Annotated in this window: 49 protein-coding genes and 1 tRNA gene (2 of these 50 cut by a window edge); 29 read left to right on the top strand and 21 right to left on the bottom strand. The window is 42.7% G+C overall.

What is annotated here, in order from left to right; genetic code table 11:
• On the top strand, window positions 1-116 hold the 3' portion of the coding sequence (locus tag BN3769_RS09840) for a dipeptidase (RefSeq protein ID WP_068470070.1). Its footprint begins 868 nt before the window's first position; only the last 116 of its 984 coding nucleotides appear in the window; its start codon lies off the left edge, out of view; it ends in the stop codon at window positions 114-116.
• Window positions 117-203: 87 nt separating this feature from the next.
• Here the strand turns inward: BN3769_RS09840 and BN3769_RS09845 are convergent, their stop codons facing one another.
• The 3 genes from BN3769_RS09845 to BN3769_RS09855 all read right to left on the bottom strand — a co-directional run bounded on the left by BN3769_RS09845 (window position 204) and on the right by BN3769_RS09855 (window position 5,174).
• Window positions 204-1,427 carry a GNAT family N-acetyltransferase gene (locus BN3769_RS09845; protein ID WP_068470072.1) on the bottom strand — a complete coding sequence of 408 codons (1,224 nt, stop codon included), beginning with the start codon at window positions 1,425-1,427 and terminating at the stop codon, window positions 204-206.
• 486 nt (window positions 1,428-1,913) lie between these two features.
• Window positions 1,914-4,889 carry an insulinase family protein gene (locus BN3769_RS09850; protein ID WP_068470074.1) on the bottom strand — a complete coding sequence of 992 codons (2,976 nt, stop codon included), beginning with the start codon at window positions 4,887-4,889 and terminating at the stop codon, window positions 1,914-1,916.
• A gap of 102 nt (window positions 4,890-4,991) precedes the next feature.
• A complete protein-coding gene (locus BN3769_RS09855) occupies window positions 4,992-5,174 on the bottom strand; it encodes a DUF1328 domain-containing protein (RefSeq protein ID WP_068470076.1) in 183 nt (60 codons plus the stop codon).
• 300 nt (window positions 5,175-5,474) lie between these two features.
• On the opposite strand from BN3769_RS09855, the gene BN3769_RS09860 reads away from it, so the two are divergent.
• The 4 genes from BN3769_RS09860 (at window position 5,475) to BN3769_RS09875 (ending at window position 10,281) form a co-directional block, all read left to right on the top strand.
• Window positions 5,475-6,350, top strand: a complete 876-nt coding sequence (locus BN3769_RS09860; RefSeq protein WP_068470078.1) for a CDP-alcohol phosphatidyltransferase family protein — start codon at window positions 5,475-5,477, stop codon at window positions 6,348-6,350.
• Window positions 6,351-6,663: 313 nt separating this feature from the next.
• Entirely contained in the window at window positions 6,664-8,013 is a 1,350-nt protein-coding gene (locus BN3769_RS09865) for an FAD-binding oxidoreductase (RefSeq protein WP_068470080.1), read from the top strand.
• Window positions 7,997-9,058 carry an FAD-binding protein gene (locus tag BN3769_RS09870; protein ID WP_068470082.1) on the top strand — a complete coding sequence of 354 codons (1,062 nt, stop codon included), beginning with the start codon at window positions 7,997-7,999 and terminating at the stop codon, window positions 9,056-9,058. The genes BN3769_RS09865 and BN3769_RS09870 overlap by 17 nt, the downstream gene beginning before the upstream one ends.
• 26 nt (window positions 9,059-9,084) lie before the next feature.
• A complete protein-coding gene (locus BN3769_RS09875) occupies window positions 9,085-10,281 on the top strand; it encodes a (Fe-S)-binding protein (RefSeq protein ID WP_068470084.1) in 1,197 nt (398 codons plus the stop codon).
• Window positions 10,282-10,283: 2 nt separating this feature from the next.
• Here BN3769_RS09875 and BN3769_RS09880 read toward each other — a convergent pair whose 3' ends face one another.
• The gene (locus tag BN3769_RS09880; RefSeq protein WP_068470086.1) at window positions 10,284-11,552 is read right to left on the bottom strand and encodes a lipase family protein; all 1,269 of its coding nucleotides are present in this window, start codon (window positions 11,550-11,552) and stop codon (window positions 10,284-10,286) included.
• A 383-nt stretch (window positions 11,553-11,935) separates the two neighbouring features.
• Between BN3769_RS09880 and BN3769_RS09885 the strand changes: the two genes are divergently transcribed.
• Window positions 11,936-12,466, top strand: a complete 531-nt coding sequence (locus BN3769_RS09885; RefSeq protein ID WP_068470088.1) for a hypothetical protein — start codon at window positions 11,936-11,938, stop codon at window positions 12,464-12,466.
• 23 nt (window positions 12,467-12,489) lie between these two features.
• Here BN3769_RS09885 and BN3769_RS09890 read toward each other — a convergent pair whose 3' ends face one another.
• The 3 genes from BN3769_RS09890 to BN3769_RS09900 form a co-directional block, all read right to left on the bottom strand.
• The gene (locus BN3769_RS09890) at window positions 12,490-13,755 is read right to left on the bottom strand and encodes a lipase family protein (RefSeq protein WP_068470090.1); all 1,266 of its coding nucleotides are present in this window, start codon (window positions 13,753-13,755) and stop codon (window positions 12,490-12,492) included.
• A 141-nt stretch (window positions 13,756-13,896) separates the two neighbouring features.
• Window positions 13,897-14,514 carry a transcriptional repressor LexA gene (gene lexA, locus BN3769_RS09895; RefSeq protein ID WP_068470092.1) on the bottom strand — a complete coding sequence of 206 codons (618 nt, stop codon included), beginning with the start codon at window positions 14,512-14,514 and terminating at the stop codon, window positions 13,897-13,899.
• Window positions 14,511-15,236, bottom strand: coding sequence for a phosphatase PAP2 family protein (locus BN3769_RS09900; protein ID WP_068470094.1), 726 nt, complete (start codon window positions 15,234-15,236; stop codon window positions 14,511-14,513). Before BN3769_RS09900 ends, lexA begins: the two co-directional genes overlap by 4 nt.
• 237 nt (window positions 15,237-15,473) lie before the next feature.
• Here BN3769_RS09900 and BN3769_RS09905 point away from each other — a divergent pair, with 237 nt between their 5' ends.
• The 6 genes from BN3769_RS09905 (at window position 15,474) to BN3769_RS09930 (ending at window position 22,842) form a co-directional block, all read left to right on the top strand.
• Window positions 15,474-16,583, top strand: a complete 1,110-nt coding sequence (locus BN3769_RS09905) for a protein kinase domain-containing protein (protein WP_068470096.1) — start codon at window positions 15,474-15,476, stop codon at window positions 16,581-16,583.
• A 477-nt stretch (window positions 16,584-17,060) separates the two neighbouring features.
• Window positions 17,061-19,232 (top strand): HD family phosphohydrolase, encoded by a 2,172-nt coding sequence (locus tag BN3769_RS09910; RefSeq protein WP_068470099.1) that lies wholly within the window; start codon window positions 17,061-17,063, stop codon window positions 19,230-19,232.
• Window positions 19,232-20,032 carry an SDR family NAD(P)-dependent oxidoreductase gene (locus BN3769_RS09915; protein WP_068470100.1) on the top strand — a complete coding sequence of 267 codons (801 nt, stop codon included), beginning with the start codon at window positions 19,232-19,234 and terminating at the stop codon, window positions 20,030-20,032. Before BN3769_RS09910 ends, BN3769_RS09915 begins: the two co-directional genes overlap by 1 nt.
• Window positions 20,029-21,291 carry a DEAD/DEAH box helicase gene (locus BN3769_RS09920; protein WP_068470102.1) on the top strand — a complete coding sequence of 421 codons (1,263 nt, stop codon included), beginning with the start codon at window positions 20,029-20,031 and terminating at the stop codon, window positions 21,289-21,291. Before BN3769_RS09915 ends, BN3769_RS09920 begins: the two co-directional genes overlap by 4 nt.
• 21 nt (window positions 21,292-21,312) lie before the next feature.
• Window positions 21,313-22,374, top strand: coding sequence for a pseudaminic acid synthase (gene pseI / locus BN3769_RS09925; protein WP_068470104.1), 1,062 nt, complete (start codon window positions 21,313-21,315; stop codon window positions 22,372-22,374).
• An 87-nt stretch (window positions 22,375-22,461) separates the two neighbouring features.
• Window positions 22,462-22,842, top strand: coding sequence for a hypothetical protein (locus tag BN3769_RS09930; protein WP_068470106.1), 381 nt, complete (start codon window positions 22,462-22,464; stop codon window positions 22,840-22,842).
• Window positions 22,843-22,872: 30 nt separating this feature from the next.
• Here the strand turns inward: BN3769_RS09930 and BN3769_RS09935 are convergent, their stop codons facing one another.
• Window positions 22,873-24,651 carry a phospho-sugar mutase gene (locus BN3769_RS09935; protein WP_154017883.1) on the bottom strand — a complete coding sequence of 593 codons (1,779 nt, stop codon included), beginning with the start codon at window positions 24,649-24,651 and terminating at the stop codon, window positions 22,873-22,875.
• Window positions 24,652-25,155: 504 nt separating this feature from the next.
• On the opposite strand from BN3769_RS09935, the gene BN3769_RS09940 reads away from it, so the two are divergent.
• Window positions 25,156-26,535: a tetratricopeptide repeat protein gene (locus BN3769_RS09940; protein WP_068470110.1), complete on the top strand. Its 1,380-nt coding sequence runs from the start codon at window positions 25,156-25,158 to the stop codon at window positions 26,533-26,535.
• A gap of 88 nt (window positions 26,536-26,623) precedes the next feature.
• Here the strand turns inward: BN3769_RS09940 and BN3769_RS09945 are convergent, their stop codons facing one another.
• Together BN3769_RS09945 and BN3769_RS09950 are read right to left on the bottom strand one after the other, a co-directional pair.
• Entirely contained in the window at window positions 26,624-27,418 is a 795-nt protein-coding gene (locus BN3769_RS09945; protein ID WP_068470112.1) for an Mrp/NBP35 family ATP-binding protein, read from the bottom strand.
• The gene (locus BN3769_RS09950) at window positions 27,399-27,857 is read right to left on the bottom strand and encodes a YkgJ family cysteine cluster protein (protein ID WP_068470114.1); all 459 of its coding nucleotides are present in this window, start codon (window positions 27,855-27,857) and stop codon (window positions 27,399-27,401) included. The genes BN3769_RS09945 and BN3769_RS09950 overlap by 20 nt, the downstream gene beginning before the upstream one ends.
• 411 nt (window positions 27,858-28,268) lie before the next feature.
• On the opposite strand from BN3769_RS09950, the gene BN3769_RS09955 reads away from it, so the two are divergent.
• The 3 genes from BN3769_RS09955 to BN3769_RS09960 all read left to right on the top strand — a co-directional run bounded on the left by BN3769_RS09955 (window position 28,269) and on the right by BN3769_RS09960 (window position 30,641).
• Window positions 28,269-29,711 (top strand): sodium-dependent transporter, encoded by a 1,443-nt coding sequence (locus tag BN3769_RS09955; protein WP_079989517.1) that lies wholly within the window; start codon window positions 28,269-28,271, stop codon window positions 29,709-29,711.
• A 144-nt stretch (window positions 29,712-29,855) separates the two neighbouring features.
• Window positions 29,856-30,023, top strand: a complete 168-nt coding sequence (locus tag BN3769_RS14785) for a hypothetical protein (protein WP_154017884.1) — start codon at window positions 29,856-29,858, stop codon at window positions 30,021-30,023.
• A gap of 228 nt (window positions 30,024-30,251) precedes the next feature.
• Window positions 30,252-30,641, top strand: a complete 390-nt coding sequence (locus tag BN3769_RS09960; RefSeq protein WP_068470116.1) for a BlaI/MecI/CopY family transcriptional regulator — start codon at window positions 30,252-30,254, stop codon at window positions 30,639-30,641.
• A gap of 50 nt (window positions 30,642-30,691) precedes the next feature.
• Here the strand turns inward: BN3769_RS09960 and BN3769_RS09965 are convergent, their stop codons facing one another.
• The 8 genes from BN3769_RS09965 to BN3769_RS10005 form a co-directional block, all read right to left on the bottom strand.
• On the bottom strand, window positions 30,692-31,429 hold the full coding sequence (locus tag BN3769_RS09965; protein ID WP_068470118.1) for an ABC transporter ATP-binding protein: 738 nt from the start codon (window positions 31,427-31,429) through the stop codon (window positions 30,692-30,694).
• 6 nt (window positions 31,430-31,435) lie between these two features.
• Window positions 31,436-32,440 (bottom strand): FecCD family ABC transporter permease, encoded by a 1,005-nt coding sequence (locus tag BN3769_RS09970; protein WP_068470120.1) that lies wholly within the window; start codon window positions 32,438-32,440, stop codon window positions 31,436-31,438.
• The gene (locus tag BN3769_RS09975; RefSeq protein ID WP_068470122.1) at window positions 32,437-33,702 is read right to left on the bottom strand and encodes an ABC transporter substrate-binding protein; all 1,266 of its coding nucleotides are present in this window, start codon (window positions 33,700-33,702) and stop codon (window positions 32,437-32,439) included. Before BN3769_RS09975 ends, BN3769_RS09970 begins: the two co-directional genes overlap by 4 nt.
• 126 nt (window positions 33,703-33,828) lie before the next feature.
• Window positions 33,829-35,430, bottom strand: a complete 1,602-nt coding sequence (gene groL / locus BN3769_RS09980; RefSeq protein WP_068470124.1) for a chaperonin GroEL — start codon at window positions 35,428-35,430, stop codon at window positions 33,829-33,831.
• Window positions 35,431-35,927: 497 nt separating this feature from the next.
• On the bottom strand, window positions 35,928-36,122 hold the full coding sequence (locus BN3769_RS09985) for a hypothetical protein (protein ID WP_068470127.1): 195 nt from the start codon (window positions 36,120-36,122) through the stop codon (window positions 35,928-35,930).
• Window positions 36,123-36,439: 317 nt separating this feature from the next.
• On the bottom strand, window positions 36,440-37,684 hold the full coding sequence (locus BN3769_RS09995) for an OmpP1/FadL family transporter (protein ID WP_068470131.1): 1,245 nt from the start codon (window positions 37,682-37,684) through the stop codon (window positions 36,440-36,442).
• A gap of 173 nt (window positions 37,685-37,857) precedes the next feature.
• Entirely contained in the window at window positions 37,858-38,682 is an 825-nt protein-coding gene (rsmI, locus tag BN3769_RS10000) for a 16S rRNA (cytidine(1402)-2'-O)-methyltransferase (RefSeq protein ID WP_068470133.1), read from the bottom strand.
• A 148-nt stretch (window positions 38,683-38,830) separates the two neighbouring features.
• Window positions 38,831-38,902: transfer RNA gene (locus BN3769_RS10005), tRNA-Cys, on the bottom strand.
• Window positions 38,903-39,229: 327 nt separating this feature from the next.
• On the opposite strand from BN3769_RS10005, the gene BN3769_RS10010 reads away from it, so the two are divergent.
• Window positions 39,230-40,555, top strand: coding sequence for a hypothetical protein (locus BN3769_RS10010; RefSeq protein WP_068470135.1), 1,326 nt, complete (start codon window positions 39,230-39,232; stop codon window positions 40,553-40,555).
• A 94-nt stretch (window positions 40,556-40,649) separates the two neighbouring features.
• On the opposite strand, the gene BN3769_RS10015 is transcribed toward BN3769_RS10010, so the two are convergent.
• Window positions 40,650-41,795 (bottom strand): acyl-CoA desaturase, encoded by a 1,146-nt coding sequence (locus BN3769_RS10015; RefSeq protein WP_068470137.1) that lies wholly within the window; start codon window positions 41,793-41,795, stop codon window positions 40,650-40,652.
• 432 nt (window positions 41,796-42,227) lie between these two features.
• Here BN3769_RS10015 and BN3769_RS10020 point away from each other — a divergent pair, with 432 nt between their 5' ends.
• The 8 genes from BN3769_RS10020 to BN3769_RS10055 all read left to right on the top strand — a co-directional run bounded on the left by BN3769_RS10020 (window position 42,228) and on the right by BN3769_RS10055 (window position 51,984).
• Window positions 42,228-43,574: a UDP-N-acetylmuramoyl-tripeptide--D-alanyl-D-alanine ligase gene (locus tag BN3769_RS10020; RefSeq protein ID WP_195155572.1), complete on the top strand. Its 1,347-nt coding sequence runs from the start codon at window positions 42,228-42,230 to the stop codon at window positions 43,572-43,574.
• Between the two features lie 15 nt (window positions 43,575-43,589).
• The gene (mraY, locus tag BN3769_RS10025; RefSeq protein WP_068470141.1) at window positions 43,590-44,840 is read left to right on the top strand and encodes a phospho-N-acetylmuramoyl-pentapeptide-transferase; all 1,251 of its coding nucleotides are present in this window, start codon (window positions 43,590-43,592) and stop codon (window positions 44,838-44,840) included.
• Window positions 44,753-46,186 (top strand): UDP-N-acetylmuramoyl-L-alanine--D-glutamate ligase, encoded by a 1,434-nt coding sequence (gene murD / locus BN3769_RS10030; RefSeq protein WP_079989518.1) that lies wholly within the window; start codon window positions 44,753-44,755, stop codon window positions 46,184-46,186. The genes mraY and murD overlap by 88 nt, the downstream gene beginning before the upstream one ends.
• A gap of 237 nt (window positions 46,187-46,423) precedes the next feature.
• Window positions 46,424-47,164: a LysM peptidoglycan-binding domain-containing protein gene (locus BN3769_RS10035; protein ID WP_068470145.1), complete on the top strand. Its 741-nt coding sequence runs from the start codon at window positions 46,424-46,426 to the stop codon at window positions 47,162-47,164.
• Complete coding sequence (ftsW, locus tag BN3769_RS10040) at window positions 47,165-48,268, top strand: putative lipid II flippase FtsW (protein ID WP_068470146.1); 1,104 nt, start codon at window positions 47,165-47,167, stop codon at window positions 48,266-48,268.
• The gene (gene murG / locus BN3769_RS10045; RefSeq protein WP_068470147.1) at window positions 48,261-49,352 is read left to right on the top strand and encodes an undecaprenyldiphospho-muramoylpentapeptide beta-N-acetylglucosaminyltransferase; all 1,092 of its coding nucleotides are present in this window, start codon (window positions 48,261-48,263) and stop codon (window positions 49,350-49,352) included. The genes ftsW and murG overlap by 8 nt, the downstream gene beginning before the upstream one ends.
• 24 nt (window positions 49,353-49,376) lie before the next feature.
• Entirely contained in the window at window positions 49,377-50,741 is a 1,365-nt protein-coding gene (gene murC / locus BN3769_RS10050) for a UDP-N-acetylmuramate--L-alanine ligase (RefSeq protein WP_068470149.1), read from the top strand.
• 250 nt (window positions 50,742-50,991) lie between these two features.
• Window positions 50,992-51,984 carry a hypothetical protein gene (locus BN3769_RS10055; RefSeq protein WP_068470151.1) on the top strand — a complete coding sequence of 331 codons (993 nt, stop codon included), beginning with the start codon at window positions 50,992-50,994 and terminating at the stop codon, window positions 51,982-51,984.
• A 184-nt stretch (window positions 51,985-52,168) separates the two neighbouring features.
• Here the strand turns inward: BN3769_RS10055 and BN3769_RS10060 are convergent, their stop codons facing one another.
• Window positions 52,169-52,888, bottom strand: coding sequence for a hypothetical protein (locus BN3769_RS10060; protein WP_068470153.1), 720 nt, complete (start codon window positions 52,886-52,888; stop codon window positions 52,169-52,171).
• A 479-nt stretch (window positions 52,889-53,367) separates the two neighbouring features.
• On the opposite strand from BN3769_RS10060, the gene BN3769_RS10065 reads away from it, so the two are divergent.
• The 4 genes from BN3769_RS10065 to BN3769_RS10080 all read left to right on the top strand — a co-directional run bounded on the left by BN3769_RS10065 (window position 53,368) and on the right by BN3769_RS10080 (window position 56,193).
• Complete coding sequence (locus BN3769_RS10065) at window positions 53,368-54,258, top strand: cell division protein FtsQ/DivIB (protein ID WP_068470155.1); 891 nt, start codon at window positions 53,368-53,370, stop codon at window positions 54,256-54,258.
• 203 nt (window positions 54,259-54,461) lie between these two features.
• Window positions 54,462-54,809 carry a divalent-cation tolerance protein CutA gene (gene cutA / locus BN3769_RS10070; RefSeq protein WP_068470157.1) on the top strand — a complete coding sequence of 116 codons (348 nt, stop codon included), beginning with the start codon at window positions 54,462-54,464 and terminating at the stop codon, window positions 54,807-54,809.
• Between the two features lie 174 nt (window positions 54,810-54,983).
• Window positions 54,984-55,742, top strand: a complete 759-nt coding sequence (locus BN3769_RS10075) for a hypothetical protein (RefSeq protein WP_068470159.1) — start codon at window positions 54,984-54,986, stop codon at window positions 55,740-55,742.
• Between the two features lie 169 nt (window positions 55,743-55,911).
• Complete coding sequence (locus BN3769_RS10080) at window positions 55,912-56,193, top strand: hypothetical protein (RefSeq protein ID WP_068470162.1); 282 nt, start codon at window positions 55,912-55,914, stop codon at window positions 56,191-56,193.
• 50 nt (window positions 56,194-56,243) lie between these two features.
• On the opposite strand, the gene uvrA is transcribed toward BN3769_RS10080, so the two are convergent.
• A protein-coding gene (gene uvrA / locus BN3769_RS10085) for an excinuclease ABC subunit UvrA (RefSeq protein ID WP_068470164.1) crosses the window boundary here: on the bottom strand, window positions 56,244-57,671 show its 3' portion. 1,389 nt of this gene lie beyond the right edge of the window; the window shows 1,428 of its 2,817 coding nt (coding positions 1,390-2,817); its start codon lies off the right edge, out of view — the gene reads right to left on this strand; its stop codon occupies window positions 56,244-56,246.

A 57,671-nucleotide genomic window follows, 5' to 3' on the forward strand; every position in this document is an offset into this window, starting at 1 on the left:
CCTCTTGCTATCCGCGCCTACTAGCATTCATCCAATCGGAAATGAAGTTAAGAGAAGAGGTCTTAAAAGGCTTAGCTTCTCAGAATTTTTTACATTTTGCTAAAGCAAGCGGTTGATAAGTCGATTGCAGGGAGCTAAAAACTCAACTGTTCGCAAATGCATGCCGCATTTGCGAACAGCAAGAATTTAATCAATAAGCAAGATTAAAAAGAGGAAACAGCCTTTTCTAAGCAGTCTTCTATTTGTGTTTGTACCTGATCTTCATTCAGCTCTAAAATCAATTCGTGATCTTGGTCTTCTGCCAAAGATAGTTTTTCTGACTCATCCTTGTCCATCCATTCATCATAAGACTCGAGCTCGGCGGAATCAGCCATAAAACCAAATTTAAAATAAAATCCTAATGCTTCCTCACTAGATTTAAGTTTAATAGACGAGCAATTATTGTCTTGAGCCACTTTAATGGCATAAGAAAGCAGCAGCGAGCCATAGCCCTTTTGGCGATACTGGGGATTTTCCTCGTCTTCTTCAGCTACTTTAAGAGAATAAATATAGCAGAAGCTGCGTGAAGCAGCCTCTTTTATTTTAAAGTGAATGACTCCCAGAGGAGTTGTGCTTGTATTGTACAAGACAATAAGCTGATGGTCACTATGAGCGGTCTTTAAAATTCCTTGCTGACTAATCAATCTAGCTAACTTCTCGCGCTTATTAAATGCAAAATCGTGCACATAGAAAGAAGTGATAATTTTTTCTGATTCGGAAGGGCGCGGAAAACAAAATGCCACTCCTCTATTAAAAAAAGCCGGCAAAATGACTGTTTTCATGGCCAAGTGATCGGTTTTAACGAATTCAGGGAGCGGATTAAAATGGCAATCATAGTAAGCGTGTTTTTGACAGAATAGAGAATAGAAATGAGAAGCCAGATAATTTAATTGAGGAGAAGAAAAAGTCTTTACCTTTTCCACGTTCTTCCAAGAAGGCGCCATCAAAGTAAACGTTAACTCTGAGGGACTATATTGATTTCTTGCCGAACGAAAAAGCTTTTGCATTTTCATTTGCTTAGTCCGCTGAATAGAGAGTTTCCTTTCAAACCGCGCTTGTTTTCTATGGAAAAAAGAAGAATTTTTTAGCGCGATTAAGCGGGGATTATCAAGCAGAGAACCTTTTGTAGGTAAAGGCTTGGCGATTTTTTTAAGTCTAAGAGAGGATGGCTTGCTTGCTTTTCTCTTTTTTACTTTGCTTTTTAAGTGGGATGCGATTTTTTTCTGCGTCCTAATTTTCTCTTCATGAAAATTAGCAATGGCAAGCTTTGGGAATCGAATAGCGTACAGAATAGATTTTTTCTTGGCTTTATCAGAGAAAACAGCCCGAGACTTATCTGAAAAGGACAAATGAGAAGGCAAGATATTGGAAGCGTATATATTAATCATTCTTATCTATAATTATTATTATTGTTTACTTTGTTTTTATAATTAATTACTGTTAAAATTTTGTTAATTTTATTTAAATTGCATGTTAAGTAATATTTTTTTTAATTAAATGATCGAATGATTAATTTAAAGATATAGAAAGAATAGTTCTCATAAACAGTAATGAAGTTAGGATTATTCTAGGAAAAGAGAAGGGGCAGAAGTCTTGGGAATGCGTGAGGCATGAAGTTGTCGAAGAAGTGTTTAATGAATGCAGGTTATGAGAAGCTGCCAAAAAACTCTAAGCTCAGGTTTTTATCCCTTTCTTTAAAGAAGGCGCACAGGCTTGTTTAAAAAAATAATTAGACCGCAGGATGGAATGCTGAGCGGCTTTTAAGAGGGGGATTAAAACTGCTAATGCCCTAGAGTTGAAATTATTTTTCTTCTTAGGAGAAAAAGAGCTGCATCTAGGTTAGTGTGGGTTTTAATACACCCTCTAATAGGTGGTTAGATTCCTTCAATTAACAGAGGAGACTGGCCCTCGGCTTGCAGATCTTGATTGGCTTTTTCCAATAGCTCTTTTCCCGCAAACACTACCGTCGTTCCTTTGTCAATTTCAGGTACAATAATGCGTTTGACGGCTTCTATGATTTCTTCGCGCGTTAAAGCAAGGAGCTTATTGCGGAAAGCCTGGCGGACTTCAAACGTCCGGCCTTCGCGCCACCAGCCATAAGCCAGCTCTGCTTGGCTGCCTGGAGAGATGGGAGAGTCAAGCGCTTGAATCATTTCGAATTTGGCTTCTTCTAGATCGGAATCGTCAAAATCGCCTTTTAAAATAGCATTGACGGCTTCTTGAAAAGCCTTAAATGTGGCAGCTACGTTGGGATCGCGATAAGAATAAAAATAGAAATTGCCTGACATGGGATTGCTGACAGCTCCGCCTCCATAAGCTCCCCCTTGTTCTCGAATGCGTGTATGGAGAGTGAGATTGTCGAATAAGAAGGCTGCAATGTTTAGAGCTGGGGCATCAGGATGAGTATAGGAAACGGTTGGAAAAACTTTTCCAATAAAGGCTACCGGCGAAGCAATAAGGCGTCCTTGAGAAGGAAGCGGCGAGAGCGAATAGCGGCCTTCCCATCGCTTAAAAGGTTTGGTTTCCATATGTGCCAGCCCATAAAATCCATGGCCTTTTAATTCATCATAAGTGGCGCTGTCACAGCTTAGCACCAAGTGGGGATTCTCGAGGCAAGTGACTTGCTCTTGCAATTCTTGTATTTTGGAGAGGGCATAAGGGCCTTGCTTATCGAAGTCCTTTACGATATCGCGTATTTTCCAGTAATAGTTCAATCCATATAGATCATTAGCGACCTTGGATGCAATATTGAGGGCGCTGGCTGATAAATTGATGGCATATTTGAGCGCACTCTGATTCAAGCGGCTTTCCATCCCGGTAAAGTGCTTGAACAAGATCTCTTTAAATCGTTTGAGTTCATCTATGCGTGCGCTGGAAATGACATCATGCATTAAAGGAAAAAGCTTGGAAGCCTTGCGGTGCAAAGCTTTTCCCCGCAAATGGAAGGTAGGGGAGAAATGATGGGGATTTCTGGCTTGCAAATTCAAGCTGATTCCGGCTCCAATTCCTCCTGTATTGCCTTGAATAAAGTCTAAATTCTCGGTATAAGAACGTCCATTGCATCCCACTTGTGTTAAGACAATCGTCAGAAGGCGTAAATAGGGGAGATCCTCTTCCGGTAGGTCCGGCAGGTCAAAGACAAGATCGGCATAGACGATATCATTAGTGAAGACGCTATGGTGAAAAAGAGTCAATTCGCCCATTTTTTCTTGGACTAAAGGGTAATCTCTGGCCCGTGGAGGGATATCTTGAAGAGATACCTTCGGAAGGACCTCGACATCTTCTTCTTCCTGCTGTTTTTGAAACGAAGCTAATTGGGCTGCCTTTTTTACAATCGCTTGAGCTTGTTCTGAAGAAAGAGACGCCTTAACGGCTTCCAATTTCTCCTTTTCTTCTTGCGCTTCTTTGGCACCCAAGCTTTTATCCGGCTGCATGATAATGCGGATGAAGTGAGGATTATCTAAGAGATGCTTTTGAATCAAACCGCTGAAGTAATGCGGATCAGCTAGCGTGCGCTTGCGCAGTTTATCAAATAAAGAATGGATTTTGAGGCCTTGAGCAGGGTCTGCTCCATGTTGTTTGAGCAAGGCTGAGCGCATAAATAAAGAGAGCCCAAAAGGCGCGTGGTCTCCCGTAATTTCGCTTCGATGAAATTCCAATTGATGGATGGCGTTTTCAATCATTTGAATGGGAATGCCGGAGTGGCAGATGTCTTTTAAGGTACGCTTGATTACCTCTTCCAGTTCATTGGCTTTATCGGGATTGCATCCCTTTAAAGTAATTCCCCACGGAACTTCATTGAGTTCAATATCAATAAACGAGTTTGCCTGTTTACACCAGCCCGATTTGAGAAGGGCCATTTTAAGAGGAGAGGCATCCGTATCCATTAAAATAATTTCTAAAATATTGAGGGCTAAAACCTCTTCCTGCTCTAAGATATGGCAAGTTAGCCAACCAAAAGCAATCAACGTTTTATCAACGAGATCTTCTTCTGGAGCAATCGGATAAGTGAGTTCGCGATAGACAGGTTCTTTAAAGCGAGGTTGCAAGGGAATGGGGGGTAAAGAGGGCGCTGCAGCTGTTTGATTGAGAGTCTGTTCCGCGATAAAATCTAAATGGCCCTCTAATGGCATGTTGCCATAGAAGAAAAATAAGCAGCGGCTGGGATGATAAAAAGTATGGTAAAAATCTTTCAGTTCTTCGTAAGTCAATTCCGGAATCACTTTAGGGTCGCCTCCGGAGTTGACGCCATAAGTGACGGAAGGAAATAGTGTTTCTGTAATCGCCTCTGCCAATCGAGCGCCGGGCGAAGACAACGCGCCTTTCATCTCATTGTAAACAATGCCTTTATACTCGAGAGGTGTGCTAGGATCGGAAGGATGGGCAAATTCTAAGCGGTGCCCTTCTTGCAGAAAGCTCAATTCATTCAAATTGGGATGAAAAACAGCGTCTAAATAGACTTCCAATAAGTTATAGAAGTCTTTATGAACTTGCGTGGCAGCCGGATAGCAGGTAAAATCCGCACCTGTCAAAGCGTTCATAAAAGTGTTCAGGCTGCGCCTGTTCATGGCAAAGAAAGGATCCTTGACAGGGAATTTTTTAGAACCGCATAGGACAGTATGCTCTAAAATGTGAGCGACGCCATTTGAGTTGTAAGGCAGCGTTTGAAACGATAGGCAGAATAAATTTTCAGGATCTTCATTGCCGATATGCATGATCCGCGCTCCGCTAGGCTCGTGGATAAGTTCGCGAAGTAAGCATTGGAGTTCGGGAATTTCTACGACGTTGACCAGCTTAAATTGATGATAAGTCTGACCGACAGTGTGAAGACGAGAGGACTTTGCTACCATGTCTGTTGCCTTTGCAGTTAATAAAGATTGACTTCTTCAAAATCTACAGGAAAGGGCCCCACCTTAGCAATCATTTTCCTCTCGCCTATTATTTAAAGCCTCTCAAAGTGGGGGAGGAGGAGTACGGCCACCTAAGAATCCGAATAAGAGCGCGACTAAGAACAGGACTAAGAAGATGTAAAATAAAATTTGCGCGATTCCACTTGCGGTTGCAGCAATTCCACCAAAGCCGAAAACGGCGGCAATGATAGCAATGATAAAAAAGGCTATCGCCCAGCGTAACATAATTCCTCCGTAGGTTTGTCTGATGGATCAAAACAGAAACCATCATCGTTCAGGCCCAGCGTAGCGATTTTAAGAATAATGTCAAATAAAAATTTTATAACTCCTTGTTATGACTGCTTCCCCTATTATTTACTATTTGTTTATTTCTGGTACTAAGAAATAAGATTTTTATATAGACTATTGTTGGCAAATATCTTCTCCTTAACTTGGTGTGTGTCTGAAGCTCAAATGAATCTATGGGGAAAATCGCATTTAGATCGTTTGTAATTTTGCGAACACCCTCTTATAGCTAGACTTATTATGGATACAAAAAAGTTAAAAAAAATTTATCTTCTACCCAATGTCATTACGGCTTTCGGGCTCTCTTGCGGGCTGTTTGTCATTTTTAAAATGAATATGACAGAGGTGGGGGAAGTGACGCCGCAGATTTTAACAGCCGTAACAGGCATTTTGCTTATGGCGGCATTTGCGGATGTATTAGATGGAGCTGTTGCAAGAGCGATCAAAGCAGAAAGCGAGTTTGGAGGAGTGTTTGATTCTTTGGCAGATGCCATTTCATTTGGAGTGGCTCCTTCAGTGATCATTTTAAAAAGCTTGTCCGTCCTTCCCGGTACGCAGTTATCTTTTTTTGTCACCATGGCAGCCATGGTTTTCTCCTTATGCGGCGTTTTGAGGCTTGTCAGATTTAATGTGACGGCATTGGAGGCCAGAAGCAATGCCGAGCTTGCGCAGGCGCATAAAAAGCATTTTACTGGCCTGCCTATTCCAGCAGCAGCAGCAGCAGCAGTTTCTTTGAATCTCTTTCTTTTTTCGGAAGATTTTCAATCCATTTTCCATTTATCTAATCTAATTCAAAGCTGGGTTTTATCGATCGCCCTTATTATGCTCGGCTACTGTATGGTGAGCCGCTGGAAATTCCCGAGCATTAAAAGCCTGGAAATCCGCGTGTCTTCTTTTCGAGTGGTTTTCCTAACAGTACTAGCAGCTGTTTTAATCTTTTATGGCATTCTTCATTACTTCGCTTTGGTTTTTCTGGCTTTGTCCTGGGGATATGTTCTTGTGGCATGGATTTTATCCATTATTCGCGTGTTGGCCGGAAGGAGATCGAAAACCTTAGAAGAGTTTGAACCCGAGCCAGACGAATTAGAAGACAGCGAAGAAGAAAATCTCTTATAACTAGAGTTTGGTTTTTTTTGCCTTTGAACTGATGGGAAAGCGCTTGCAGATGAACAAATGGCAAGACGGTCCCTATTTTTTAATATGGGTCGCCTTGCCATTTGTTCATCTTCGCAGCTTTGACGCAATCCAAAGGCAAAAAAACTCCCAACCCTGGTTTATAAATGTTTAGATGCTGTTTAAAGCCGCTAATGGCGTAGATTCGAGTTCTTTCCCGTTAGGTTATAACGCAAACGAACGGGCTATATTGGCCTAATATAGACCGCTCGCTCGCATTTCAGCTTGGCCGAGAAATAATCTTGAATTAGGTAGTATGAATTTGAAGACAAGCTCTAATCAATCCCTCTATCTATTAGGCGATGCAGGGGCCATTTCTCCCGTTTTTAAACGCTATCGCCGGCTGATGGAAGCCTTTGCCGATCAGGGCGCCTTTATTTCTTTAGAGGAAAATTCCGAGTGGTTGGCCTGCTATGAGCAAGATAGCCAGCCTATTCATGCCCGTTTACCTTTACTTGCCTTTCGCCCTGCCTCTTGTTCTGTAATTTCTCCTTTCGTAAAGGCTTGCGCCCAAGCCGGCATCCCCTTAAAAGTGCGCTGTGGAGGGACATCCTTGAATGGTTCTTCCGTTTCAGCTCCTGAAGGGATTCTTATTTTAACCAATCATCTCAAACAAATCCTGTTTTACGACAAAGAAACGGGATGCGTGCAAGCGGAACCCGGGGTTACCCCTCGCCAGCTCAATTTGGCTATTGAAGAGGATGGATGGTCTTTTCCTTTAGAAATAGCGACAGGAGGAGTAGCCGGATTGGCCGGCTGTCTAAGTTGCAGCGCAAGAAATGCCTATCGAGGACAGCGGGCAATCTCTCAATCCATTCGCTCCGCCACGCTTATTGATGGACAGGGAGAGCAAATAGAGGTGCCTTCACCGCTGATATGCGGAGCCGAGGGACTGTTTGGCATTATCATAAAAATGGAACTGCTCTTAACGCATAAGCCTGCCAAACGCCTTCACTTGATTTGCCGGATCGATTGGGAAAACTTATTTGCTCATTTTTCTCGCCTGCGCAAATATCAAGCTTTGACAGGAATCATTTGGCAAGAGAATGCATTTAAGATGATCATTGAAGGGGATGCTTGGCGCGTACAGCAGACTGCAGAATCCCTTTTAAACCTATTTGGATCTCAGATAGAACTAGAAGGCGGCCGTCCCTTACCTTTTTCCTTTCCCCAATCCCTTCCTCCCGCCTTTATTTATTTGAGCAGCGCCATGTCTTCGGCTCACCTTCCTGAGGGAATAGAAATTTTTAAGCGCTATGCGCAGGACAACGAGCTTAGCTGCCAACTTTGGAGCGATGTCTTGTCCGGCGTCCTTTATATGTCTATTTCATCAAATGAAGAAACGTATGCCTTTGCCAAAAAATTGGAAAGATTACTTGTGCAGTGGGTCGATTGGCTTGATCGCATGCAGGGTGGAATGATAAGCGCTTATGGGATTGGAAAATTGATGCAACCGTATTTGACGCCTTTTTGGGAAGAAGAATCGTTGCGTTTTTTGAAGGGGTTGCAGCGGGCTTTCGATCCATTTGAACTATTTGTAAAAGACCATGTTTTTCCGGTCGCCGGGAAAAGTTTGGAGAAGGTGCTTTATGGGCAGATGGAATGAAAGGCCCGGGGTTCATACGCCTTGGCAAGCGATCAATAAAATGCTAGATGCAGAAGAGCGCTTTGAAAAAGAGGGCAAGGAGTGGAGCGGCTATCTTTTCGCTCCAAAAAATATTTCCAAGCTATCTGCTTTGCTTTATTTGCTCAAAGAACTGCACATTCATTATGGATTTCACAATCAAGGCGAAGCTTTCAATTATGATTGGCAGGCTCTTGTTTCTGCCCGGGCATTTTCTCACCTCCTTTTCCTTCAAGATGGCTGTATAGAAATTGGAGCAGGCTATCCTTTTTCCATGCTATCTAGCAGCCTCAATGCGCAAGGATACGAGATCGGTTGGGAAGAATGGACAAGCGGCAAGCAGCAAGTGATCGGAGAAGCTCTATTGAAAGGGGAAAGCCAAGGATTGATTTTAAACCAAGAACAGTTGCCGGATCGCATTCTTGCCGTTGAGCTTGTCACACGTGAAGGGAGCTTACTAAAATGGGGAAAAGGGCTGCGAGCTAGCCAAGCAGGACCTTCTTTGCCACCTCTGATTTGGGGAATGGAAAATTTGCCGGCTGCTTTAATTAGTGCGACGCTGAAAGCCGATTTATTGCCTCCTGTGCGGCTATGCCTGAGTTGGACTTTCTCTAACTACCAAGAGTTATGGAATTGCTTTCATGTGCTTAAATCTTTCACAACGACATGGGAACGTTTAGATTGCTTATTACCAGGAAATACGGAAGAAAAAGGATTTGTCCTTGCCCAAATTTCTGGAATAGAAGAAGAAATGCAAGCATTCAAGTTGTGCTGTCCTTTGATTCAAGGGGTGGAATGGGTGAATAAAGCTCCTTTGTTTAAAAAGTTTTTTCATCAAAGGGGATACAGTTTCCATGCTGCCGAAGGTAAATCGCCGCTTGAAATCCTTCAAGAAGGCCATTACTATTGGTATCATGGCCTGACAGATCAAGGCTGGGTCATAGGCTCCGACTTAAGAAAAGATTCTCTACATAGCTTTTCGATTCCTCTATGGAAAGAGCGTTTATGGTCTTGCTTGGTCACCTGAATCGATAGGAAAAGGAATAGTAAGGCATGGATAAAGAGGAAATCGAACAGAAGCTTTTTCTATTAGACCAATCGCAAGCAGCCTGCACGCATTGCGGTTTATGCTCAGAAGCCTGTGCGACTTATCAGGCAACGGGGTGGGAGCACGAATCCCCTCGCGGGCGCATCCGGCTATCGCGCGATTTCTTGCAGGGGAAAATTCAGCCAAATTCAACCGCTTTGGAAACATTCGATCGTTGCCTGGGGTGCCGCGCTTGCGAAATCAGCTGTCCTTTATCTGTTCAATATCAGCAGATCCACCACGCCGTACAAGATCTGCGTAGAGCTTTTCAAACAGCGCCTAAAATGCCATTATTACGCCGCCGCTACCGTATCTGGATTAACCTTGCCTATCGAATAGGAAATAGATGGTGGAGAGCCTATGGAATGCCTTTATTGGCTCTTTTTTATCCCTTCTTAAAAACAGGCAAGCCAAGCTTTAAGAAATCCCGAAAGCAATCGGGGCCGAGGCGCCAACTTTTTTTAGCCTTCTGCTGTGTGCAGGATTGTTTCAACCACGATTTCTTGCGGCAAACGTTGACTCTGCTTGAGCGTTTGGGGGTGGAGCCTGTTCTGGATTCCAAACAGCCTTGCTGTGGAGCGATTTTTGAGCGCCTGATAGAAGGCGGAATGGAGACAATTCAATGGGCAGAGGAGAGGCAACGGGCCATGCGCTATCAAAAACGGTGCATTCGGGACTTTAAACGATGGTGGAAGCCCTCCACTTTATTTCTTTCCAAAGGCTGCCAATGCTTTATGCAGCCTTTCTTACAAGAAGAAACGGAAGACTTCTATGCCTGGCTTAAAAGGGAATTAAACGAAAGAAAAGCAAGGTTTGTTTTTTCACGCCCCAGAGTGGTTTATTATCAGCCCTATTGCTGTCAGTCCAAAAAAGATAGCGAAGATCCTATTTGGGAGTTATTAAAGCAAATCGAAGGCTTGACGGTTCGCTGGGTGCCCTCTCCTTTATCTTGCTGTGGAGGATGCAAAGGCGAGGCCTTGTTTAATCCTGAACAGGCACATAGGCTAGCTAAACAAAAGCTGCAAGAGATTCCGGCAGGGGCAGCTCTCATTGTCACAAGTCCGGACTGTTGGGCTCATTTTTGCTCTTTTATAGATAGCAAGCCCATTGAGATCCTTTATCCTATTCAGCTGCTCTGCCAGGCAGAGTGTATTTTAGAATGAGCTTACGCTTGGTGGAAATTTAGCCTTAATTGGCCATTGATAAATTGTTTGATGACCTCTGTTTTTCTTTCCAGCTCTTTTTCTTTTTCAATTTGAAAAATCAACAAACGCTTAGCGGTCCTTCCAAGGAATTGCCGCGTCAATTCTATCATCTTCCTACAGGCTATTTGCCATAAAGGCCGCGACTTGATTGTGATATCCGTTTTATTAAATTCCGATACCAACTTTGGCGAGAAATGGGCATTTCCAAGAGTCGTAAAAGGACCTGTAAGAATACGATAGAAAAAATGAAAGTATCCAATAGGAGAGTTATCATGCAGGATAATTTTTGAATGCGCTTTCAAATGTGCGCCCCCGGCTGCTACAACGAAATCTTCCTCATGCTCATAACCGTAGACGCGAGGAGCAGCAGAAGAGGGAGGAAGGCTTTGTTTCTTTGCCTCAAACTGCCGGACTGCTTTGCGACCTATCCCCGGCGCATTGTAATGATAAATTGATTGAATAATCGATTGTCCGTCATTTGTCAGGACATCGCAGAATTCTACTCCAATGCGCTGAGCAATGGCGCCCCCTAAACTATGTCCGGTCACGACAACAGGGCCATGGATTTGACTGACTTCTTGGAGGACAGATAAAATGTCTTCTTTGGATTCCTTCAGGCCATATTTTCCAATCGAAGTTTTGACATCGTCCACTAAATTGTGAAGGTCGGAGGTCGTTCCTCGGCAGCAAAGGATGGGAGCTGCCATGCGGTCTTGCTTGATTTCTTTTTGAGAGGGGACTAAGACAACTAGCTGTAAGCCTTTCGCATTGGTAATGACCTTGTGCACCACGTAATCCGAAAGAGCCGCATCCGGCCCAATAATGGTATCGCCCGGCTGCCATTTGCCATAAGATGTGACGCATCCCATAATTTGATAGTAGTCTTCAAATTTTTGCGCTTTTTCAAGCCTCATATTGTCTCTAAGACGGCTCAGCATGGCCAACAAACAATGCCCCGTAAACGCAAAATAGTTGTTTCTTTCATAGATCGTTTCATTAATAGATTCTTGTAGAGAAATAACTTCGCGTTTTATTTTTTTGTAATGCGCATGGGTCAGTCTTTGACTGCCTGTAATAAAAGCATCCATATTCTTCAAAACCCTAGCAGCGGCTAAAGCGACAAGCTCTTGAATGGGCGTATAGTGGGCATTCGCTCGTTCTAGCTGAGAGGATTCGGAAATCACTCTATGTAATAATTGAAAATTATGGTTATGATTTACAACAGACATTAATTCCTTTTAATTATTAAGAAAAATTAATAATAATTTTATTAAAATGTTAATTTATTTTCAAGTTAACTTGTTGGTTTTGTTGTTTAATTTATAAAATTTTACTTTGTTTTTATTTGTGTTGTATTAAGAGTGTGTTAAGTTTGTTTAATAACTTTTTTTAATTGTTTAATTTAAAAACAAATTTAAAAAAGAACTTGAGTTGTTCTTCTATGATCTATTAGTCTTAGGGGCTATTTAATTAATGAATATTCTTGTCTTACTTGGCTGATAATATGAAGCGGTTAGTTCTAGGTTTGCTGACAGCAGTTTTAATGATCTCTTTTCCTGTTTGGGCTAAGTCTTGGCCTAAGGATCAAAAGGAGTGTTATAGGAGGTCTTTAATGGAAGAAATTTTAAGATATGGCGTGCGGGAAGAAGACTATTTTTTTGATTGCTGCTCACTTTCTAAAGCAGAGCAAATTGCTAGTTGTATTATTCAGGAAATGGAAAGGGTCTTTGCAATTGAGGACTATCAAAAGCATCAAGAAATATTGGACCAAATAGCCAAGCAGATTCCTAATTGGCGCAGTACCTCTAGTTTTAAGAAGCTTGTATTTGAATCTGAGAGCTGGGCTCCCTATAAACGCGCTTATCAAGCGGGTCTGCAAGCCTATATGCCGCCTAAAACGAAATGGCCCGAAGAGACAAAATTAAAGGCTATTCAAGCAGCTGAAAATCTATTGGCTAAAGAGAAAGTCTATCCTGTAGAGCAATTAAGAGAGCGGGCAAGCCTTTTAATCGATCAATTGGAAGCAGAATTTGGCTATGAGGAATATGATCGGTTGCATGGGGATCTTGCCAATGGAAGGACAAAGCAGCGTATACAAAAAATCATGCGGAAGAGAGAAGATAGGTTTCCGGCATTTCGTTAAAATTCTCACAGGCAATAGAATAATTATGTGGCAGAGGTAAGCCTTAAAGAGCCGTTGACAAATTGCTTGATGACGTCTGCTTTTTGTTCCAAGTCTTTTTCTTGTCTAATTTGATAAATTAATAACCGCTTAGCGACTTTCCCAAAGAATTGCCGGCTTATTTCCATCATTTTTCTACAAGCTCTTTGCCAAAGTGGCATGGGTATATCTGTCATGTCAGTTTTATTAAATTCCGACACGAGCTTCTGCCAGGAATGAGCGTTTTTAATTACTTTAAAAGGCGCCCTAAATAAGCGATAAAAGAATTTGAGAAATCCAATAGGAGATTCATCATGAACAATAATTTTAGAATCGGCTTTTAAGTGGGCTCCTCCAGCTGTGACAGCAAAATCGCCCTCATGCTCGTAACCGTAGACGCGAGGAGCAGCAGAAGAAGGTGGAAGGCTTTGTTTCTTTGCCTCAAATTGCCGGACTGCTTTGCGACCCACCCCCGGAGCATTATAGTGATAAATGGATTGAATAATCGATTGTCCGTCATTTGTCAGGACATCGCAGAATTCTACTCCAATGCGCTGAGCAATGGCGCCCCCTAAACTATGCCCCGTTACGACAACAGGGCCATGGATTTGACTGACTTCTTGGAGGGTAGATAAAATGTCTTCTTTGGATTCCTTCAGGCCATATTTTCCAATCGAAGTTTTGACATCGTCCACTAAATTGTGAAGGTCGGAGGTCGTTCCTCGGCAGCAAAGGATGGGAGCTGCCATGCGGTCTTGCTTGATTTCTTTTTGAGAGGGGACTAAGACAACTAGCTGTAAGCCTTTCGCATTGGTAATGACCTTGTGCACCACGTAATCCGAAAGAGCCGCATCCGGCCCAATAATGGTATCGCCCGGCTGCCATTTGCCATAGGACATCACGCATCCCATGACTTGATAATAGTCTTCAAATTTTTGCGTTTTTTCAAGCCTCATATTGTCTCTGAGACGGCTGAGCATAGTCATTAAATAATGCGCCTTACGGGCAAATTTAGCCTCTCTTTTTGAAATATTTTCATTAATAGAACTCTGAAGGTTAACCACTTCAGAAGTTATTTTTTGATAATGCGCATCTGTTATTCTCCGATTGCCGATAATAAACGCATCTATATTGCCTAAAACCCTAGCGGTCGCTAAAGCGACAATCTCTTGAATAGGCGTATAGCTGGCATTCGCTCGTTCTAGATGAGAAGACTCGGAAATTACTCTATTTAATAATTGAAAATTATAATTATAATCGGCAACAGACATTATTATTTCTTAAATTTTGTGTTTTGAAAGAAAATATTATAAATTAATTTGTATTAAAATGTATTAAGATTTTATTAAGAAATATAAAATAATTGATAAGTAGAGCGCGTTGTCGAATTCATAATCGCTAGCATGCTCTGTCTAATAGGCGCGTATGAGACCGATTAAGACGCCTTGAATCACCATTTGATCGGGGCGCAGTGTTAAAGATTGGTGATGAGGAAGATGGCTTTCCAAACGAATATATTGGCCTTCCGGATAGTATTTTTTGATAATAGAATCTTGTTGATTGATGAGTCCTAAGATGGTTTCTCCTGCTTGGATATCTGAGCGAGCTTCGATCAGCAAAAGGTCGCCATCTTGAATCAATTCGTCTTGCAAGCTATCTCCTTGGGCTTTCAAAAGATAAGTATTTTCGGGATTATGGACTAAAAAAGCGGGAACGGCGAGCATTTGGGATTGGATGAAAATTTCGATAGGATAGCCTGCAGAGATGTTCCCAATCAAGGGAAGCTCTATTTCTATTTTGGGCTTGCTAGAGGTGGAAAAGGAAGTTGGCATGATTGAGCGGCTGCATTGTCTTTCTGCCGTTAAAAGGCCTTTCCGCTGCAGAGTGCGAATATGTTTATAGACTGAGCCGGGAGAGGCAAGAGAAAACTGCTTCATGATTTCTCGATAACTGGGCGAATAGTGATAGCGATCGATAAATTGCTGAATAAAAAGAAGAATTTCTTGCTGTCGAGGGGTAAGGCCTTTCATGATAGGTGGCATCTCCTGAACATAAAATGATATAATCCAAAGGCTGCCAGCCACATAATGATGGCTGAGACGACAATATCAGAAAAAAAATGTCCTCCCTGTGCCAAGCGGGAAAGACTTAAGACGCCGCCGAGCCCTCCTGTCAATGCTAGGCCTAATAAGTAAAGAAAGCGGCGACGGTAATGCCTGCCCAATAAAATGAAAGTGAAAAAATAAAAGCCCATCGAGCAGTGTCCGCAAGGAAAAGATTTGGAAGGTTCTGGCTGTTGAAAAAAATTAGGATGGTAGTAGGCCCGAAATGACTGCTGTCCTCCAAATTCAGTTGTTTGCTTTGGACGAGGACGCCCCCAATGATCTTTTAAAAGGACATGAACAATCAAACCAGATCCAATCGCCAAGACTAAAATGAGATAGGCGAAAATTCTGCGCCATTGCCGGAATGAATGGAAAAGAAAGGATAAAATCCATCCCAGGCAAGCTAGGCCAACCACTATCCAGCCCGGAATTAATCCATAGTAATACACCCACTCAAAAAAAATGTGGGAAGAGAAGTGCCCATTTTGATAAAACCACCCACTCATTTTTAAATCCAATTGTTCAGACCAGGGCGTTAAGAGAGCTAAGATAAGCAGGGGAAATCCGATGGCTTTTACAAGCGAAGCGGAAAAAATCGATTTTGGAATAAGGGATTTTTTTTCATGAATAGAGGAATTAGATAGCATGAAAGTCTTTCTCTATAGCCGCATATTGTAAATTTATTAAAGTCTGCAAACAAGTTTGTCTAAATGTCCATAAATGAGCAAGCCTGGAATTGCCTCGTCTCTTTCTCATCCTTTATTTAATAAAATATAAGTAAACATTTTTTATTATTTAGCGCTTTATGCTAATTGGTTTCTATGGATTATTATTAATAACTCGTGATTTAATGTTATTGATTTTATTAAATGGGAGTCGATTTTATGAATCGTTTTTTATGGCTATTATTAATAATAAGTTTTCAATTTGCTAATAATTTTGCAACTATAATAGAGGAATCGACAGAGACTTCGCGTGAAGATGAAGTGATTCAATCGCCAACCAATTCCTATACGATTCTCAAGAAACTAGGGGAAGGGGCTTTTGGAGAGGTTTTTGCGGTCGAAAATGCTAAAGGAGAGAAATTTGCAATAAAGTCTTATAAACCCTCTTTTCAAACTTCAGATTCAAAGAAGACGGGCTCTTATGAGGAAGAATCGTCTATAAATGCGTGGGATCTTTTAGCAGATGCGGAAAGAGAATTTCAAAGAGGGCAAGTATTAGATCATCCCCATATTATAAAATCTATCGAGCTTTTCACTTCTAGCTCCTCTTCTAATCCGACTACTTATTTGGTTTTGCAGCTTGTTGAGGGACAAACGTTATATAATACCGGAAAAAAATCGCTTTCTCATCAAGCGGCTGTTCATGCAGCTCTCCAATTGAGCGATGCGCTTCGCTATGCGCTCTCCTTCGGACTTATCCATTTGGACCTGCATCAAAACAATATTATGTTGGCCAATGGGGCGGATATGATGGTCATTGATTTAGCAAGCTTCTTTACTTTTGAGGAAATGTTTGGGTATGTCCAGTCTCAAACGGAAAAAAAAGAAGAAATTGCCAGCATCAAACAAATCAAAGCTAATTTGAAAGCACCTTCTATTCATCCTATTCAAGCTAAAAAGATGAAAAGATTTTTTATGAACCATCCACAGTTGTTTAATGAATTAAAAGAAAGGGGGCACGACAGCAATCCTTCTTTCAATCAAGCGAAGTTCAATAAAATGGCCATCGTAACAGGACGTGCACCTCATGTTTCCTCTAATTGGTTAGAAGCCGCCCGCCTATCTTTTTATGCGCATTACTTCAATCAAGTCACAGATGTTTGCCTCAGCATTATTTCAAAATCCGATGGAAGCAAAGAAGATAAATTGAATAAATATGCTGAAATAAAAAAAATCGCATGGAACTATTTGGAAGACGTAGAAGATGGCCAATCGATTAATATTGAAGAATCTTTAGACAAACTGTTAGAAGTATTAACTTCCGAATAGAGGCATAATCACCTGAGTTTATGAGGTATGGTGGTTCATGCAAAGAAAGTTCCTTTTGAATCTCTCTTATAGCGAATTAAAATAAGGGATGATCAAAGCTTTTTTGATAAATTGAATCACATCTCTCATAAAAGGTATGAAGCAGCTATAAAGGAGGCGTGCTGGGAGCTTTTTTATACATATTGGGCAACAGCAGCTGTAAAAAATCGGAAGCGAATGCAAAAAGAGAGAGCGAGGTCCTATTTGGCAAGGCTGCAGCATCTATTTCTGCGTTCGCTTTGACTTAGGCTTCAAAATGATTGAATCCTTTAAATGGCGCTTCAGCCTCTTGTATAGAGGGTAATTTTTGGAAGCAGAGAAAGAAGAATTTAGCTCTTATGGAGATAGGTTCAGCCGGCCTGTAATTGTTTTACTATTAGCCAATTTAATTTTATGCTATGGTTAGCAATAAGGAACTAGTGGAAGGTGTTGGAACGGATGCCAGATAGGAATAGTATTTTTGAGAACCAGCAGGAACTGAAATTTTCTGGTGAGCAAGGTTTTTTTGATAAAAGCATTATCATTCGTTATCTCATTATATGCGGTTTTGTTTTTGCTCTTTTTCTCTTCTTGCATTTTCGGGAAGTACAAGTCGACATGATGGAGTTGAACAGCATTGCCCCGCGCTATGTTGTTTCGCAAGTGCCTTTTGACTTTCCGGATGAAGAGGCAACTCTTATTCTGAAGCAGGACGCTGTCAAAGATATTGGCAAAATTTACGAAATAGCCCGAAAGGATATTCATCAGAAAAGAATCGAATTTGAAAATTTTCTGCTTTATAATCAAGCCTGGCATGAGCAGGCAGAAAACGGGACTTTTGATGAATTGTATCAAGGAACTGAGGCAATGGAGAAGGCGCTTTTAAATTTGCGCTTTACAGATGCCCGAACCCTAGAAAAAATGAAAGAGCTCGGGCTTTCCGTCCAAGATTATCAAGTTTATACGCCCAATACGTTGTTAGATCAAATTCTCTTGCCTTCTTTCCTTTGGGATATCTTGCAAAGGGAAGTTCTTCCCTCTTCTTCTTATAACCCCCTCATTTCGGCAATTATTCTCGAATTCTTCAAGCATAACCATTGGCATATTGAAGAAGACATTCCAGCTCAACGGCTATTGCGCAAAAAAATCCAGGGATTGGTTTCTGAAAAGATGACGCATGTCAATGCAGGAAATCGTATTATCGATCAAGGCGAGAAAGTCACTTCGCGTCATATTGCTATGCTTCAAGCCATGAAAAGCCAATTAGGCTACAGCCGCAATCTTTCCCATCCTTTGACACTGCTAGGATCTTTTTTGCTTACCTTGCTTTTAATGGGAATTTTTCTTGCCTATTTTCAAATCAATCAGCCACGCATATTGGCCTCCAATCGGAAGCTATTTTTATTGGTCACTATTCTTATTTTGACTTTAGGCATTTCCAAACTGACCGAATTTTTCCTTTTAAGTTCGAAAAATAATCTGATAGATACGATCCGCTATCCCTTATTTGTCCCTTTAGCAGCCATTTTAATTTGCAGTCTTATCAATCCAGCAGTCGCAACGTTTGCAAGCGGTTTTTTAGCTATTGTATCTGCTATCGCCTTGGCGTTCGATTGGGAAGGATTTTTAATCTTGAATCTTACGGCTGCATTAGTGGCTATATTAAGCGTCCACTCTTTAAGAAGGCGTAAAGAGATTTTTATCGTATGCTTAAAGGCTTGGCTATGCTGCGTTGTGGCTATCATTGCCCTTCACTTATATGCAAATACGATCGATCAATTCCTGGTGATTACAGATATCTTAAGCGCCTGCTTCTTCATGCTTTTAACAGCTGTTTTGGTTGTCGGCTTATTGCCTTTATTAGAGTCTGGATTTGGCATCATGACAGATGTGACTCTAATGGAATATATGGATCCTAATAATGATTTGCTACGCCGCTTGACCATTGAAGCCCCCGGCACTTATCAGCACTCTGTTGTTGTCGGCAACTTAGCGGAAGCGGCTGCTTTAGCGATTGGCGCCAATGGACTTTTCTGCCGCGTAGCCACGCTGTACCATGACATTGGTAAGATGGCGACTTCTCAGTACTTTACCGAAAATCAATTAGGCGAAGTCAATATTCATCAACTTTTGACGCCGCAGGAGTCCGCCCAAGTCATCATGGCACATGTGGCGGAAGGAGTCGCGATGGCAAGAGAAGCCGGCTTGCCAGAGCCCATTATCGATGTCATCAAAGAACACCATGGAACGACCATGGTCTATTATTTCTACCGGAAGCAGGTTGATAAAATGGGAGGCGACAAGAGCAAAGTCGACGAGCGGGAGTTCCGCTATGCAGGGCCTAAGCCGCGAAGCAAAGAATCGGGCATCATTATGATTGCCGACTCTTTCGAGGCCGCTTCCCGGTCTTTAGATAAAGTCAATGAAGAGTCATTGACAGAATTAGTTGATCGCTTGGTTCGCGAAAAAGTCGATGATGGCCAATTTGATAGTTGCTTATTGACTTTCGAAGAGTTATCCGTTGTCAAACGCGCCCTAGTGAAAACCCTATTGGCTGCCGGGCATTCGCGCATCAAGTATCCTTCGCATGAAAAAAAGATCCTATCTGTCCGTATTGAGGAGAGTGCCTAATGGGCGAGCATCTAGCTTTAGTGACAGGAGCGACTTCGGGAATTGGACAAGCCCTTTGCGCCCTTCTTGCTAATAAAGGGATGCGCTTGCTGATAACGGGAAGGGATGCAGATAAGCTGCAGCAATTGCAGGAACGATTTCCTTCTGCCGTTCTACAATGGATTGCAGCCGACTTGTCCCATGAAAGCGGGCGCAGCCGGGTCATCGAAGCTATTCATCGCCATGGCCCCGATCTAGTCATTAATAATGCCGGTTTTGGACTATACGGAGAAGCGTTGACATATCAGACTGAAGAGCAAAAGAAGATGGTGAATGTCAATTGCTTAGCTGTCATAGAGTGCGCTTTGGAGGCTGCCCGTACGCTTGTTTCTAGAAAGCAGAAGGGAATAATTTTAAATGTCTCTTCAGCAGCTGGTTTCCAAATCGCTCCTAATATGGCCATTTATGCCGCTTCAAAAGCATTTGTCACTCACTTTTCCCAGTCCTTCGATGAAGAAATGAGGCCTTATGGCATACGCGTGCTTGCCATTTGTCCGGGAATGGTGGATACTCCTTTTAGTGTTAAAGCAGGGGGGGAAAGGAAGCCTAAGCAGACAGCAGGCGTGATGACGCCCGAGTTTGTAGCCGAAGAGATCTGGCAGCAAATCCATACCTTGCAACCTGTAAGAATCATTGATTGGAAATACAGGCTCTTAACGCGGCTTTCCTCTATTTTTCCCAAAAGATGGACCGCGCAAATAATTAAAAAAAACATTGCTGAGCGTATTGCTCCGCGCCATATAATGACCATTGAACAATGAATGAAGATAATCTTTTGAACCAACCACAGAATCCAGAGGACCAGGACAGTCAGCCAGAGTCCGCTTTGCCAAATGGCTTTACTGTTTTCCATTTAGACCCCCTTATTATCAAGGCTCTTGATAAGATGAGTTTTAAAGAGCCTTCTCCTATTCAGGCGCAGGCCATTCCTCTCATTCAACAAAAGAGGGACTTGATTGCTTTATCCCAGACCGGATCGGGCAAAACAGCTGCTTGTGCCATTCCGGTTTGCAATCGCGTGGATACAGCCAAGACATCTGTACAGACGCTTATTATAGTTCCTACGCGCGAGCTGGCTTTACAATATGCCACAGAAACGCAAAAAATAGGAAAATATAAGGGCGTGAAAGCATTTGCCATTTTTGGCGGCGAAGATCCTGCCCTCCAGCAGTCCAAGCTCAAGCATGGCGTGCAAGTGCTTGTCGCAACGCCGGGGCGGTTAATTGATTTCATTTATTCCAGGCAAATCGATCTTTCCCAAGTCGATACGCTTATTTTGGATGAAGCGGATGAGATGCTTAGCATGGGGTTTTATGAAGATTTAGATTTTATCATCCAATGCCTGGTCCATTCCCATCAAACCCTTCTTTTTTCTGCAACAATGCCCCCTGCCATCCGCAAGCTTGCTAAACAGCATATGCAGGATCCGCTAGAAGTTAACTTGATTCAACACCAGGCTAGCCCATCTCAAATCGAGCATCTGTTTGTCTATTGCCCAGCCCATCACCGAGATCCGAAGCTTATTCATCTCATTGAAGAGCTCAAACCCACCCAGGCAATTGTTTTCTGCCATTCGCGCTTTCAAGTGGAAAAGGTTTGCCGTGCTCTGCAGGGAAGGTTAGATAGTGTAGATTTTCTGCATGCTGGTCTAAGTCAAGATATTCGCACAATTGTGACTAATAAATTCCGCAATGGGAAGATTCGCATTCTGGTTGCAACGGATGTGGTTGCGCGCGGATTGGATTTTTCACGGGTTAGCCATGTGTTTATTTATCAATTGCCGCCTGATCCGGATGTATATGTCCACCGCTCGGGACGGACAGGACGCTATGACAAAGCCGGCATTGTTATCTCATTGGTCACGCCGCGCGAGCTGCCTCTGCTGCAATCGATTCTTAATCAAATTAAGCAAGAGGTTGCCTGGATAGGCGAGCCGCCTCCAGAATCATCCCAGGCTAGGCCTTTAGCTAAAAGACGCCCCAGGCCCAGGAATCGTAGGCCTCCCCGAGAGAAAACATAATCAAAATGAGAGGCGCTTTTTATGGCTCAAGAGATTCGCATTGGCTCTCATCTGATCGGACCCCATCATCCGCCTTTAATTGTGGCGGAGCTTTCGGCCAATCATAATGGTTCGATAGATAGAGCATTGCAAATTGTCGAAGCGGCTAAGCATGCGGGCGCCCATGCGATTAAATTGCAAACTTATACGGCGGATACGCTTACCCTGGATAGCCAAGAAGGCAAATTTGTTATCAACGATCCTTCAAGCTTGTGGAAGGGGAGGAATTTATATGAGCTTTATCAGCAAGCGCACATGCCTTGGGAGTGGCATTCCATTATTTTTAATCGCTGCCGCGAGATTGGCTTAACTGCTTTTAGCACGCCTTTTGATGAAACGGCCGTTGATTTTCTGGAAGAGTTGGATGTGCCTTGTTATAAGATCGCTTCTCCTGAAATTGTCGATTTGCCCCTTATTCGAAAAACAGCCAAAACGGGCAAGCCTTTGATTATCTCGACTGGCGCCTCTACTTTGCTTGAAATCGCTGAAGCAGTGCAAACTGCACGCGCAGCAGGTTGCCGGGATTTAATTTTATTAAAATGCACAGCTGCCTATCCTTCCCAGCCCAAAGATTGCCATTTGCGGACTATTCCGCATTTAGCTTCCACTTTCGATGTCATTGCCGGGCTGTCGGACCATTCTCTTGGACTGGCCGTTCCCCTCGCAAGCGTGGCGCTGGGAAGCTGCCTGATCGAAAAGCACTTTACCTTGTCACGCGCTGGCGGCGGTCCTGACGACCCTTTTTCTTTAGAGCCGAATGAATTACAAGCATTAGTCGAGGAGTCGAAAAGAGCCTGGGAAGCGTTAGGACATATTCAATATGCCCCTTTACGGGCAGAAAAAACGACACTCTCTCATCGCCCGTCTCTTTATTTTATTGCCGACTTATCTGCTGGAGAAATTGTTCAGTCCGAACATATACGCTCTTTAAGGCCGGACTGCGGCTTGCCTCCTAAAGACTTAGAGAGGGTGATAGGACTTCCTCTTCAAAAAAATGTGAAAAGGGGAACGCCTGTCACATGGGATATTTTTAAAAATGAATAAAGATACATAACTTGTCCTTGCCCAGGATTTGTCTTCTCTTTAAAATGTCTCATCCATTCAATAAACTAGATAATCTTTGGAGAAGAGATGATTGCCGATTCTGTCTATAATAATAGTCTTGCACCTGAATGGGTAAATTATTCCGAAGTAAAAGCAAAAAGAATAGGCATCAAACTCACAGACGAGCATGTCAATCAGCTCTTTATCAGGATTTATCCGGCAAGATCCGGGCAAGAATATGCAACCAGCTTATTACCGCAAATGTTTTCCTCTATCGGTTTTGAAGCCGTCGTCTTGAAATTTATGGGTTTTAAAGGCGGTCAAATGGTATTTACGCCACGAGCCTGCCCTTATGAATATCATTTGAATGCCGAGAGTTGGAACGATGGCAACTGGATGCCGTCTTCGAAAATACCGGAGATTTTTAAGAACTCCCAGCAAGAAGAGCTGTTTAAAGAATTCAAATAACAAGCAGGGTGCTTGAATAAGCACCCGTCTTTATTGCATTAAATGCTGCTTCATAAAGAGCAGCAAAGCCTCGCAACGCTTTAAGCTGGACTCTATCCCTTGAGGAATAGAGGAAAAATTCTTTTCAACCACTCCACAGTAAATTTTTACTTTGGGTTCCGTGCCCGACGGACGTACCATAACTTTGCTTCCGTCCCCAAGCCAATAGACCAATACATCAGAAACAGGTAAATAGATGTGCTCCGTCTTTCCGGATTCCAAATAATATTTGGTTGAGGCTTCATAATCTTCAATAGCCATGACAGGTATGCCATTGATGGCATTTAATTTCGAGTCGCGCAAACGCTGCATGCCAAGCACCATCTGCTCCTTGCCTTCTTTTGTTTCTCCAAAGTTAATGGAGAGTAGCTTTTCTTGATAAATGCCGTACTTGCGGTATAGATCGTACAGCTTATCGACCAAGGTTTTCTCTTGCAGTTTGGCTTGAAGGGCCACTTCGCAAATTAAAGCGCTGCAGACAACAGCATCTTTATCGCGAGAGAACGTTCCTAATAAATAGCCGTAGGATTCTTCCCCTCCAAAAATATATTGATAGCCGTCGGATCTATTCTCCCATTCGCGAATTTTCTCGGCAATATACTTAAATCCCGTCAACACATTAAAGCAAGGCCGTTTATACGTATCGCAGATCGCTTGAAAAAGCTCGGTGGTCACAATCGTTTTGATAAAGGCCGCTTTTTCAGGCAAGCGATTTTGCTTGGACAACGCCTCTAAAATGTGCTCCAGGCAAATTGCGCAAATTTGATTTCCGTTGAGAATCACAGCCTGGCCTTGATGGTTCACAGCCACCCCCATGCGATCTGCATCCGGATCGTTGGCAATCAGTAAATCGCTTTGTGTCTGCTGCATGCGCTCAATTCCTAGCTTCAAAGCTGCCGCTTCTTCCGGATTAGGGGAATGGGTAGTCGGGAAGGTGCCATCTGGGATGACCTGCTTATCGACAAAAGTTAGGTTTGTAAATCCCCACAGCTTTAAGGCTTGAGGGACGATTGTAATCCCTGTGCCATGCAAGCTTGTATAGACAATTTTAAGACGGCTGCCTTCTTTTTGATTGACCTGCGGATAGCTTTGCAAGGTGGTTATGGCTTTAAGATAAGCTTGATCGACTTCTTCTTCTATCTCGTGAATGAGCGGATGAGACAAAGCCTCTACCTTTTTGACCATAGTGGGATCGGTAATCTTCACCACTTCATTAATAATCCCTTGGTCTTGGGGAGGGACAATTTGAGCGCCGTCAGACCAGTAAACTTTATAACCGTTATACTCTGGAGGATTATGCGAAGCGGTAACCATGATGGCAGCTAAGCAATTTTTATACCGGCAGCCAAAAGAGACAAGAGGGGTGGGGCGAATATTTTTAAACAAATAAACCTGGATGCCATTGCCTGCCAATACTTTAGCCGATTCCTCGGCGAAAAGGCGCGAGTGCTGGCGGGAGTCATAACCAATAAAGACAGCATGATTTTTATTGGCTTCCTTAGGCTGCTTTAAAATGTAATTGGACAGCCCCTGGGTTGCTGCTCGCACTGTGTAGACATTCATACGATTCGTTCCGATGCCCATAATGCCGCGCAGGCCGCCTGTTCCAAATGTCAAATTGGTATAAAAGGCATCGACGACTTGTTTGGGATCCTCCTGCAGCATGTCACGGATGCGGGCCTTGGTTTCCTCGTCGTATTGCCCCTCCAACCAGAGATCGACATTCTTTTGCGTCACTAGATCAAAACTGACTTTATCTTTCACGCTCATAGATTCACTCATTTTTTGATTGATTGTCACACACCATAAAAGAGCGTCGCAAACGTTGCAATAAAATTGTCACTGAAAAGATAGATAAGATTTTATGCGAATGCCCAGCCATCTTTGAAGCATTATTTGTCATTAGAAGGTTTTAATGCACGCTCCTAGACAAGGTCCGCTCTAATTGGAGAAGAGATTAAGCGGAAAGGGAAAATTGAAATAAATCTCCCTTTTTTCTTATTTTATTCGATTAGGGAATTAAGTCCTTGCTTAGTTAAATCGAGGAAAGATTGTATGCTTTCTGGTTATGGGATATGTTAGAGGATGAATTAAATCAACAAGAAGCCTCAGAGGGGATCGGTTCTTTGATTATTATACCTTGGATAGAACTTTCTAAAATTTTACAAAATTTTAAATCAATTATTTAAAATTTGTCTTTTTTATTTAATTGCGAGTTTATCGTTTAATTGGTAATTTTGCTTGAAATTATTTTCAATTTTTAGGGAATACAAAATGACAATAGATAAAAATTCTTATTTTTTTACTGATCAGTCTTATCAGGATGCTTCTTATTCTCATAGAACTCCTTCAAACGATAAGCCGTCATTTGATCCTAGTTCTCACTTCGCTCCAAGGCTCGTTATGCCGATTGGTTTACCTCCTATGAATACGTTTTTGGAATCCAGTGTTCCCCGAAATACATCTATGTCGCATCATTTCTTTCATATCGCGCTCAATGAAGTTCCTGGAGCAACTCAGCAACTGCCCGCTATTAGCTCATTTGAAATGCAGCCAAAATTGATTCAGTCTACTCAGTCCGTGGCCCAGCCTATTTTGAATCCGCCTCCTGTTAATTTTAATCCTGTTCCGCTGACCGCTATTAATGTAGGATACGCTTCCGTTGCTAATCCCGCTATTAGCCAAGAAGCTGAATCCTATCCTTCTGCCCATCATTCCATTAATATTCATCAGCAGCATCATTATTCCACTGCGTATTCTCAGCAGCCTTATGGAGAAATACTAAGAGGAGAGCCAATTAATGGCGAACTTGTGTGGCCCATTAATCAAGCTAGAAGGGTGGCTGAAGAGTTTCTCGATCAGGATTTTAATTTAAAGCGGGAACTGCAAAAGAAAATACAGGACTTTTGCGGCCAATCGTACTTCTCGCAATTTATTGATAATCCTAAAAAGTATTCATTCGATTTTAGTTCGCTCTCTAAATTGAGAAAAGACGTATTAGCTGATTTGCTGTTTAAATGGGCAGAAATAAAAATGAAGAGAAATGTATTTGATTTGGCTTTGCGCTATTTCGCATTGGCTTGTCAAATGAATCAAAACCTGCTCCAAGAAGAAAGAAGCTTAATGACGTTTCAGACAATTAGGAATGCCCTTAATCCCCTATGGATTCGAGAATACTATCAAATGAATCAGCAAATAGACATTAGTTATAGTTTAAGGCGGATGGCCAATTCTTTTACAAATTTAAATCAATTTTCTATGGCTTTTGAGTGTTTTAAACTCGCTTATTCTCTTGCACGCGGCTCTAAAGATTTAAATACATGGAAATATTTTTTATTTTCCTTTGAGAAAAATTACTATCAAACTGCAAATGAGAGAAAGGCCTGTTTAAAAGCGATTACGGAATGTGAACCTCAAAATATGGATGCTTGGTTCAAACTGGCATGTCTTTATAAGGAGGAAGGTGCATTTAATGAGGCAATCCAGACATTTGAAATCGTCTTGAAGTACGATAATCTGAAATATAAAAGAGTGCATGAAGAACTCTGTCAATTGTATATAACCTTGGGGGATGGAGAAAAAGCGGCCCAACATTTACAGGCTTCAAAGCAAAAAACGCTCCATTTTCATGTCTATCAGCCTGAAGCTATTTAGCCATCTCGGTAAATGAAAATTAGAAGCTTGAATATCGATTATTATGGATTTAATACATCCTCTAAGAAGGATAGAGAGGGCTTTTTTATTAAAGGAAAGGATTCGCCAAGGGTTCCCACTGCCTAGCAACTGCCTGAGCAAGCGTGCGAAATAAAAGGGCCGCTTGTGGATGCCCTTCATGGAAAGCGATCGGATAGCCCTCATCCCCTCCTTGGCGAATGGCGGGAAGCAGCGGGAGGCTGGCTAACAGCGGAAGATGAAAGCGATCGGCTAATTCCTGGGCTTTGCCCTCTCCAAAAATGTGATAGATCTGGCCTGTTTCCGGGACCGCAAAACCAGCCATGTTTTCAACTACACCCAAAAGGGGAATATCGAGCTGGTAAAAGGCATTGATCGCTTTAATGGCATCCAGCATGGCAACTTCCTGAGGCGTGCACACAACTAAAGCGCCTGTTATGGCCAGCAGCTGAGAGAGGGAGAGCAAGACATCGCCTGTTCCGGGCGGCAGATCGATAAGCAAGACGTCTAGTTCGCCCCACGCCACTTCATTCAGCATTTTTTCCAAAGCACCGTGCAGAATGGGGCCGCGCCAGACGGCAGAGCGTGCCTCTTCCATAAAAAAGCCAATCGAAATGGCTTTAATGCCGAATTTGGTAAAAGGAAGAACTTGGGATTTCCCATCCGCTTGGGAAAAAATTTTAGGGGTCAAGCGCCTGAGACCCAGCATAATGGGAATAGAGGGACCATAAATATCGGCGTCTAGCAACCCAATCTTGAGGCCGGTCTGAGCGAGGGCAACGGCCAAATTGACAGCGACAGTGGATTTGCCCACTCCTCCTTTTCCCGATCCAATTGCAACGATTTTAGTTGAAGGATTGTCCATGGGAAGAGGAGCCCTCTTGGATTGCGCGTTGTTCTTCGATCGCTTCAAAGGCGACAAGGGGAGCATCTAGGCAAATGCCTTCGCATATTTTGGCTGCTTCCTGCCAGTCTTTTTCGGACTTGAGATTTTGCGGCCACCAAGGATAAGTGCGGCATTGAGTGGGGCGCACGGGATAAATTTGGCACTTTTTATCTTTTAGGAAGACGCAATCATAGGTCTTTGGAAGCTCTAGGAGAGACCATTTTCCCTTGACGCGGCGTAGATAGCGCTGAGAAAACTCGTGCAAGGATATTTGCAGGAAAGCGGCAATCTGCTCGATTTCCTGTTCCGAGACCCAAATATAACCTGGCGCTCCTGTGCAGCATTGGCCGCACCCCGTGCATTTAAAGGATAATCCTTTGCGATACCAAGGATCGTCTTCTTGAATAACTTTTAGCATGACTTAATCTTTTTCTTTAAGGATTTGACGGATTCCTGCTATCACAAAAAGAATTAAAAAAATGATGCAGACAATTCCCACGACTGCAGCTTCGACGAATAAAGACAAAAGCATTAGAGTCTCCTTAAGCTAGTCATTTAAAGAACTCACCTTATGCAAAAAAATAACTATTGTCAACTTGGTCCTGATTTGTTATGATCAGCGGCTATTAAAAACCTTTGTGATTAGCAGAGTGTACATGTTAACACATTTGTGCGTATTTTTAACAGATTCCTTTTTTAGTCCCGTCTATCTTTCTGGCGTATATACGCTTGGTACAGCTACGTGCTAATGTGCTGCCGCTCCCGTCTTTTTCCCCTTTTTTCAATAAAAATAAATATTCTTAACTATCCATAACCGGAGAGAAACATCATGCAAAAACAAAGAGAGCACTGGGGATCACATTTAGGCTTTATTCTTGCAGCAGCAGGCTCGGCTATTGGTTTGGGGACATTATGGAAGTTTCCTTATGTGACGGGTGAAAATGGCGGCGGAATATTTGTTTTGATTTACATTTTTTGCACGTTTTTTATTGGTGTGCCGATCTTCATTGCTGAATTGGTCTTGGGGCGCAAGGCCCAACGGGGAGCCGTTGGCGTATTTGCCGCTTTGGCCAACAATTCAGCTGCTTGGAAAACTGTAGGATGGCTCGGAGTGGCCTCTTCCTTCTTAATTATGTCCTTCTATAGTGTCTTAGCGGGATGGGGGCTTAATTATGTCTTCATGTCTTTAAGTCAATTCTATGCGGGCATGACTGCCAAAGAGATCGCAGGCGTATTTGACATTTTAGCTTCTTCAGCTGATATCACTTTATTTTGGCATTTTGCTTTTACCGCCTTGACAGCCGCTGTCGTTTATCGCGGAATTCGACAAGGGATTGAATATTGGAGCCGTTTTATGACGATCGGCTTGCTCATTATCTTAGTTGGCATGTGCATTTTTGCTATTACTTTGGATGGGTTTTGGGAAGGCGTTAATTTTATTTTTTATCCCGATCCTGCCCGCTTTAAGCCTTCGGCAGCTATCGAAGCCTTGGGCCTCTCCTTTTTTACCTTAAGCTTGGGACAGGGGATTATGCTGACTTATGGGAGCTATATGCGGCGCAGCGAAGATATTCCTAAGACAGCTTTTATCATTGGAGGCATGATCATTTTCGTTTCGCTTTTAGCCGGACTGATGATATTTCCCATTATTTTTACTTTCGGATTTGCTCCCGAAGCAGGCCCCGGACTGGTCTTCAAAACGCTGCCTGTTTTGTTTGCTAAGCTCCCAGGCGCTTTATTTATTTCGACAGGATTTTTTATTCTATTTGTCTTTACAGCCCTCACTTCTGCTGTAGCCCTGATTGAAGTCGTGGCCGCTAATTTTACCGATTTATTGGGTTGGTCAAGGCAGAAGGCCGTCTTAGTCGTGGCCATTGCCTGTTCGGTCTTTGGAATTCCCAGCGCCTTGTCCAATACCCATACGCTTTTTGCTAATTGGCCGGCAATTTACGGTAAAACTTTTTTTGAGACGATTGATGATATTGTCTCTTTATGGTTCTTGCCTATTGGCGGATTGATGGTGGCTATTTTTACAGGCTGGGTATTGGATAAAGAAATAAGTAAAGAAGAATTGAATGCAGGAACAACCTTGCGCTGGATCTGGCGGCCTTGGATTTTCTTTATTCGTTGGATCGGCCCTGTCGCCATTGTGTTCATCATCTTGCAACAGAGCGGATTAATTGATATCGACACCTATTTTGGTGGCGCAAAAAAAGAGAAAACTCAAGAGAATATTCCGGTTCCCGAAAGAACTTTTCAAATAAAAGATTAAAAAGAGTATAATAAGACTAAGGAAGAATAATTCTATTCTTCTTTTTTCTTTATTAATGGGGGCTTTAGCTTTTCATTAAGTCACTGAAGTAATGGTTTTTAGAAAAGCTGAAAGCTTTTTCAATTCTATCCGTATGGAGGTGTTATGAAAGATATCACTCATCATATAAGACATGTTCAAAAGAAGGTCATTCGCTCTAATAGACAAGCAACCATGCAAAATCATAAGAGTCGCCCATCAAATTCACTGCCTTCTTCCGGAGTGATTCTTTCCGAAAATACGCGGTCTTTTCGCTATCAAGCGACTAGATAGAATACGATAAGCATTTAAAAATTTTTTGATCCCTTTCGAAATTCGAAAGGGATTTTTTTTATCTTTTCCCCCTCATTTATTTAAATTTCTTTCCTTTTCACGACAATTAGCAGATCAAATTCCCCCATTTTTAATCACCCACCTTTAAAAATTAAGAGCGGATCATTATTTTTTTTTACTACATATGTAGTAAGGTGTTGTGATTAACTTGAGTGTGGAGTTAAGCAAATGTCAAGGCGTAGTTTTGGCGAGTTGGAGCTAGAAATCTTGCAAATTTTAAAAAATGGGAAAAGGATGACAGTTAAGGATGTGCACCACATTCTCGGAAAGGATAGCAATAAATATACGACGATCCTGACAGTGATGGGAAGGTTGGTTCAAAAAGGCACGTTATCTAGAGAACGGATTGGCCTACAATATGAGTACTGGCTATCGGATCCGACAGAAAAGATTCCCTCCTTTATTGCCCATTTTAAAAAGAAAATTTTTGGAGTGCAAACAAGTCAGATAATCACTTATTTGATCGAATCGGCGGATGATCTTTCCGAGGAAGATTTGGCCGACATGGAAAAAATGATTGAAAAAGCAAAGATGAATAGGAGAGTGAATAAATTTTAATAACCTGAATTTTGAGTTTATTTTGCCCTTTCCCTCCAGCCTTTTAGGGTTTAAAGCTCAAAATAAGCCCCGCCTTGTTCCCATTGGACCCCGAAAATGTCTCGGAGTAAAGAAGGGGTGACAATATCTGCATAGGCGCCGGTTGCCACACATTTTCCCTGATTTAAAATGGCCAGCCGATCGCAAAAGCGCTGGGCGGCTAATAAGTCATGCACGGCTGTAACAATTGTTTTTCCTTGACGGGCAAGGAGTTGCAGCAATTCCCAGATTTCTAATTGGTGCCGAAGGTCGAGATAAGAGGTCGGTTCATCCAAAAGAAGGACCGGGGCTTCTGTTGCCAAGGCTCTTGCAATATAGATCCGCTGTCTTTCCCCGCCTGACAATTGAGAGAGCAGTTGATGCCGTAAATGCCAGGCATCTACTTTTTTCAAGCAATCTTCTATTAAGTTATTTTCTTGGGAAGACAAGCCTTGATAATGAGGATAGCGTCCCATGGCCACCATGTCAGTGACGGTAAAATCAAAATAGAGGGAAGGGGTTTGAGGGACAAGCGAGACGGTGCGGCTAATTTGGTAGCGCGGCAAGTTTAATAAATGTTGTCCTTGCCAAAAGACTTCTCCCTCAGTAGGAGACCAAATGCCTGTCATGGTTTTAAATAGGGTTGATTTTCCAGAGCCATTAGGGCCCAAAATTCCATATAAGAGACCCGGCTGAAAAGTTAAAGTAATGCAAGAAAGAATGGTTTTGGATTTGAGGCGGTAAGTGAGACGGTTGATCGCTAATGTCATAGATCCTCAAAAGGCCGTGCGTTTGTGGGAGCGAAAAAGCAAGAAGAGAAAGAAAATCCCTCCAATAATGGCTGAAAAATTGCCGATAGAGATGGCATAAAGGCCAAAGCCCCGTAGCAGAACGTCTAAAGTGGTTAGGACAGCAGCTCCCGAGACTAGGCAAAGCGGGATCAATTCGTTGTGGTCGGGACCTTGCAAGCGGCGGATAATGTGTGGAAGCACCAATCCAAAAAAAGCGATCATGCCAATGGCCGCCAAAGCGCCGCCTGTCAGCAATGAAATGCATAGAAATAGGCGCCAGCGGACGCGCTGGACATCGACTCCTAGGTTTTTGGCTTCTTCTTCCCCTAATGCTAAAATATTCATTTCCCGGCGGTACATCCAGCAGCCCCATAATCCGACAACCGTCAAGGGAAATTGCATATGGACATGCTGCCATCCGCGGTCAATTGTCGTCCCGGCTTCCCATTCGGTAATGGTTTGAATAAGCTGCCAGCGATCGCGCAGGGCATATAAGAGCAGGCTTTGAGTGGCGATAATAATAGTAGAAACAGCGATGCCCGTCAAAATGAGATTGGTAAGATGGGCGCCTTCTTGCAGGCGTGAGAGGAGGTACACGACACATAGAGTCAGCAGGCATCCTAGAAAAGCGGCTAGGGGCAAAGAGTAGGGATAAGTAAAGCGGAGATCGAAAATAAAGACGAGAACAACAGATAAACAACCTCCTGCACTGATACCCAGAACGCTTGGCGACGCCAAAGGATTATGGAACAAAGACTGCATGACGGCGCCGGATACAGCCAGCGAGGCTCCTGTACAGGCAAGGACAATTAAGCGCGGCAGCCGCTCGTCTAGTAGAGGATTCCATTGGGAGGACAGGTTGTGCAGGCGCAGTTGAAACCCTTCCCAAACTTGGTTCCACGGGGTTTCCCCTGTCATCAAAGTCCACGTGCTGCTGGCAAGAAAAAGGAGGGCGAATCCCCAAAGGTAAAGAGAATAGCGATGTTTCATAGATAATGTGCGCTTGCTAAGGCTTGAAAGAGATCAAAATAGGCAAGGACGATATATTGAGTGGGAGATTCTTGCACTGCCTCATCGACGTAGAAGATGCGGCGCGAATGAAAAGCGGGCAATTCCTGAAACATTTTATGATGCGCAATCCAATTTTTAAAGCCAGAGACAGAGGGGGGGAGCGAAAGGATAAGGCAATCGGGATTGCTATTGAGGATTTTTTCTTGCTCAAATGGAATGCGCCATTCATGTTGGCTAGAGGGAATGGGGCAAGACAGTCCCTTATGCAGGGCAAAGGCCCGCTGTAAAAGCTGGCCTGTTAAGCATTTGTCCGTGGGCATCATGTAATTTTGGTGATAGTACAAGTAAAGGACTGTCTTAAAAGAATCGGGCTGATAAATAAGCTCTTCTAAGGCTCTAAAGCGATTGTCTATAGCCAATAAAGATGCCTGGATAAAAAGAGCGAGCAAATTAGCTTCAAGCGGGTGGTTGCTGGCATGGCCGATTTTCAACAGAGTCTCTTGAATGTCAGCTAATGTATCAATATTCTTAATTGTATAAAGTTTAATGCCCTGATTGCGCAGCATTTCAAGCATGGGGGGATGGGTATAATGGGCAACAAAGGCTAGATGAGGCTGTGTTAAATAAAGCTTTTCGGCTTGATAGCAATCAATATGTGAAGGAATGCGCTCCAGCGCTTCGGAAGGATAAAGTTGAGGCAGCTCTCTCAGTCCTTTGGGGATGGCCGTCAATTCTTGCGGTTTGGCAATGGCAAGCAGAAAACTGGCAGCGACATAAGTCTGTGGAAGAAAGCGCGTAAATGAATCTTCCAGTTGAATGATATGCCCGGCATCATCTCTCATGCTTTTCAGACGCAACCGGCAATTTAATTCTTGCAGCTTATCAGAAGGGGATTCTTGGATGAGACGGGCAATTAAATGGGCTTGCAGATAGGCATCCGAAGATAAACGTTGAATTCCGTTCACTCCCTTTTCTGTAAGTATTTGCGCATCGCGGTCCCAGCTGGCGATGAAATCAAGCATGAGGGGGATATCTCCTGCCAAGGCTTGACGCAAGGATTCTCGCTGAATGGGAGAAAGATAGGGAAGTAAATCTGCGGTATTGAGGGTCAAGGCTGGCGTTTCCAATTCGGATGTATCCAGCATGTGAGAAGAATTAGCCCGAAAAGCCAAAGTCCACCATCCCATTACAAAACTAATCATAAGAGAATATAAAAGCGGAGTGGAAAGAAACTTTTTCATCTCGGATCCTATAGGATGGCTGGGAGATCACACATAAGGGAAAGCAGAAGCGATATTAAGGAGAAAGCGAATCAGGCTGGCCTTGTTCCGTAGGGAACAACAAGCCAGCCAAAGGAAGCTGCTGCCTTATTCTTTTTCTTCCTCTTCTTCATCAGCGTCTGCAATCAACGCTTCCGATAAGAGGACGATTCCGGCTGTAGAGGCCGCATAAGTCAGCGTATTTTTGACAACTTTGGCAGGATCAATGACTCCGGCTGCAACGAGGTCTTCCACTTTTTCCGTCGTGGCATTAAAGCCCGTATTCTTATTAGAAGCGCTCATCACTTCGCTTAAAATGACGCTTCCATCAAATCCGGTATTAAATGCTATCTGCTTGATCGGCGTTTCGCAGGCTTGTAGGACAATCTTAGCTCCGATGGCCTCATCGCCTTCCAATTTAAGATTGTTAAGGGCTTTGCTTGCATTTAATAAAGCGACGCCTCCGCCAGGCACAATTCCTTCTTCTAACGCAGCTTTAGTCGAATTTAAGCTGTCGTCAAACATTTGCTTCTTTTGCTTCATTTCTGTTTCGGTAGCGGCTCCAACGCGAATAACAGCAACGCCTCCGCTTAATTTGGCGCGGCGCTCTTCAAGCTTCTCTTTGTCATAAGAGCTCTTTGTCTGGGCGATTTCAGCATCGATTTGCTTGATTCTGGCCGCAATGTCTTGAGGAGAGCCTGTTCCACCAACGATAGTTGTCGTCTCTTTAGTCACGGTGACTTTTTCGGCCGATCCCAATGCAGAGGTGGAAATTTCTTTCAAAGAAAGGCCCACTTCATCGGAAATGACCGTTGCGCCTGTTAAAACAGCAATGTCTTGCAGCATAGCCTTGCGACGATCGCCAAAGCCGGGCGCTTTGACAGCGGCGACTTTAAGCGTTCCGCGAAGCTTGTTGACGACAAGCGTGGATAGTGCATCGCCTTCCAAATCTTCAGCGATGATGAGTAGCTCTTTTCCGGAAGTCGCGATGGTTTGCAGAACAGGAAGAAGTTCGTGAATATTGGAAATTTTTCTATCAACAAGGAGGATTTGTGCATGATTCATCTCGATCGTCATTTTCTCGATATCCGTGCACAGATAGGGGCTAATATACCCGCGGTCGAATTTCATTCCTTTGACCACTTCAATTGTTGTCTCAGTCGTTTTGCCTTCCTCAATCGTAATAGCACCTGAATTACCCACTTTTTCAATGGCTTCCGCAATCAAGTTGCCAATTTCTTGGTTGCCAGAGGCTGAGACTGTTGCCACATTGCGCTTTTCTTGAGTCGTCTTAACGGGAATGGCCGCTTTTTCAATTTCTTTAACAATCGCCTCTACAGCTTTATCCATCCCACGCTTGAGGCCGATCGGACTGGCACCGGAAGAAATATTTTTAATGCCCGCTTCGACTAAAGCCCTCAGCAGAAGCGTACCTGTTGTCGTTCCATCGCCGCATTTTTCTTTAATTTTTTGCACCACTTCTTTGGCCATGGCGACGCCCATGTTCTCATATTTGTCCTTTAATTCAATATCTCGAATGATGCTCGCCCCGTCGTTAGTAATCGTAGGAGCTCCCCAACTTTTTTCAAGGCCCACATTGCGTCCTTTGGGACCGAGCGTAAAGGCAACGATATCAGCTAGTTTTTTTATTCCCTTTAAGAGAAGCTCTCTTGCTTCTTCTTCAAAAATAATTTCCTTAGGTGTTGACATATCTGCTCCTCGTTTAATTTTGAAATTGGCTTCATTAGGCCTTCTTGATTTAAGATCTCTTCTACAGGCGTTCAATTCGCTTTCAAACGCTATTCAAGCAAGCCTAGATTAATAACCTAATTTTGAGTTTTTCCTCTCGACTGTTTCAAAGCCTCAGCTATAAACAATTGATAAGCAGGTCTATATTAAAATTATAGATCTATCGTATCGCCCCAAGGGCAAACATTCAAAACTCAGATTAATATACTCGCTCCGGCATCGATTTGGATTTGGGTCGCTGCAGAAGTAATGCGCAACCGAAATAGCCAAAATTAAGCTGAAGCGAATAGGTAATTGCCGACGAGAGGACAAGACTTGCTTTTCTCTTCTTTAACTCCATAAATCGGAAATGAATCCCGCTTTCTTGCTTCAATGCAAACTCCCTTTCAGCAATTTGTCTTAGTCCTCCTGAGGAAGACGAGTGTAGAGCAAAAAAGGGAATTTTGCAAGCGGGAAATTTACTTTTTTAGCAACTGAATGTTTAGACTGCTAGATCTTGAGGACTGTGGCGAAGGAAGGGTATCCGCCTGGCCAACCTGCAAGAGTAAAAGGGAATAATCCAAGAAATCCGTATGGATATCTTTGCCTTCTTTAAGGACAAAAATATAAGGATGAAGAAGATGATCAAATTGTTTAGTACGAGATTCTTTCATGCCAAATCTTTAGGTTAAATCATTTAAGAGAATTATTTTACCTTGTTTTTGCATTTTGGAAAACAAGAGAATGGGTTAAAACCCGAATTTGGACGTTTTCCTTTTGAAGTGATCAAAAAGGAAAAGGACGCGGTTTTAAACAAAAGCAGCAGCCAGTGGAAGGCGGAATGGATAAGGACAAGCAAGCCTCTGCTGAAAGTCAGCTGTTGGGATTTTCAGTCAGGATCAATTGTTTAATAACCTGAGTGTGGAGTTTTTGCCCTTCGACTGCAAGCGCTTTCCCGTTAGTCCAAAGGGCAAAAAACTCCACATTCAGGTTAATAAGATTGTCCCAAAGAAATGCCTGCAATCATCTTTTGCTCTTCTAAATCAACGCGGCCTCCGCCGAAGGGAATGGCCGGCAAAGGTTTACCTTTGATCGAATGCTTGAATCCATAGCCGACAAAAGCCGAAATCTCAGAACAGGCATTCCAAGACCAGGTTGCTCCCATTGTCACATAGCTTTGCGTGCACGTTAGCGTGGGGATATTGACAAGCGTGGAGCGTGCTCTAATAGAAGTGTGAGCATAGCGATAGCCAGCTCGTACAGTCCATTCGTCATTAATGGCATAAGCAATACCAGCGCGATAAAAGGTCTGATTGGTCCAATCAAACCCGGGCCCCTTTCGTGAGCCGGTAGGATGTATAAAAACATTGGGAATGGATTTATTACGCAGAGAGCGATTCTCTCTCCAATTAATGTGTTGAACATCAAAAGTCAAAGTAAGAAAGCAAAAGGGATGAAAGGCAATGCCTGCGGTGAGAAGGCTGGAAATGTCCAAGCGCCCGCGTTCGGCAAAGAAACCTTTGTATTTATGGAATCTACTCATATGCGTGCGAGGTCTGTAACTGATTCCTATTGAAAAATAGCGAGTAAAATGCCCGAGCCAGCCTAAAGTAAATCCTACCCCGTGAGAATAATTATAGCCACGGTTTGTAACATCTGTGGGGAAAGCAGAAGCCTGAATTGTATTTTGAACGCCTTCAATTTTGAAACGCTGAACCATGTAATTGATGGAAATACCGATGGTTTGGCAAGGATCAACTTGCCAAGCAATCGTTCCCGCAACGGTTTCATGGACATATTCCAATCCGGCTCGTGTGGTTCCTAGAATAGGAACCGGCCTGCCGAATTTTGTTTTAAGATAATCGCTATTATAGACAGCTAAGCCTGCAGAAAGGCGATAAGGAAGGGCTTTAGCTAGTCCGAATTCGGGGGCGAATATCTCTTTCGTTTTTGCCCCATCAAAGCTGCCGTTATAGAGAGGATTAAGGCTGCCCTTTACTTTGGCCCGTGACTCTGTGCGGATATAGTTTATGCCTAAATCAAAACGATCGCCGACTTCTGTAATCCCCGCGGGATTGTAGGCGACAATTAAAGAGTCTTGCGGGGCAGCTGTGTTGGCTGCTGCCATTCCCAATGCTTTGGTACTGGCAAAAGTGGCCTCCGCTTTGGTTGCTAAGAACGTCGCTAAAATGGTTAAGCCAATCCACACGCTTTGCCGCCAAAACTTCTTTTGCATAGCTTTCCTTTTTTTATAGTCCAAAGCAGCTTTTATCTTTTTGAGGGATATAAAAGATCGTTTAAAATTTGTAATTAAAAATGCAGGGGTCCAACGAGCAAAAGGGGATTGACTGATTGTTAATTAGAGGAGTGAAAGAGCGGTTTGATAGAGAGGAAATAAAAAGCTAAATGCTAATCTTTTTGATGAAGCTGATTATAAATTTGTCGTTTAGGAACCTGCCTCAAATCAGCGACCATCTTAATGGCTTCGCGGCGATCTAAGGAATAGGTGTCTTGCATCCATTTAACATGCTCTTCTGGCGTCCATGCTTGCCAATCTTGCCTCTCTTGCTGAGGGGGAGGGGAAAATAAAAGAACCATCTCTCCTTTCGGTTGAGCATGCTCCCAGCGTTCAAGCAATACTTGTGCTTGGCCACGAACAAATTCTTCAAATTTTTTTGTCAATTCACGTGCCAGAACTAACTGTCTTTCCGGTTGTAGAAGAGCTATCATCTTTAACGTATCTATTAAACGATGCGGGGATTCATAGCAAATCGTTGTGCCCGGATAAGACAAAATGGATAGGATAGCCTGCCTGAGCTCTCCCTCCTTACGAGGAAGGAATCCCCAGAATTGAAACCGATCGGTCGGGAGTCCCGCACAGCAAAGAGCTTGAATAGCAGCGCAAGGGCCAGGAACAGCTGTTATCGGAATACCATGCTCAATACAAAGCTTGACTAAAGCGGCGCCAGGATCGGAAATGCCCGGAGTTCCCGCATCTGAAATTAAGCAAATTTCTTTACCGGCTTGCAAATCAGCAAGGAGATTTTCTGCTTGAGAAGCTTCATTAAATTTATGATAGCTTTTTAAAGGTTTATGAATCTCGTAGTGTTTCAATAAAACCAAGCTATGGCGCGTATCTTCGCATAAAATATAATCACATGCCTTGAGAACCTCTAATGCTCTCAAAGTGATATCCGCTAAATTTCCAATTGGCGTGGCGACAAGGTATAACATAACAATTCACTTACACGTTGGAAATTGATTTTAATGGCAATCCGCCAGCTTTATAATTAAAAAAAGAAATTGAAAAGAAAGGAATTAATGTCCAAGCAAATGAATAAATAAGATATTCATAACAGACATGCGGTTGTCAGAATAAATTAGGTGGCACCCAGATTCGAACTGGGGGATGGAAGCTTTGCAGGCTTCTGCCTTACCACTTGGCTATGCCACCATGAAAGGAAGGGGTTATACACAAAAACTCTTCATCTCGTCAAGAAGTTTAGGAAAAAAAGCGCAAATTCATTTGAAATGATCTACTAATCAAGGAATTAGGCTTGCAATTTAGATGTCTTTATTCTTGTCTTGCCAATGCTTCCCTTCAAAGTCTAGTCGACAGATTTTCAAAGAAAAAGGATGACTTTGTTTAAAGTTAATTTATTAATTAATTTATTTAATAGTAATTTAAATTTAATATTTATAGTTTTTTTATTGTTGTTTTATTTATTTTTGTTTATAATTTTTTAACAATAATTAACTATTAATTTAATAAGAGAGGTTTATGTTTCCGTCTGCTTCTAAAGATATAGCTATTAATCTAGCTATTCCAAAATTGAACTTACAGTTCGTGGAGGATCAAAAAAATGTGGAGAGTGGAGAGCCTAGTTCCGAGACCTGCCACATGGGAAGAATTTGGCATCTGTCGAGAAATAGGCAGTTGAGCTATGTTGAAAAACCGATGGATATAGAATCTATCAAGCACGCGCTTGAGAGCAAATATCTACCTGAGGTGAAAACGCTCAATGAACAGGAAGTGAGAAAATTAAATGTATTTTTGAAAGAACTTGCCAAGAATTTACTTAATTTAAAAAAGAAAGATTTGATTGAAGAACAAGGGGAAAAGAGCGCATCGGAAAAAAGCCTGCCGATTTCACCTCGTGTAGATACTCCGCGTTCTCACCGCACGCCCCGCTCTTCTCAGATGACAACGGGGCAGTCTTCAGACTCTCTCATGTTGTCTCCTCGGATAGGTTTTCTGCACTCATTTAAGCAACTTTTGTCTCCTCGTTCGAAGACGGCCATGAATTTGTCAGCTCTGATTCAGACGGTATGGGGCCAATTTTCTTCTCAATTTCCCACGCATGTACCTTTGCGAGATTCTTTTTCAATTTCTAGCCAGGATTTTAAGGTTTTATTTAAAGCTCATTTGAGAAGAGGGTTTGACGAATATTCAATCGATGATTTGAATAGGCTGGCTGAGGCCTTGCAGACCGAATATCCGACTTCTATATCCCTGGAGGCTAATCAAGCCATTGCTTCAAAAGAAGACATGATCCAAGTGATTAAAGATGCCCTTGCAGAGGTGTTAAAAGATTATCAAGTGTTTTGCGATAAAGCGGCTAAAACTCTTTTAGACAGCAACTATTTATTTGGAGCGGAAGACTTTTCTGAAGATGATACTTTTTGTCCGGTCGTAAAAAGTAAATTATTGGCTGAATTGGAGACTTTTACCGTTAAGAAAGGAGAATTCGGGATAGGGTTTTTAATGCAGGTAAAAAAGTTTGAAGAAGAAGCGGATGTCAATCAAGCGCTTGATCAGTTAGATTTGCTTTGTCAAACGTATTTTAATTCTCAATCAGCCAAAGAAATGAATGTGGATAGATATATTAGCAAACCCATTCTTGATGCCTTAAATCAGTTGAAGCAGCAGCAGCAACAGGGCAATCAGCTTGTTATACCTCCTAATCTCTTACATTCTGCCAAAGTGCACGTCATCCATAACCTGAAAGATAATTTTCTGGCTTCCTTGGATTCTCGCTCATTTACACGAACAGCTTATTGGAAAGAGCTTTGCCAAGAACTTTTTGCCAATGCGCCTTCCAAATAGGAAAAAGAAAAGGGCTTCCTTACGAGGAAGCCCTTTTCTTTGGAAGTTCATTTTACACTTAACTAAACGGATCTCTAGTTAATCCTCGCTAAACCTACCCTGTTCCCAGCTGAATCTCAAGCGGCTTCATGCGCATAATATTGCGCGACAACTTATGCCAGCGCTTCCAATCCGCCTTAAAGCTTTTCTTCAGCTGACTAAGCTCTTGCTTAACTTGCTTTAATAAAGCCCGTTCTTTACCTTCATAACGAGCATTGTAATAGCGTTCTCTGAGCTGATTAATTTGAGCGAATTTAGCCACTAATCGATCAGATAATTCTAAAATGTTTTTTTCTATCTCATCTTTCTTAATGTACCACAGATCGCACAAGCGTTCTTGCAAAAGCTGGGTGCGCTCCAGAACCAAGCGTTTTCTGATCGTATAAGGGTCCATGCGCTTTAAGTGGCTGGCCAAGCCCATTTTATTAAGCGTCCAAATCAACCACTTGGTCGGATCAAAGTGATACCAGCGAATTCCATTGCGGTAGTCATTTGCAAATGTATGATGAAAATTGTGATAGCCTTCTCCGAAGGTCAAAAGGGCAATGATATAGTTATTGACAGCGGATTGCTCTTGGCAAAAAGGTCTATCTCCCCATGTATGGGCAAGTGAATTAATGAACCATGTAAAATGGTGGAGGACAAAAAGGCGCGTCCAGCAGGCTAAAAAGAAAGCACCTACATAGTCATTTAGAAGCCACCCAACGACAAAAAAAGCGATGATGTTGGTAAACACCATCAGCCAACCGGCATGGCGGTGTTGAAATTGAACCAACCGATTTTTCATTAAATCCGGTACAACTCTGGGATCGATGTCGCGCGGTTTTTCTAAAATCCAAAGGAAATGGGCGTACCAAAAGCCTTTCTTAATAGAATAAGGATCTTCTTCAGTATCGACATGCGCATGGTGCAATCGATGGTCAAAAGACCAACGCAGAGCGCTTCCTTGACCGGCCATCGAGGCAAAAAAGAGAATAATTCCTTCTACAAAAGAATTGGTGCGAAAGCTGCGATGAGAGTAAAGCCTATGATAGCCCGCCGTAATGCTAAGCCCTGTTAGATAAAGCAGGACAATCGAGATTGAAATCATGCCCCAGCTGGGAAAGGCATAATAAAAATAAAAGGGCAAACTAATGAGCAGAATAGTTTGATAAATAATAAGAAACAGCCCAGGCCCCCAATTAAATTCTTTCTTTCTCATCTTCACCTCATTCTCAATTTATGATGTCATTTTAATCCAAAAGCGACTAAATGGCAATCTATCTCTCGATTTTATTTACCTATGTTATTAAACAGAAGAGGAATAAAGGTCAAATCTTTTTAGGAAATGAATTAATTTGTGATTGGTGGTTTTTATTAAAACCATTTAATAATAAATGTTGATCGATTTGATTTTAAATTAAACTTGTTTGTAAATTTAACTCAGTTAAAAGAATGATAGGGGTTAATAATTGCTGAAGACTGCTTTAGTAGTTTTAGATTTTGATTTAAAAAAGTTAGTTTAAGATTCGGCTGGTCAATTATTTTTTTTTCTTTATTACAATCTTTCGTGTTCTTTTATTCTTTATTGTTCAAAATGAGAGAAAATTTTAAGCTTGCGGCTACCATCATTTTTTTAACGGAAATCATTTGTATGAGATCAATTACGCTAGGTCAAATGGCTCGGCTTTTACAGTGTTCGGATCCTTTGCCGCAAAGTTTAATTCAAGGATTTAGTACGGATTCGCGGACGCTCAAACCAGGAGAGGTCTTTATAGCCCTTTCTGGCGAGCGAGTGGATGGCCATGCCTTCCTAGCGGATGTGAAGCAAAAAGGATGTTTGGCTGCGGTCGTTTCTAAAAGCTATGCAGGCCCGGATTTCGGCCTTGCCTTGCTTCGCGTTGAAGATCCCTTGCATGCTTTACAAGAGATGGCGAAAAGTGCTCTTTCTAGAAGCTCTTCCAGGCTTGTGGCCGTTACAGGCTCTATTGGAAAAACGACCACCAAAGAGTTTATCAAGACTTTATTGGAAACTCGGTATCGGGTGGCGGCTTCTCCTGGCAACAGCAACTCTCAAGTTGGCATTCCTCTTTCTATTCTCAATCATACCACAGGGGAAGAAGAGATTTTGGTGTTAGAGATGGGCATGACGACGCCAGGCAATTTAGCGCGGCTTGTGCAAATAGCTCCTCCTGAAGTGGCTGTCTTAACAAGGGTTGCTCTTGTGCATGCCTGCAATTTTGAATCTCTTGAAGATATAGCGTGGGCAAAAGCTGAAATTTTTTCTCATTCCCATACAAGGCTAGGAGTCATCCACCGTGACATTGCTAATTATGAGGCGATTGCCCGATTAGGCAACAGCCATAAACTTTCTTTTTCTACAAATGATCCCCGGGCTGATTACCAACTAGATAGCCAAGATGGCCACAAACTTTACGCGCATGTTGAAAATCAGACGATCGATCTAGGATCTCTTCTTCAGGTACCAGGCAAGCATAATGCGCATAATTTATTAGCCGCCATAGCAGTGGCTAGGCATTTTAATGTTAGTTGGGAAGAAATAAAGCATGCCATTCCCTTTTTGAAATTGCCTGAAAAGCGCCTTCAATTTGTCGATTTTCAAGGCATATTATTTCTCAATGATTCTTATAATGCTTCTGAATTGTCGGTCAAAGCCGCATTAGAAACACTTCCCCAGCCAAAAGAAGGCGGAAGTAAGGTGGCAGTGCTTGGTAGTATGATGGAGCTGGGAAAATTTTCTGCCGACTGCCATCGAAGAGTAGGCGAGTTTGCTTTGGATCATGTCGAACAGATCTATTGCTTAGGAGAAGAATGCCATCCTATTTTAGATGTTTGGAAAAAGGCCGGGAAGCCCGTAGAACTGTTTTTAGATAGGGCCTCGTTAGTCGCTTGCTTGAAGCAGGCTTTAAAGCCTGCAGATGTCGTTTTGTTAAAAGGGTCGCGTTCCAAAGAATTATGGAAGGTATTGGAAGAACTATAACGAAGAAATGAAATTATGATCCTGCTTATTATTGATTTGCTTAAAGACATGTGGGGTATCAAAGCTCCCGCCGTTTTTACCTATTACTCGACCCGTATGATTCTGGCTGCCCTTACCTCTCTTTTGTTGAGCATTTTCCTGGGGCCTTATTTTATCCGCAAACTCTATGAAATGAAGATTGGACAATCCATCCGCAAAGACGAGTGTCCGCTTTTGGGAAAGCTCCATGAGAAAAAGCAAAATACTCCGACCATGGGCGGAATTCTCATTCTTTTCTCTATGCTCATTTCTTTGATTTTATGGATGGATCTCACTCATATTTTCACCTTTATTTTGCTGGCCACAACTCTTTTTCTGGGATCGATCGGAGGACGGGATGATTATCTCAAGTTAAAATATAAGAACACCAAAGGCATGTCTGCTAAAGGCAAACTATTTTTCCAATTCTTATTATCGGCTGCCATTGCGTCTTATTTTTTAATTGCGCCCGTCCATGAGGCTATTGAAAACTGGACGTGGTTTCACATCCCGGTGATAAAAGAAAATGTAGTGGTCAAAGGGGAGGCCGCACAAAAAGGAGAGGCTGTACAATCAGATAACGGCCATCAATCCGTTAACTTAAGTCTAAAAGACTATGCTTCCCGCCTTTATATTCCTTTTTTTAAAGAACCTGTTGCCATTTTTAGCGGGCTGGCTCTTATCCTAATGGCTTTCTTTATGTTTTTTGTCATTACGGGAGCCTCTAATGCGACTAATTTGACGGATGGATTGGACGGCTTGGCGTCCGGTTGCTTGATCATGGCGGCCGGGGCTCTTGGCCTGATCGCTTTTGTGTCGAACCATGTTGAGATTGCCCGCTACCTCAATATCCTTTATATCGAAGGAAGCGGAGAAATCGCCATTTATCTCAGTGCCTTGATTGGGGCTTGTTTGGGATTCCTATGGTATAATGGGCATCCCGCTCAAGTTTTTATGGGGGACACGGGTTCATTGACCTTAGGCGGTATCATCGGTGTATCTGCAGTTTTATTGCGCCGAGAATTTTTATTGGGGATAGTGGGTGGTGTTTTTGTTGCGGAGGCCTTATCTGTGATTCTTCAAGTTTTAAGCTATCGCCTGCGCAATAAAAAGCGTGTATTTCTCTGCGCTCCCTTGCATCATCATTTTGAGTACAAGGGATGGCCGGAGACAAAAGTCGTCATCCGCTTTTGGATTATCAGTCTGCTGTTGGCCATTATCGGCATCGCTTCGCTGAAATTTCAGTAAAGGAAACCTATATGCAATCGACTGCTAGCTATAAAGGGCAACGGGCACTGATTGTCGGAATGGGAATGAGCGGGCGTTCTGCTGCGCATTTTCTTCTTGTACAAGGTGCGATCGTGCAAGGAATTGACCGTGATCCCAGCCTGCAATCTTTGGGCGAAATTGAAGATTTGCAAAAATTAGGTATGCGGGTCCAACATGAGCAGGAAAGCTTGGATGTGAAAGACTTTGACTTTATTGTTCTCTCGCCAGGTGTTCCTCCTACGCATCCTGTTGTAAAGGCAGCTAAAGCAGCTCAGATAGAAGTTGTCGGAGAGATCGAATTGGGATGCCGTATGCTGAAGCAACCGGCTATAGGCATTACCGGTACGAATGGCAAGACGACAGTGACTTTGCTTGTGACGCATATTCTTAAGCAAAGTGGCTATCCGGCCAAAGCCTTGGGTAATGTCGGAGTACCTTTTACGCGCGAGTTGATGGCGCTGCAGGCACAAGAAACGATTATTTTGGAGCTAAGCTCTTATCAATTAGAAACCATGCAGCAAAAAATTCTCGAGCAAGCAGTTATTTTAAATGTGACGCCGGATCATCTGGACCGTTATGCAAGCATGGAAGAATATGCATCAGCTAAATTTAATATCGGCCGCTGCCTTACGCATGCAGGAAAGCTATTTGTAGAAGATAAGGCTTGGCAGGATTATGGCAGTTTGCTGCAGCATGGGGAAGCTAATCGGTACGGCTATGATGAAGCATGCCTAGTCTATACTGATCTTCAGTCTGTTTTTTATGGGGGCCGGCGGGTCTTTGATTTGCCGACTCTGCTTAGAGGAAAGCGAAGCCATGATGTGGAAAATATTTTAGCTGCCTATGCACTTTGTGCAGGGCGTGTATCAGGAGAACAATTTTTGCACGCGCTTGCCTCGTTTAAGAAGCCCTCGCACCGCATCGAGTTTGTCTTAGAAAAAAAAGGTGTTCGTTATTACGATGATAGCAAAGGAACGAATATTGACGCCGTTGTGCGAGCTGTTCAATCTTTAGAAGGGCCGATTATCTTGATTGCCGGAGGGGTTGATAAAGGCGCCTCTTATCATCCGTGGGTGGATGCGTTTAGGGGAAGAGTGAAAGCGATCTATGCAATCGGGCAAGCGGCCGAAAAAATGCACAGAGAACTTTCCGCCCATTTTCCATTGAAAATAGCAGCTAGTTTAGATTTGGCTGTCCGACAAGCTGCCGATCAAGCTCAGGAAGGGGAAACAGTATTGCTATCGCCGGGGTGTTCTAGTTTTGATATGTTTAAAGATTATGCCCACCGAGGAGAAGAGTTTCAACGCATTGTCCGGCAGCTTTAAGAGACTGTCGTCGAATTGCTAATGGCCTAGATTCAAATTATTTTCTCCTAGGTCATTAGCAATTCGACAACAGTCTTTGAGAGAGTGCATTAAAACCCATCATAAGCTAGGTTTGAGGATTTTCTTTCAGGAAAAAAGAACTCGAATCTAAGTCATTAGCGGTTTTAATATGCTCTAATAAAAAAAGGAATGAATCCAAGGAAACCTGCCTTTATGAGGTAGGCAAGGGAGTTAAGAATGACAAGAAAAGATACTATATTAATTGCTGTTGTCATTAACGCAGGGTTGCTTGCTATTTTATTTGCTACAGCCATTATTTATGATACAGATAAAGTTATAGATAAAGTCCTTGAGCAATCAGAATTTAGTACTTCGTTGGTAGAGGCGGAGAAGGCTAATGAAACGAATTTAATTGCAGCAGCGGGTCCGGCTACAGATGAAGTCGATAATGTTTTAAAATATTATACGCAGCCAGCTCCCCAACCCTTAATACTGGAGTCTCAAGCGGAGAGCTATATCCATGAGCCGATTGCGGTCCAATCAAACGCTGATGATGATGAGCTGCCGCAAGGCCTGCCTGCACCGGCTTCATCCGATCGCTTTGTTGAAGTGACGGTAAAAAAAGGCGATGTATTGGAAAAAATTGCCAGGGCCAATGGAACGACCGTTGGCGCCATTAAAAGAGCCAATCAGTTGCAGAGCGAACGTTTATCGATTGGCCAGACGCTTAAAATCCCAGTTAAAGGAAATGGCCAGGCGCTGGCATCCGCTTCGAATGCCCAACCAGCTAAAAAGGCAAGCGAAAAGAAAGAAGAGAGCGGATCAGAAGCGGTTTACTATGTCATCAAAAGTGGGGACAATCCTTGGAAAATTGCCAAGCAGTTTAATGTTAAGTTTGAAGATATTCTCAGACTAAATCAATTAGATGAAGAAAGAGCGCGCAATTTAAAAGTCGGGGACCGCATCCGCGTGAAATAAATGGTTACTTTCCATCGTTTGCTTCTTTTAATTTGCGTCACCTCTATTTTTGCGATGGGGCTTGTGATGATCTTTAATACAACTTCGGCGGAAGTATTGGATCATGCATTGGCTAAAAGCACTCATCAGGCTTTATTTAAACAAATGTCCTATGCCTTTATAGGCTTGATCTTAGCAGCAGGGGTCTGGAGCATTGGCTATCAAAGGGTGCTTAGCTGGAGCCCTTATCTCTTGATTTTTTTTTCTTTTCTTCTCCTATTGACCCTTATTCCTGGAATAGGCAAGGAAGTGAACGGCTCGAGGCGCTGGCTAGGCATAGCTGGCTTCTCCTTTCAGCCATCTGAATTTGTGAAATACATTGTCCCGGCTTATCTGACTTATCGCTTGCAGCAAGCTGATGGACCGTTTTTATCTTTCAAAGCCTTTCTGAAACTCATCGCCCAAGTTGGAATTCCCATTCTTTTAATTTTAGTCGAGCCTAATAACGGAACGGCTGGCGTAATCGGTCTAAGCGTCGTCGTCATGTGTGTCATGACCCGTGTGCGCTTCAAATACTGGGCATTGCCGCTTTCCGTTTTATTATTCATTGGAGCGGTATCAGCCTATCATCTCCCTTATGTATCGGCACGCCTGAAAGTCTATCTCCATCCTGAATTGGACTTAAGGGGAAAAGGGCATCAGCCTTATCAGGCTAAAATTGCTGCAGGATCCGGTCAGATTTTCGGCCGCGGGCCGGGAAATAGCTTGCAAAAGCTCAGCTATTTACCGGAGGCGCAAAATGACTATATCGCAGCTATTTACGCTGAAGAATTCGGTTTTATCGGCATTGCAAGCCTCGTTTTTCTCTATATGCTCATCGGATACGTTGGCTTTTATATTGCACATACCACGCAGAATCGCGGAGGATTCTATTTTGCAACGGCTATTACCTTTCTTATCTGTTTTCAGGCTTTTATGAACTTGGGTGTTGTGTCCGGACTGCTTCCCAGCACGGGCCTGAATCTGCCTTTTTTCAGCCAAGGAGGAACATCTTTGATGGCTAATATCATGGGCTTGGGACTTTTACTCAATATTGCCCAAGAAGGAGAGTACGCTTATGTCTAAACGTATTTTGATTGCTGCAGGGGGAACGGGCGGCCATATTTTTCCTGCACAGGGGCTTGCTCAAGAAATAAAGAGGCGCATTCCTTCTTCTTCCGTTCTTTTTGTAGCAGGTAAATTGGGGTCCAATAAATATTTTGATCGTTCGCTTTTTCCTTTTAAGGAAGTGGTCTCCAGCCCGCTTCTTTCCAAAAATCCCATAAGAAGCCTAAAGGGATTGTTTAACTTGGCGAAGGGCCTTTATCAAAGTATAAAAATCATGAAGGACTTCCAACCGGATACCGTGGTGGGTTTCGGAAGTTATTACACTGTGCCGACATTATTGGCTGCTAAGCTGCTTCGTATTCCAATTGTCCTTCATGAAGCCAACAGCATTCCCGGTAAAGCCAATAAATGGCTGGCTCCTTTTGCATGCAAAATAGGCGTGCATTTTCCTTCTACACTCTCCCTATTAGGAAAGCATGCGATTGAAGTAGGTATGCCTTTAAGAGAGGGGTATGCGCGCGGCGATATCAAGCGGGAAGAGGCATTGGCTTATTTCAAATTATCTAAAGAGAAGGCTATCCTATTGGTGTTTGGCGGATCCCAAGGGGCGCAAGCGATTAATGCGCTTATGAAGGGATGTGTGGCGGATTTAAAAGAGACATCGTTGCAAGTGATCCATTTGACAGGAAATGAACTAGCTGTTGAAGAGCTTGCGGTTTTCTACGCTTCTCATGGTATTCCTGCAACGGTTAGAGCCTTTGAAGCTAATATGCATTATGCTTGGAGCATTGCTGATTTTTTCATCGGCCGGGCAGGTGCCTCTACAATTGCAGAAGCAATGGAGTTTGAAGTGCCGGGTATATTAATTCCTTATCCTTATGCAACCGATCAACATCAGGATAAAAATGCAGATTTTCTAGTTGAAACGGTAAAAGGCGCGGTTAAATGCAAAGAGGCGGATTTGGTAGCTAAAGAACTGGGCCGCCTGATTCAACTCTATAGCTTAAAGAGCTATCTAGAACCCATGCGGCAAGCAATCCAAGCTTATAAGCAAAGGCCTAACCGTTTAACGCTTTGTGAGCTCATATTAAATTTAAAATAATCACAACTTTTTCAGGTCATGAATATGTCGGAACACTATCATTTCATTGGAATTGGCGGAATCGGAATGAGCGGCCTTGCCCGCTTGCTGCTGCATAAAAAGAAATGCGTTTCTGGCAGCGATATAGCCTTTAATTATACGATAGAAGGGTTGGCTAAGGCAGGAGCTATTATTCATAAGGGCCAAGCGGCTGAGAATATTTCGGCTAAAATGACAGTTGTCTATAGCAGCGACATTAAGCCTGATAATCCAGAATATCAAACCGCCATTCAACTGCAATGCGCTCTTCTGCATCGCTCCGATTTGCTTGTAAGCCTAATTGGGCAATACCGCTCATTGGCTGTTGCCGGCACGCATGGGAAGACGACAACGTCTTCATTATTGGCGACCGTACTCGTCGAAGCAGGCCTGGATCCTTCCTTTGCAGTGGGGGGCATGCTGCCTGAGTTTCAAAGCAATTCGCGCTTTGGAGAAGGAGATCTTTTCGCCTTTGAAGCGGATGAAAGCGATCGGACTTTCCTTAAGTACCATCCCTTTGGGGCCATTGTGACAAATATTGATAACGACCATTTAAATAACTATGAAGGAAGCGAATCCCTCTTAATAGAGTCTTTCAATACCTTCATGTCGCAGGTGGCGTCCCCGGATCATTTAATTTGGTGCGGAGATGATCTTCACTTGAGGCGGCTGAATAGGCCGGGACAGCGTTATGGATTCAGCCCGGACTGCGAATGGGTCATTTCGAATGTCAGGCAAGACGGCTTCCAAGTTGTATTTGATTTGAAGGGAAAAGAGAAAAAGTATTCCGATATTGTTTTGAACTTGATTGGAACTCATAATGCGCTTAATGCAGCCGCTGTTTTTGCTTTGTCGATTACTTTAGGCATACCGGAAGGCGCCATTCGGCAAACCTTCAAATCTTTTAAAGGCGTTCTAAGACGCTGCGAAAAAAAGGGAGAAATAAACAATATCCTGTTTGTGGATGATTATGCCCATCATCCCACCGAAATTTCGGCCACATTGAAAGGCCTTCGCTTAGCAGTCCCCAATAAGCGTTTAATTGCCGTTTTTCAGCCTCATCGCTATTCCCGTACTAAAGATTGCCTAGGGCAATATGGAAATATCTTTGATGCTGCAGATGAATTGATTGTCACAGATATTTACGGGGCCGGAGAGACTCCCATTGCAGGCCTGTCGCATGAGTTGATCATTCAAGAGATCCAGCAAAGTTCCCCTCTTTCTTGCCAATACGTTTCGCGTCCGGCTCTTAGCCATAAGCTGAGCGAAATGATTCGCCCTGATGATGTCATCATCACATTGGGAGCCGGAGATGTGACCAAAGTTGCAGGAGAAACCCTGGCTTTATTAAGCAGGCTTCCTGGCTATTAAGAGGGGGTTTTAAAACGCTTACTGTCTATACTCAAAATTATTTTTCTGAATGGATGGAGAAAATTTATATAATTTATTTAGAGAAATAGATTAGAAAATTTAGTTTAAATTTAATTGATTTTGTAAGAGATTGAGAAATAAATAAAGAAATATTAACCTTGCCTTTAAAAAAAATTAATTTTGATTCGCTACTTTCTAGCGACCATTCAAAAGTTAATGCTTAAAACTTCTATTAAAAAGGTTAATATTTATGCATTGTCCGACTTCTTCCGCTGTTCTCGCTCCTTATTATACCGAGAAAACCTTATTCGCTGAGACAATTGTCCAGTGGTCCAGGATCTCTAGAGAAGTTCCCAATCCATCGATGCGTCTCGAATCTCCTAAAAAAGAGGTTAAACGAGCTTTTGAAGCTTATATCAATGCTTTTAAAGGATTGCTGCCGCTCGTCCTTTTAGGGGGAAAAGAGATCAGGACTTTAGAGTATGAGAAAAATTTCGGAGTATTGGCAATAAAAGAGTCCCAAGTTGATGAAAAAGTCATGGGAGCTTTCTTGCGCACAACATTTAGTAGTCTACAGGAGAGTTTGAGTTTAAAGAAACGCGTCAAGCTACATGTGACAGAAGGGGCCATTCTCAATGCGACGAAATGGTGGCTTTATATAAATGACCTGGCTATTTTAGGCGCTATTCATGCAGACAAAGAATTTCATGTGGTAAGCGAAGAGAAAGAGTCTTTGCCTTTCGAGGATTTGTGGGATGTGAAAAATGCCCGCCCTCGTGTACTAGGGCGCGAGCTGGCTATGTTAATGATAGCCGGATACGAAAGAGGGGAGCTCCTAATAAGCGGAAAAGGGCAAAACGATCAGGAAAATATTACCGCAGTAGAAAATAGCGAGCGGGAAGACGTTATCGCAGCAGCACAAAATGAGCGAGAATTGAATGAAAAAGGAAAAGATGATCGAGAATTGAATGAAAAAGGACAAGAAGGATCAGAGCTAGACCAGAAAGAACAAATTGAGATGGAACCAAAAAAAGAAGCTAGCGGACTTCGGGCAAAAAAAGTGAAAAAAAAGCTGCCGAGATCAGGAATTGTTCTTCTCCCGCCTTGCAATGGAGAAAATCGTTCGGTGACCTTGACGGCTTGTCGAGAGAAAATAGCGGGTTTGAAATCTATTGATGAAATTACCAAAGCCTTTAATATTCAAGTGATAGGAAAGCCAAGAACCAGAGCTCACACGCTGTAATTAAACGAAGACTTTTCCATTTTGGCTGCGCTTTTGCGCTGCCAAAATGTTTTTCTGTCGATCTCTCCTCCTTGAGCGCTTTACTTAATAACTTGAGTTTTAAGACGTGCTCTAAAAGAATAAAGAAAGTAAAAAAACGAGAAAGATTTTTTAGTTGGCATGCGTCTTTGCACTCAGCTGTAAGCTAAGCATTTTTTAAAGGGGCTTTGCCATGGTCGTTGCCGTCGTCTTTATTAGAAGGTTTTTGAAACTGCAGTTCATCATCGATCGGATTCTCTAAAATTTGTTGAACTTCTAAAGAGTCGAGTGCTTTTACTCTATTGCGAAGCTCGGTAAGCGATTTAGGGATTTGATCAGAGAAACAGCAGCAGAACACAATGCCTAAATTATGCGCATCAACGCATTTATATCCCGATAATTTGAGAATGATAATTTCTCTTCCCAAAGGACGCAGGCTATGGGTTGAGGCATTCCATAGTTTATCCAGGCTGGGAAAACGCTCCTGTTTTTTTGGAGTAGCAATATGAAAGTCCTTGCCGGCATGCATGCCGCCTAGTATAAACGCATCGTTAACTAAAAGAGACCATTGTTTTTCTCCTAATATAGAACCGCTTAAGGAATCAGAATCTTCTCTGCTCTTTTTTTTAGATTGGGCAACAATCAGCTTTACGTTTCCAACAAGCTTTTCTTCATTTCTCAGCCTGTCGGGTCCTAAAATGATGAAGCGAAAGTAGGAGTGATAGGTGTGCATATAGACTTGATACGCTCTTTCTCCGCCATCTTTTGGATTTTTTCCGGGGTTCCCTAATCCTTCCTTTACTATGAAAGCCCATTGTGTTTTGACTTCTTTATAAAAAGGTTGGGGATCAATGGGAGAAATAAAAGGAGATCCGGAAATTGACATAATATTTGCCTCTTGGAAGATGAATGCGTAAAAAACAAAAACCCTATCTAAGTCCCATTATGAAGGATTAAGAAAATTCATTGAAACAGCTTGTTTAAAAAAGGCAAAAATAAATACAGCGAATGCGTATTAAAACTCAAATTTGATTGACGTAGATAAGAAAAAGGCCTGCTAGACTAAACAAGCCTCGCCAGTGGCACGTGGCAGTATCCATGGGGGTAGGTGCAGCTTAAAGCGGTTGTAGATGGCGTTAAATCCATTCTTTTCAAGAATCAATCTTAGCGGTTTTTAGGAGGCTTTGATAGAATAGGATGCCAAGAAACTGAATAGAAAATAAGCGGATAACTAAAAATATTTTTATCTTATTCAAAATTTAAATTCACGTCTTGTCCTAAATGGTTTTAAGAGAGACGTGCAACTTAAGTGGAAAATTTATTCCGGTTTTCTCATAGTGATAGAGCAATAAAGCATTTAATCTTATGTTAGATTCATCTTCTTCTGAAAAAATTCCATTTAACCGCGCTTTTTTGTGGATTTTGCTCTCCACTTTGCTCTTTTCGGGGTCTGCCTTGATGGGATGGCTGTATTATTTGCATATTAGGGAAAAACGCCTACAAGATGATCAATATCGCATTGTAGCCATTGTGCAGAGGACTCCCCAGCAAGAGAGCCTTAAGACGAGCTATTTGGCTGAATGGCTGGATCTTTCGCTCGATCAACCCATTAATCTTTATCAATTTAACACCAAAGAGGCGGAGCGCAAGCTCCTCGCGTGCCCGTTGATCAAACAGGCGACGATTCAAAAAATCCGGCCGGGGACCTTATATATTCAATATCACATGCGCACCCCGTTTGCCTATCTAGGAGATTATGCGAATACTGCTCTTGATACCGAAGGGTATATTTTTCCTGTCCGTCCTTTTTTTACGCCTAAAAAGTTGCCTGTTATCCACTTAGGCGTAGAGGGGTTGGAAGGGAAATGGGGAAGCTGTTTAATTGAGCAAGAGCGCTTGAAATTAGCTTTTCAAATTTTGAAAAGCTTGAAAGCGTGGGGTGAGGAAAGCATTTATATTAAACAAATTGATGTGGCAGATGCCTATGCCGATAGCTATGGCCAGAGGCAAGTGGTGATTGCATTAGAAATAAGCCCGGAAGGCATTCCTCTCGATGAATCTTCCCGGCGCCTTTTTCTTCTTCGTTTAAATACAGAGCATTATCGTCAAAATCTAGCTAATTTTTTTGTGTTGCGCAATTATCTGACTCAATGGCAAGCAAGCAAGCCTTCACAGACGCAAGGACGCTTGGCATCTAAACCTGTCATCATCGATCTTCGCATTCCCCATCTTGCCTTTATTAAAAAAGAACCTTAGAGTGGATTCACATTTACATCAACCCTATATTTTAAATTAAACACGCCCTAGGGTATATCATCAATTAGGCAATGAATCCCATTCGCATTCTTTTCCCTTCGTTTAGGGAGAAAATAAAATTGAATCCGGTGATTGATGATGCGCTCTAAACGCATGTGCAACTAGCAATTTGTAAACCCTCTTAACTAAAAGGAAGGCTGGCTATGGCAAATGAAGAATTTATTGAAATTCATTGGACAAGCGGAACGTTAGATGAAGCACGTCGCATCTCACGCTACCTTGCACAAGAGCGCTATGTCGCCTGTGCTCAGATTATTCCTTGGATCGAGTCCGTTTATATGTGGAATAATAAATTGGAAACAGCCCAAGAAAGTAAAGTCGTCCTTAAAACGCGTGCTGAAAATTACAATAAAATCAGAGAAATCATTGAACAAAATTGCAAGTATGAAGTCCCGGAGATCACCTGGTTTAAAATTGAAGGAGGAAATAAGAGCTATATGGAATGGCTACAAGAAAGCACATTTGTTCAACAGGAAAACCTAAGCCATTAGCAATTTGAAGACAAACACTTAACAATCTGGCGGTATCGAATACTAACCAATGTTAATTATTTAATAATTATTTAGAGATTGTTTCTCAATATTGATAGTTTTATAATTATTATTAAGTAGCATTTGTTTTTATTAATAGATTGACTTGTTTACACCCTTTAAGGGGAGGTTAAGATGGATTCGATGGGTTTAACTCCTGTACCTGGGCTTACTCCGCCGACCGCTTATATGCCCGTTACTTCTTCCAATAATGAAGCAAAGAAGGGAGTGAGCGAGCAACAGGCAAAGACTGCCTCAAATGAATTAAATGAAGTTAAAAGTCCTGAAAATCAGAGATTTTCGATAGGATATAAAAAATTAAAAGACACAGGTGGAAAAGCTGCCCTTTTTATCCAACGCTTACTTTTTTATCGAAATGATCTTAATACCTCGAATAAGGATATCGCTTTTCGGTTGACGCTTCCTGGGGCTATAAAATCGGCGGCCTCTTTGCAAAATAAAATTTCCTGGGAAGCGAAGGGAGAAGGGACGGAAAATGAATCTATCAAAACAGTGAAAGGAAAAGTCAAATTAGCGAGCAAGGCCCTTATTCGGAAAACAATGATAGGCGTTGCATCTCGCCTATTAACATTAGCGGCCGTTCCTTTTGAAATGTTTAGGCAAGCCAATAAAATTCCCAACCGCATTAGTAAAGCTCTCCAATTAGCTCATGCGCAAAGTACTCATCCTCAAGCAAGACTGGCGGATAAGGCTAAAATAGCCTTGACAACTGTGGCTTCGATAGGCAAAACCCTGGCGGCTCCCTTTATTGGAGCGGCAATGGGGCTTAGCTTATCTATTATGGGAGCAGAGAATATGAAGGACAGAAAAAGTTTGGCCAATAAAGTCCTCAAGCCGCTAGGCAATTTCATGCCTAAAGGACTAGATAATTAAAGGCTAGAGAGTTCTTTATTCGCTAAGCAAAAACTCGGTGCGTTTTTCGGATGCGGTGGTGGGGAAGAGATTATTTATATGGGGATTCTGAAAGTGAAATTGCATCCGCCTATTGCGTTCTTATCTAGCTTTCGTTTAAGATACTAAATCTTTATAAGTTGGATCTGCTATGCAAAGTAAAATTCAATTAGATTTATTTACAGAAGAAGATGAGCTTTCATTGATGCGAAAAGAGTTAAAAGAAGTTTATCTTCAATTTGAAAAGCTTAAGCGAGCTTTGTATGTCAGGCATCAAGACCTTTCCCGGCTTTGCCTTCAGCTGAAAGAAGAAAATGAGCAGCTTAAATATCGCTTAGATAAGCTGGAAAGCGTTATCCAAAAGCAATCTAAATCTTCCAATGATGATCTTTTAGAGAAATTGTTTAAAGAAGCTTATCTTCTTTCTTCTTAGAGGGCGCATTAAAACCCATCATAGCGTATAGGGGCACATTTAAACGCTCTTTACTTGTCCATAAGTTGTGCGAAGACTTTTCCTGTAGGGGTAGGGGCTTTGGAGAGTTTGCTGGGAGCGCCTTCGAAGATGAGCCGGCCTCCTTGCGGCCCTCCGCCTGGCCCGAGCTCGATCAACCAGTCCGCTTGCTGCAATAGATCCAGGTGGTGTTCGATCATAAAAATAGAATGCCCCTTATCTACTAACCGATGAAGAATTTTAAGGAGTTTTTCCAGATCCTGTACATGTAGGCCTGCAGAAGGCTCATCTAAAATATAGAGTGTCGGCTCCAGGTTCTTTTCTGCCAAATCGGCGACAAGCTTTAAGCGTTGAATTTCTCCTCCGGATAAGGTGTTAAAGGGCTGCCCTAATGTTAAATAGTCCAGTCCCAATTCTGTCATCATTTCTAAAGCGGGCGCCATCGCGGGAATGTAGCGAAAGACTTGATAGGCTTCTTGAGCCGATAGAGAAAGAATATCGGCAATTGTATAATTTTCCCATGTAATTTGAAGGGTTTCATAGTTATAGCGCAAGCCTTGGCAAACTTCGCAAGGAATATACAGATCAGGCATTAATTGCATATTCGCGCGAATTTGTCCAAGCCCTTCGCATGCTTCGCAGCGCCCACCCCGTTTATTCAAGCTAAAGCGGGAAGCCGTGTAGCCTCTTGCTTTGGCCAGGCGCGTTTCAGCGAAAAGTTGCCTAAGGGGGGTCATCAAGCCGACATAGGTAGCTGGAATAGAGCGGGCTGAAAAGCGCTCAGCTTGCTTTTGGCTCATTACCAATCTTTTAAGGGATTCATAGCCTTGTAGAGAACGCAGAGCTACGGAGCGTGAAAGATACTCTTGAATTTGCTTGCCGATCATATCTAAAACAAGGGTAGATTTTCCGGACCCTGACACTCCGCAAAAGCCCACTAAGCATGCGAGAGGAATGTTGACAGAGAAATTGTTCAAATTATGAAGGGATGCGGATTGGACAGTCAGCCAGCCATGCTTAGGTTTGCGATGCGGAGGCTTGGGAAGCTTGCGCTTGCCGCTGAGCCATTGGCCGGTTAAGCTGTTTGGATCCTTTAAAAGCTCTTGAAAAGAGCCTTTAAAAGTCAGCTGTCCTCCAAATCTTCCGGCTCCAGGCCCCAATTCAATGAGATAGTCCGCTTGTTTGATCAGACTTTTCTCGTGCTCGACTAAAATTACCGTGTTGCCGAGTTCTTTTAGCTCCTCGATGACTTGGTGCAAGTGTTGAATATCTTGCCGGTGCAGTCCCAGCGAAGGTTCATCCAAGATATAAGTGACGCCCGACAATTTAGCTCCGATTTGGGAGGCGAGCCGGACCCTTTGCGCTTCGCCTTCGCTGAGCGTTTTACCACGCCTATCAAGCGTTAAATAGCTTAATCCAACCTGCTCAAGAAAGGCGAGGCGGGTAAGAATATGCGGAAT

The sequence above is a fragment of the Candidatus Protochlamydia phocaeensis genome, assembly GCF_001545115.1.
Taxonomy (GTDB): domain Bacteria; phylum Chlamydiota; class Chlamydiia; order Chlamydiales; family Parachlamydiaceae; genus Protochlamydia_A; species Protochlamydia_A phocaeensis.

Bases quoted from the DNA above. Each gene is read 5' to 3' on its own strand.
- BN3769_RS09845 (WP_068470072.1), bottom strand. From the start codon at position 1,427: ATGATTAATATATACGCTTCCAATATCTTGCCTTCTCATTTGTCCTTT.
- BN3769_RS09850 (WP_068470074.1), bottom strand. From the start codon at position 4,889: ATGGTAGCAAAGTCCTCTCGTCTTCACACTGTCGGTCAGACTTATCAT.
- BN3769_RS09855 (WP_068470076.1), bottom strand. From the start codon at position 5,174: ATGTTACGCTGGGCGATAGCCTTTTTTATCATTGCTATCATTGCCGCC.
- BN3769_RS09860 (WP_068470078.1), top strand. From the start codon at position 5,475: ATGGATACAAAAAAGTTAAAAAAAATTTATCTTCTACCCAATGTCATT.
- BN3769_RS09865 (WP_068470080.1), top strand. From the start codon at position 6,664: ATGAATTTGAAGACAAGCTCTAATCAATCCCTCTATCTATTAGGCGAT.
- BN3769_RS09870 (WP_068470082.1), top strand. From the start codon at position 7,997: ATGGGCAGATGGAATGAAAGGCCCGGGGTTCATACGCCTTGGCAAGCG.
- BN3769_RS09875 (WP_068470084.1), top strand. From the start codon at position 9,085: ATGGATAAAGAGGAAATCGAACAGAAGCTTTTTCTATTAGACCAATCG.
- BN3769_RS09880 (WP_068470086.1), bottom strand. From the start codon at position 11,552: ATGTCTGTTGTAAATCATAACCATAATTTTCAATTATTACATAGAGTG.
- BN3769_RS09885 (WP_068470088.1), top strand. From the start codon at position 11,936: ATGGAAGAAATTTTAAGATATGGCGTGCGGGAAGAAGACTATTTTTTT.
- BN3769_RS09890 (WP_068470090.1), bottom strand. From the start codon at position 13,755: ATGTCTGTTGCCGATTATAATTATAATTTTCAATTATTAAATAGAGTA.
- lexA (WP_068470092.1), bottom strand. From the start codon at position 14,514: ATGAAAGGCCTTACCCCTCGACAGCAAGAAATTCTTCTTTTTATTCAG.
- BN3769_RS09900 (WP_068470094.1), bottom strand. From the start codon at position 15,236: ATGCTATCTAATTCCTCTATTCATGAAAAAAAATCCCTTATTCCAAAA.
- BN3769_RS09905 (WP_068470096.1), top strand. From the start codon at position 15,474: ATGAATCGTTTTTTATGGCTATTATTAATAATAAGTTTTCAATTTGCT.
- BN3769_RS09910 (WP_068470099.1), top strand. From the start codon at position 17,061: ATGCCAGATAGGAATAGTATTTTTGAGAACCAGCAGGAACTGAAATTT.
- BN3769_RS09915 (WP_068470100.1), top strand. From the start codon at position 19,232: ATGGGCGAGCATCTAGCTTTAGTGACAGGAGCGACTTCGGGAATTGGA.
- BN3769_RS09920 (WP_068470102.1), top strand. From the start codon at position 20,029: ATGAATGAAGATAATCTTTTGAACCAACCACAGAATCCAGAGGACCAG.
- pseI (WP_068470104.1), top strand. From the start codon at position 21,313: ATGGCTCAAGAGATTCGCATTGGCTCTCATCTGATCGGACCCCATCAT.
- BN3769_RS09930 (WP_068470106.1), top strand. From the start codon at position 22,462: ATGATTGCCGATTCTGTCTATAATAATAGTCTTGCACCTGAATGGGTA.
- BN3769_RS09935 (WP_154017883.1), bottom strand. From the start codon at position 24,651: ATGAGCGTGAAAGATAAAGTCAGTTTTGATCTAGTGACGCAAAAGAAT.
- BN3769_RS09940 (WP_068470110.1), top strand. From the start codon at position 25,156: ATGACAATAGATAAAAATTCTTATTTTTTTACTGATCAGTCTTATCAG.
- BN3769_RS09945 (WP_068470112.1), bottom strand. From the start codon at position 27,418: ATGGACAATCCTTCAACTAAAATCGTTGCAATTGGATCGGGAAAAGGA.
- BN3769_RS09950 (WP_068470114.1), bottom strand. From the start codon at position 27,857: ATGCTAAAAGTTATTCAAGAAGACGATCCTTGGTATCGCAAAGGATTA.
- BN3769_RS09955 (WP_079989517.1), top strand. From the start codon at position 28,269: ATGCAAAAACAAAGAGAGCACTGGGGATCACATTTAGGCTTTATTCTT.
- BN3769_RS14785 (WP_154017884.1), top strand. From the start codon at position 29,856: ATGAAAGATATCACTCATCATATAAGACATGTTCAAAAGAAGGTCATT.
- BN3769_RS09960 (WP_068470116.1), top strand. From the start codon at position 30,252: ATGTCAAGGCGTAGTTTTGGCGAGTTGGAGCTAGAAATCTTGCAAATT.
- BN3769_RS09965 (WP_068470118.1), bottom strand. From the start codon at position 31,429: ATGACATTAGCGATCAACCGTCTCACTTACCGCCTCAAATCCAAAACC.
- BN3769_RS09970 (WP_068470120.1), bottom strand. From the start codon at position 32,440: ATGAAACATCGCTATTCTCTTTACCTTTGGGGATTCGCCCTCCTTTTT.
- BN3769_RS09975 (WP_068470122.1), bottom strand. From the start codon at position 33,702: ATGAAAAAGTTTCTTTCCACTCCGCTTTTATATTCTCTTATGATTAGT.
- groL (WP_068470124.1), bottom strand. From the start codon at position 35,430: ATGTCAACACCTAAGGAAATTATTTTTGAAGAAGAAGCAAGAGAGCTT.
- BN3769_RS09985 (WP_068470127.1), bottom strand. From the start codon at position 36,122: ATGAAAGAATCTCGTACTAAACAATTTGATCATCTTCTTCATCCTTAT.
- BN3769_RS09995 (WP_068470131.1), bottom strand. From the start codon at position 37,684: ATGCAAAAGAAGTTTTGGCGGCAAAGCGTGTGGATTGGCTTAACCATT.
- rsmI (WP_068470133.1), bottom strand. From the start codon at position 38,682: ATGTTATACCTTGTCGCCACGCCAATTGGAAATTTAGCGGATATCACT.
- BN3769_RS10010 (WP_068470135.1), top strand. From the start codon at position 39,230: ATGTTTCCGTCTGCTTCTAAAGATATAGCTATTAATCTAGCTATTCCA.
- BN3769_RS10015 (WP_068470137.1), bottom strand. From the start codon at position 41,795: ATGAGAAAGAAAGAATTTAATTGGGGGCCTGGGCTGTTTCTTATTATT.
- BN3769_RS10020 (WP_195155572.1), top strand. From the start codon at position 42,228: ATGAGATCAATTACGCTAGGTCAAATGGCTCGGCTTTTACAGTGTTCG.
- mraY (WP_068470141.1), top strand. From the start codon at position 43,590: ATGATCCTGCTTATTATTGATTTGCTTAAAGACATGTGGGGTATCAAA.
- murD (WP_079989518.1), top strand. From the start codon at position 44,753: ATGGCCGGAGACAAAAGTCGTCATCCGCTTTTGGATTATCAGTCTGCT.
- BN3769_RS10035 (WP_068470145.1), top strand. From the start codon at position 46,424: ATGACAAGAAAAGATACTATATTAATTGCTGTTGTCATTAACGCAGGG.
- ftsW (WP_068470146.1), top strand. From the start codon at position 47,165: ATGGTTACTTTCCATCGTTTGCTTCTTTTAATTTGCGTCACCTCTATT.
- murG (WP_068470147.1), top strand. From the start codon at position 48,261: ATGTCTAAACGTATTTTGATTGCTGCAGGGGGAACGGGCGGCCATATT.
- murC (WP_068470149.1), top strand. From the start codon at position 49,377: ATGTCGGAACACTATCATTTCATTGGAATTGGCGGAATCGGAATGAGC.
- BN3769_RS10055 (WP_068470151.1), top strand. From the start codon at position 50,992: ATGCATTGTCCGACTTCTTCCGCTGTTCTCGCTCCTTATTATACCGAG.
- BN3769_RS10060 (WP_068470153.1), bottom strand. From the start codon at position 52,888: ATGTCAATTTCCGGATCTCCTTTTATTTCTCCCATTGATCCCCAACCT.
- BN3769_RS10065 (WP_068470155.1), top strand. From the start codon at position 53,368: ATGTTAGATTCATCTTCTTCTGAAAAAATTCCATTTAACCGCGCTTTT.
- cutA (WP_068470157.1), top strand. From the start codon at position 54,462: ATGGCAAATGAAGAATTTATTGAAATTCATTGGACAAGCGGAACGTTA.
- BN3769_RS10075 (WP_068470159.1), top strand. From the start codon at position 54,984: ATGGATTCGATGGGTTTAACTCCTGTACCTGGGCTTACTCCGCCGACC.
- BN3769_RS10080 (WP_068470162.1), top strand. From the start codon at position 55,912: ATGCAAAGTAAAATTCAATTAGATTTATTTACAGAAGAAGATGAGCTT.